At 55.5% G+C, this 45957-nt stretch carries 43 protein-coding genes; 18 read left to right on the top strand and 25 right to left on the bottom strand.

Translation table 11 applies throughout. The annotated features are described in order from the left end of the window. From VSS37_RS14625 to VSS37_RS14615, 3 genes are all read right to left on the bottom strand, one after another. On the bottom strand, positions 1-190 hold a 190-nt coding region (locus VSS37_RS14625; protein WP_324696406.1), incomplete at its 3' end, for a hypothetical protein. A 398-nt stretch (positions 191-588) separates the two neighbouring features. Beyond that, positions 589-918: a DUF1840 domain-containing protein gene (locus tag VSS37_RS14620; RefSeq protein ID WP_324696405.1), complete on the bottom strand. Its 330-nt coding sequence runs from the start codon at positions 916-918 to the stop codon at positions 589-591. Positions 919-959: 41 nt separating this feature from the next. Further along, on the bottom strand, positions 960-2054 hold the full coding sequence (locus tag VSS37_RS14615; protein WP_324696404.1) for a DUF1176 domain-containing protein: 1095 nt from the start codon (positions 2052-2054) through the stop codon (positions 960-962). Between the two features lie 512 nt (positions 2055-2566). Between VSS37_RS14615 and VSS37_RS14610 the strand changes: the two genes are divergently transcribed. The 3 genes from VSS37_RS14610 to VSS37_RS14600 all read left to right on the top strand — a co-directional run bounded on the left by VSS37_RS14610 (position 2567) and on the right by VSS37_RS14600 (position 6352). Next, positions 2567-3328, top strand: coding sequence for a PP-loop family protein (locus tag VSS37_RS14610; RefSeq protein WP_324696402.1), 762 nt, complete (start codon positions 2567-2569; stop codon positions 3326-3328). A 151-nt stretch (positions 3329-3479) separates the two neighbouring features. Then, a complete protein-coding gene (gene acs / locus VSS37_RS14605; RefSeq protein WP_324696401.1) occupies positions 3480-5426 on the top strand; it encodes an acetate--CoA ligase in 1947 nt (648 codons plus the stop codon). Between the two features lie 116 nt (positions 5427-5542). Next, positions 5543-6352 (top strand): RMD1 family protein, encoded by an 810-nt coding sequence (locus VSS37_RS14600; protein WP_324696400.1) that lies wholly within the window; start codon positions 5543-5545, stop codon positions 6350-6352. Here the strand turns inward: VSS37_RS14600 and VSS37_RS14595 are convergent. Next, positions 6318-6845: a hypothetical protein gene (locus VSS37_RS14595; protein ID WP_324696399.1), complete on the bottom strand. Its 528-nt coding sequence runs from the start codon at positions 6843-6845 to the stop codon at positions 6318-6320. The genes VSS37_RS14600 and VSS37_RS14595 overlap by 35 nt on opposite strands. 94 nt (positions 6846-6939) lie before the next feature. Here VSS37_RS14595 and VSS37_RS14590 point away from each other — a divergent pair, with 94 nt between their 5' ends. Then, on the top strand, positions 6940-7947 hold the full coding sequence (locus VSS37_RS14590) for an aminoglycoside phosphotransferase family protein (protein ID WP_324696398.1): 1008 nt from the start codon (positions 6940-6942) through the stop codon (positions 7945-7947). Between the two features lie 5 nt (positions 7948-7952). Then, the gene (gene murU, locus VSS37_RS14585) at positions 7953-8621 is read left to right on the top strand and encodes an N-acetylmuramate alpha-1-phosphate uridylyltransferase MurU (protein WP_324696397.1); all 669 of its coding nucleotides are present in this window, start codon (positions 7953-7955) and stop codon (positions 8619-8621) included. Here the strand turns inward: murU and VSS37_RS14580 are convergent. The 6 genes from VSS37_RS14580 to VSS37_RS14555 all read right to left on the bottom strand — a co-directional run bounded on the left by VSS37_RS14580 (position 8613) and on the right by VSS37_RS14555 (position 14884). After that, entirely contained in the window at positions 8613-10745 is a 2133-nt protein-coding gene (locus tag VSS37_RS14580; RefSeq protein WP_324696394.1) for a mechanosensitive ion channel domain-containing protein, read from the bottom strand. The two genes, murU and VSS37_RS14580, sit on opposite strands and share 9 nt — an antisense overlap. An 8-nt stretch (positions 10746-10753) precedes the next feature. Next, on the bottom strand, positions 10754-11305 hold the full coding sequence (gene idi / locus VSS37_RS14575; RefSeq protein WP_324696392.1) for an isopentenyl-diphosphate Delta-isomerase: 552 nt from the start codon (positions 11303-11305) through the stop codon (positions 10754-10756). 6 nt (positions 11306-11311) lie between these two features. Beyond that, complete coding sequence (gene folE2 / locus VSS37_RS14570; protein WP_324696391.1) at positions 11312-12295, bottom strand: GTP cyclohydrolase FolE2; 984 nt, start codon at positions 12293-12295, stop codon at positions 11312-11314. A 122-nt stretch (positions 12296-12417) separates the two neighbouring features. Continuing rightward, positions 12418-12909, bottom strand: coding sequence for a rod shape-determining protein MreD (mreD, locus tag VSS37_RS14565; protein ID WP_324696390.1), 492 nt, complete (start codon positions 12907-12909; stop codon positions 12418-12420). Further along, the gene (gene mreC, locus VSS37_RS14560) at positions 12899-13795 is read right to left on the bottom strand and encodes a rod shape-determining protein MreC (protein ID WP_324696421.1); all 897 of its coding nucleotides are present in this window, start codon (positions 13793-13795) and stop codon (positions 12899-12901) included. The genes mreD and mreC overlap by 11 nt, the downstream gene beginning before the upstream one ends. A 42-nt stretch (positions 13796-13837) precedes the next feature. Then, the gene (locus tag VSS37_RS14555) at positions 13838-14884 is read right to left on the bottom strand and encodes a rod shape-determining protein (protein ID WP_324696388.1); all 1047 of its coding nucleotides are present in this window, start codon (positions 14882-14884) and stop codon (positions 13838-13840) included. 249 nt (positions 14885-15133) lie between these two features. On the opposite strand from VSS37_RS14555, the gene hslO reads away from it, so the two are divergent. From hslO to VSS37_RS14540, 3 genes are read left to right on the top strand one after another with little or no spacing between them, the layout of a single operon-like run. Continuing rightward, positions 15134-15997, top strand: a complete 864-nt coding sequence (hslO, locus tag VSS37_RS14550; protein WP_324696387.1) for an Hsp33 family molecular chaperone HslO — start codon at positions 15134-15136, stop codon at positions 15995-15997. Positions 15998-16031: 34 nt separating this feature from the next. Beyond that, complete coding sequence (locus tag VSS37_RS14545; RefSeq protein WP_324696386.1) at positions 16032-16616, top strand: NAD(P)H-dependent oxidoreductase; 585 nt, start codon at positions 16032-16034, stop codon at positions 16614-16616. Beyond that, on the top strand, positions 16610-17380 hold the full coding sequence (locus VSS37_RS14540) for an alpha/beta fold hydrolase (RefSeq protein ID WP_324696385.1): 771 nt from the start codon (positions 16610-16612) through the stop codon (positions 17378-17380). The genes VSS37_RS14545 and VSS37_RS14540 overlap by 7 nt, the downstream gene beginning before the upstream one ends. Here the strand turns inward: VSS37_RS14540 and VSS37_RS14535 are convergent. From VSS37_RS14535 to VSS37_RS14505, 7 genes are all read right to left on the bottom strand, one after another. Then, positions 17377-18183, bottom strand: coding sequence for a hypothetical protein (locus VSS37_RS14535; protein ID WP_324696384.1), 807 nt, complete (start codon positions 18181-18183; stop codon positions 17377-17379). The two genes, VSS37_RS14540 and VSS37_RS14535, sit on opposite strands and share 4 nt — an antisense overlap. Positions 18184-18504: 321 nt before the next feature. After that, the gene (locus VSS37_RS14530) at positions 18505-19242 is read right to left on the bottom strand and encodes a hypothetical protein (RefSeq protein ID WP_324696382.1); all 738 of its coding nucleotides are present in this window, start codon (positions 19240-19242) and stop codon (positions 18505-18507) included. 411 nt (positions 19243-19653) lie between these two features. Further along, the gene (locus VSS37_RS14525; RefSeq protein ID WP_324696380.1) at positions 19654-20436 is read right to left on the bottom strand and encodes a BPSS1780 family membrane protein; all 783 of its coding nucleotides are present in this window, start codon (positions 20434-20436) and stop codon (positions 19654-19656) included. Positions 20437-20490: 54 nt separating this feature from the next. Further along, the gene (gene gatC / locus VSS37_RS14520; RefSeq protein ID WP_324696378.1) at positions 20491-20778 is read right to left on the bottom strand and encodes an Asp-tRNA(Asn)/Glu-tRNA(Gln) amidotransferase subunit GatC; all 288 of its coding nucleotides are present in this window, start codon (positions 20776-20778) and stop codon (positions 20491-20493) included. 2 nt (positions 20779-20780) lie between these two features. Then, entirely contained in the window at positions 20781-22211 is a 1431-nt protein-coding gene (gene gatB, locus VSS37_RS14515) for an Asp-tRNA(Asn)/Glu-tRNA(Gln) amidotransferase subunit GatB (protein WP_324696377.1), read from the bottom strand. Between the two features lie 12 nt (positions 22212-22223). Beyond that, positions 22224-23702, bottom strand: a complete 1479-nt coding sequence (gene gatA, locus VSS37_RS14510) for an Asp-tRNA(Asn)/Glu-tRNA(Gln) amidotransferase subunit GatA (protein WP_324696376.1) — start codon at positions 23700-23702, stop codon at positions 22224-22226. Positions 23703-23792: 90 nt separating this feature from the next. Continuing rightward, a complete protein-coding gene (locus VSS37_RS14505; RefSeq protein WP_324696375.1) occupies positions 23793-27437 on the bottom strand; it encodes a choice-of-anchor L domain-containing protein in 3645 nt (1214 codons plus the stop codon). A gap of 273 nt (positions 27438-27710) precedes the next feature. On the opposite strand from VSS37_RS14505, the gene VSS37_RS14500 reads away from it, so the two are divergent. The 3 genes from VSS37_RS14500 to VSS37_RS14490 all read left to right on the top strand — a co-directional run bounded on the left by VSS37_RS14500 (position 27711) and on the right by VSS37_RS14490 (position 31106). Further along, complete coding sequence (locus VSS37_RS14500; RefSeq protein WP_324696374.1) at positions 27711-28829, top strand: MltA domain-containing protein; 1119 nt, start codon at positions 27711-27713, stop codon at positions 28827-28829. Positions 28830-29103: 274 nt separating this feature from the next. Then, positions 29104-30366: a coiled-coil domain-containing protein gene (locus tag VSS37_RS14495; RefSeq protein WP_324696373.1), complete on the top strand. Its 1263-nt coding sequence runs from the start codon at positions 29104-29106 to the stop codon at positions 30364-30366. 221 nt (positions 30367-30587) lie between these two features. Next, positions 30588-31106: a hypothetical protein gene (locus tag VSS37_RS14490; protein WP_324696372.1), complete on the top strand. Its 519-nt coding sequence runs from the start codon at positions 30588-30590 to the stop codon at positions 31104-31106. A 61-nt stretch (positions 31107-31167) separates the two neighbouring features. Here VSS37_RS14490 and VSS37_RS14485 read toward each other — a convergent pair whose 3' ends face one another. Continuing rightward, a complete protein-coding gene (locus tag VSS37_RS14485; RefSeq protein ID WP_324696370.1) occupies positions 31168-32982 on the bottom strand; it encodes an ABCB family ABC transporter ATP-binding protein/permease in 1815 nt (604 codons plus the stop codon). Positions 32983-32997: 15 nt separating this feature from the next. On the opposite strand from VSS37_RS14485, the gene rluB reads away from it, so the two are divergent. Beyond that, on the top strand, positions 32998-33906 hold the full coding sequence (gene rluB / locus VSS37_RS14480; protein ID WP_324696368.1) for a 23S rRNA pseudouridine(2605) synthase RluB: 909 nt from the start codon (positions 32998-33000) through the stop codon (positions 33904-33906). Here the strand turns inward: rluB and VSS37_RS14475 are convergent. Both VSS37_RS14475 and gmk read right to left on the bottom strand, forming a co-directional pair. Then, a complete protein-coding gene (locus tag VSS37_RS14475) occupies positions 33898-34401 on the bottom strand; it encodes a PaaI family thioesterase (RefSeq protein WP_324696367.1) in 504 nt (167 codons plus the stop codon). The two genes, rluB and VSS37_RS14475, sit on opposite strands and share 9 nt — an antisense overlap. Next, on the bottom strand, positions 34401-35021 hold the full coding sequence (gene gmk, locus VSS37_RS14470) for a guanylate kinase (RefSeq protein WP_324696365.1): 621 nt from the start codon (positions 35019-35021) through the stop codon (positions 34401-34403). Before gmk ends, VSS37_RS14475 begins: the two co-directional genes overlap by 1 nt. Before the next feature lie 92 nt (positions 35022-35113). On the opposite strand from gmk, the gene gloB reads away from it, so the two are divergent. After that, entirely contained in the window at positions 35114-35893 is a 780-nt protein-coding gene (gloB, locus tag VSS37_RS14465) for a hydroxyacylglutathione hydrolase (protein WP_324696363.1), read from the top strand. A gap of 9 nt (positions 35894-35902) precedes the next feature. Here the strand turns inward: gloB and yjgA are convergent, their stop codons facing one another. Then, positions 35903-36403, bottom strand: a complete 501-nt coding sequence (yjgA, locus tag VSS37_RS14460; RefSeq protein WP_324696361.1) for a ribosome biogenesis factor YjgA — start codon at positions 36401-36403, stop codon at positions 35903-35905. A gap of 2 nt (positions 36404-36405) precedes the next feature. After that, positions 36406-37281 (bottom strand): NAD-dependent epimerase/dehydratase family protein, encoded by an 876-nt coding sequence (locus tag VSS37_RS14455; protein WP_324696360.1) that lies wholly within the window; start codon positions 37279-37281, stop codon positions 36406-36408. Between VSS37_RS14455 and VSS37_RS14450 the strand changes: the two genes are divergently transcribed. The 3 genes from VSS37_RS14450 (at position 37280) to VSS37_RS14440 (ending at position 39304) form a co-directional block, all read left to right on the top strand. Beyond that, positions 37280-37594 carry a non-heme iron oxygenase ferredoxin subunit gene (locus tag VSS37_RS14450; protein ID WP_324696359.1) on the top strand — a complete coding sequence of 105 codons (315 nt, stop codon included), beginning with the start codon at positions 37280-37282 and terminating at the stop codon, positions 37592-37594. The two genes, VSS37_RS14455 and VSS37_RS14450, sit on opposite strands and share 2 nt — an antisense overlap. 9 nt (positions 37595-37603) lie before the next feature. Next, the gene (locus VSS37_RS14445) at positions 37604-38314 is read left to right on the top strand and encodes a DUF1287 domain-containing protein (protein ID WP_324696357.1); all 711 of its coding nucleotides are present in this window, start codon (positions 37604-37606) and stop codon (positions 38312-38314) included. A 105-nt stretch (positions 38315-38419) separates the two neighbouring features. Then, a complete protein-coding gene (locus tag VSS37_RS14440; RefSeq protein ID WP_324696355.1) occupies positions 38420-39304 on the top strand; it encodes a hypothetical protein in 885 nt (294 codons plus the stop codon). A gap of 8 nt (positions 39305-39312) precedes the next feature. Here VSS37_RS14440 and VSS37_RS14435 read toward each other — a convergent pair whose 3' ends face one another. Then, a complete protein-coding gene (locus tag VSS37_RS14435) occupies positions 39313-40008 on the bottom strand; it encodes a hypothetical protein (protein WP_324696353.1) in 696 nt (231 codons plus the stop codon). A 265-nt stretch (positions 40009-40273) separates the two neighbouring features. Between VSS37_RS14435 and VSS37_RS14430 the strand changes: the two genes are divergently transcribed. Further along, positions 40274-40471, top strand: a complete 198-nt coding sequence (locus VSS37_RS14430) for a hypothetical protein (RefSeq protein WP_324696351.1) — start codon at positions 40274-40276, stop codon at positions 40469-40471. A 114-nt stretch (positions 40472-40585) separates the two neighbouring features. Here VSS37_RS14430 and VSS37_RS14425 read toward each other — a convergent pair whose 3' ends face one another. Next, entirely contained in the window at positions 40586-41095 is a 510-nt protein-coding gene (locus VSS37_RS14425; protein WP_324696349.1) for an anti-sigma factor domain-containing protein, read from the bottom strand. A 149-nt stretch (positions 41096-41244) separates the two neighbouring features. Here VSS37_RS14425 and ycaO point away from each other — a divergent pair, with 149 nt between their 5' ends. Continuing rightward, a complete protein-coding gene (gene ycaO / locus VSS37_RS14420; protein ID WP_324696348.1) occupies positions 41245-42969 on the top strand; it encodes a 30S ribosomal protein S12 methylthiotransferase accessory factor YcaO in 1725 nt (574 codons plus the stop codon). A gap of 128 nt (positions 42970-43097) precedes the next feature. Here the strand turns inward: ycaO and VSS37_RS14415 are convergent, their stop codons facing one another. Beyond that, positions 43098-45839, bottom strand: a complete 2742-nt coding sequence (locus VSS37_RS14415; RefSeq protein WP_324696347.1) for an SdrD B-like domain-containing protein — start codon at positions 45837-45839, stop codon at positions 43098-43100. Positions 45840-45957 lie beyond the last annotated feature (118 nt).

Raw genomic sequence — 45957 nt, 5'->3', positions numbered from 1 at the left:
CGCCGGTAGTTGTGCCGCCGGTAGTTGTGCCGCCGGTAGTTGTGCCGCCGGTAGTTGTGCCGCCGGTAGTCGTGCCGCCGGTAGTCGTGCCGCCGGTAGTTGTGCCGCCGGTAGTTGTGCCGCCGGTAGAACAATCGCCATCACAGTCACACGCGCTCAACAGGGATGCGCACAACACCGCCGCCAACACAAGACCAGCTTGCTTAATTATTGGAAGTCCTTTTGGAGCAAGAATTTCTGACATAGCTTGTAACCTTATATAGTTTCTGACTAAATAAATTTAAGCCCTAATTATTCAGGCTAAAAAGGTTATAGCACAGATCAGAAAAATGAAGGGAGCATTTTGCCGACCAGTGGATATAGAGGCAATAATTATACTTAAATAACAAAATGCTAAGAACGGCCAACGTTTAAATTCGAGAGATTCAATTATTGTAATTTATATAACGTAAAATATTTATAATGATCGCACTCAAATGATTTTATGCCTCCCTCCCCAACATCTGCAATCAGCTGGCGCTCCTACCCGTAAGCCCCACATGCTCCACCCCCCAAAGCGAGCCAAACCACCCCGTAAACTGTCGGCGATCAGAACAATGAGTGATCTTGCTCCCACATCACATTTTTCTGTTTGGCGACAGCAGCATTCAATAATTCCAGCAGCGGATAAGCGCGGACATTGACGCTGACACGTTTATCCTCTTCATCCTGCTGCTGCGGTTTGCCTTGCTGCCCATCTTGCTCTTGTTCCTCCTCCGTCTTGAGGGCATTTGTCAAATTTTGCAGCGCTTCCGCCACATCCTCAGCACGAATGGCGCTAGGGACGGCACCGCTGTGCCCCATCATACGGATCAACGCCTTTGCATCCTTATCAAACATGGACACACTGGCACCCGCCGGACTGGTAAAACGTATCATGCTCCTTACTCCTTTACCGATGCTGATTAATACAGGAAGGCTTATTTTGGTTTGACAGCCTGCGCCGTCCACAGATTCAGGTACTCAATGACGCCCCGGCACTCTGGCATATCATTATGTGAGACCGCCGCAAATTGCTTGCCAGTCCATACCCATTGCGTATCAGAACCACAATCACCCAAGCCGCGCCCTTTGTTGTATTCGGACAATATGCCGGTTTTTGGATCAAAATCGGCATTCACCAATTGTGAACCTTCACCACCAGACAATTCCAGTTTGGCGCGCACCGTCTGTGGCTTGGCGGAAGCAGCAGAGTCTTTTGTCACCACAAAAATATCGGTCATCTCATTATAAGCGCCGCTAAAACAAGCGACGCCTACCAGATAGTGGCCTGCATCAAGCGGTTCCGTGAAATCACGTTCGCTAGGTTTGTAATCGCCCTCGTCAGCCTCGCAGTCCGTCAGGCTATCGGCCATCACCTTGCGCACTTTGCCCGCCAGGTCTTTCGGGGCCTGCATGCCTTTTGGCGGCGACACCGCTTTCAACGGTGGGACTTCCGGCGGCTTGTCCGTCATGGCTTTGTCACCTTTGCGAAGCAAGGCACTGGCAGTGTCCAGGCGCTTTTGCTGTTCATCCATATACAGCAAACTGGCGGCAAAACCGCTCAAGCTTGCCCGATAGGTTTGTGCGCCGACAACAACTTCCAACAATGCAGGCTTTTGCAGCATGGCCAGCAGGGCAGTGTTTTTTTCCACAGGAATAGCGATGGCGGCCGCTTTTTGCTGGACGCTGGTCAAGGCCCCCAACGCCAGCGATTCCCCCCCAGCCTGCAACCGGACAGTTTTGCCGACCAAATTGGCGGGCAAGGCGTCATACCCCAAGATCAGGCTGAAATGGGGGGCGTCATCCGCCTTGCCGCCCCGTTTCAGCTGCAAGAGGGCGCTCATTTCACCCGAGCCATCGTCACGGAACATAAACGAAGTGGCTTCACAGGCGCGGATATTGTTGCAAGCGACTGCCCAGTCCTTGAAAACCTTGACTGAACCAATGGACGCGGCCGCCAATGACGCAGGCGGCAGGAAAATCCCACAGAGCACGATGATGTGCCAATAATCGTAGCGATGTTTGGGCCGCATTCTCACCCCTCCCTTTACCGATCCGATAGCCTGAGTATGGCAATACTGTCACTCCCTGTCATCCTCTGCCACCAAGCCTGTCGATTTCTGACAGGCTTGCCAGTTCCCCTTCCAGGCCAACATGCAAGTATCACGAAAAAATTACTTTAAATTCAACTACATATAAATAAATTTAAAGTTGGCACAAGCGTTGCACTCTATCCTGCAACTCGCCAGTCAGAGCGACGCAACAGCAAAAACAAGAAAGAAATTTATCAGCAAGCCCCAAGAGGCAGAGAGCAGGCTTAAACATCAATAACAATAAAATGCCTGACCATGTCTCGACTCCTCTCACCCCCGCCCTAAAAGCGGGGGTATTTATTTGGAGCCCAACCAACGTCACCGCTCCCCTACGGTTCCCCTGCATCCACCCAAAATACGGCCAATCTTCGAACACACTTTCATTCATACGAATTCTGCCACTACAATCGGGCTTTTATGCTCTTTTCGTGACATAGCTGTAGCCTCCCGATATGAATATTGCAGAACAAATCCACCCCGCATTCGTCGCCCCCCCCAAATCCCTGTTGCGCCAGGTCGGCAAAGCCATCGGGGAATATCGGCTCATCCGTGAAGGCGACCGTATCCTGTTAGGCCTGTCCGGAGGCAAGGACTCGCTGGCGCTGCTACACATCCTCAACCATTTCCAGCGCCATGCCCCCATCCGCTTCGAATTCGCCGCCGTCACCATTGACCCGCAATCCGACGGCTTTGACCCAACGCCGCTGATTCCCTACATGGAAACGCTCGGCGTCCCCTATCACTATGTGCGCGAGCCTATTGTCAGGTTGGCGGAAACACATATGGACAATGACTCCTACTGCGCCTTCTGCTCGCGCATGAAACGCGGCCTGATGTACCGGACAGCCCGTGAGCAGGGTTATAACGTGCTGGCATTGGCGCAACACCTGGACGACCTTGCGGAAAGTTTTCTGATGTCTGCGTTTCACGGTGGCAAATTGAAAACAATGAAGGCACACTACCGGATCGATGCAGGCGACCTGCGTGTCATCCGCCCGTTGGTCATGACCAGGGAGCGCCAGACCGCTGATTTCGCCAAAGCGGCAGGATTGCCTGTCATTGTAGAAAATTGCCCCATGTGTTTCGGGACGCCTACCCAACGCCAGCACATGAAAGAATTGCTGGCGGTGGAGGAACGGCAACATCCAAACCTGTTTAAAAGTTTGCTTACCGCCATGCAGCCGTTGGTGCGCGATGGCCTGGAAAAAACCTGAGATGTCGACAATCCTGGCTTTTTTTAGTCACTTGTCTGGACAACCAGCGGTAGATTGTATAAAGATAGAGCCTCAAAAATAGTGAGATACAACAACCCCGCACCACTGTGACAATCACTTGCCGATTAGCTAGAACGAGGAGTCAACCATAATGTCTGAAGTCAAAACCTATCCCGTACCCGCAGCCTTTGCCGCCCAGGCAAACATCAATGCAGAACAATATACTGAAATGTACAAACGTTCTGTTGATGACCCTGCGGGTTTCTGGGGCGAGCAGGCAGAAAAATACCTGACCTGGTTCAAAAAATGGGATACCGCACTGGACTGGAGTTTCGGCGCAGATGACCTGCACATCAACTGGTTCAAGGGCGGCACATTGAATGTGGCCTACAACTGCCTGGACCGTCACCTGGAAACCCGAGGCGATCAGGTCGCCATCATCTGGGAAGGCGACAGCCCTGATGATGACCGCAAGATCACCTACCGCGAACTGCACGAAGAAGTCAGCAAATTCGCCAATGTCCTGAAATCCCGCGGTGTCAAAAAAGGCGACCGCGTCTCCCTGTACCTGCCGATGATCCCGGAAGCGGCGGTCGCCATGCTGGCGTGCGCCCGTATCGGTGCCGTCCACTCCATCGTGTTCGGTGGTTTCTCGCCCGATGCACTGAAAGACCGCATCAATGACGCTGCATGCGAAGTCGTGATCACATCCGACCAATCCATGCGCGGCGGCAAGAAAGTGCCATTGAAAAAGAATGCGGACAAAGCTGTTGAAGCTTGCCCACAAGTCCACACCTGCATCGTCGTCCAACGCGGCGGCGCGCCGGTAGCCTGGGCTGAAGGCCGCGACATTTGGTACCACGAAGCCCTTGAGGCAGCCTCCGCCGATTGCCCGGCGGAAGAAATGGATGCGGATGACCCACTGTTCATCCTTTACACCTCCGGCTCCACCGGCAAGCCCAAAGGCGCGCTGCACTCCAGCGGCGGCTACCTGTTGCAAGCGGCCATGACCCACAAGACCGTATTTGACTACAAGGATGGCGAAGTCTACTGGTGTACTGCTGACGTGGGCTGGGTGACCGGCCACTCCTACATCGTCTACGGCCCGCTGGCCAATGGCGCCACCACCCTGATGTTTGAAGGCATCCCGACCTACCCGGACATCTCCCGTTTCTGGGAAGTTTGCGACAAGCACAACGTTTCCATTTTCTACACCGCGCCAACCGCGATCCGCTCCCTGATGGGTGCCGGTGACGAGCCGGTCAAGAAAACCAAACGCACCTCACTGCGCCTCCTCGGCACGGTTGGCGAACCGATCAACCCGGAAGCTTGGGAATGGTACTACAACGTGGTTGGTGATGGCCGCTGCCCGATTGTCGACACTTGGTGGCAAACTGAAACCGGCGCGCACATGCTGACCCCGCTGCCAGGTGCCACGACGTTGAAGCCCGGTTCCGCAACCATTCCGTTCTTCGGCGTGCAACCTGTGCTGCTGGATGACAAAGGCATCGAAATCGACGGCAACCCGGCGGAAGGCAACTTGGCGATCAAATTCCCATGGCCATCCATGATGCGCACTGTTTACGGCGACCATAAGCGCTTCTTTGAAACCTATTTCGCCATGTACCCTGGCTACTACTTCACTGGCGACGGTGCCCGCCGCGACGAAGACGGCTACTACTGGATCACTGGCCGTGTGGATGACGTACTGAACGTTTCCGGCCACCGCTTGGGCACTGCCGAAATCGAATCCGCATTGGTGCTGCATGACAAGGTTGCAGAAGCCGCTGTTGTGGGTTATCCACATGAGCTGACCGGCCAGGGCATCTATGCTTACGTCACCCTGATGGCGGGCGAAGAAGGCACTGACGCGCTGAAAGCCGAACTGATCAAGCTGGTGCGTGATGAAATCGGCCCAATCGCCAAAATCAACATCATCCAATGGGCACCAAGCCTGCCGAAGACCCGTTCCGGCAAGATCATGCGCCGTATCCTGCGCAAGATCGCCGCCAACGAGCTCGAAGGCCTGGGCGACACCTCCACACTGGCGGATCCAAGCGTGGTCGACAACCTGATCGACAACCGCGAGAACCAATAAGTCTCAACGGTTCCCTCAGGATCAAAAGGGTGCGGTTTCCGCACCCTTTTTTATTGCCTATTGCCCACAAATCCGGCCTACTTACCAGCATCAAAACAACTAGCGCAAATCTGCACATGGCTACCCTACAAATCGACCTGTCCAGCGACAACCCAATCCGGGTGCGCGCCCTGCTGTTAGGCAGCCGCATCGACACCAAACCGTTCCGGGCCGATGAAACCGTCGCCATCAATCCGCTATCGCTGGCGATACCTGGTGGTGGCTGCGCCATCCTGTTCCGTTACGGCGTGGTGGTGTTTTTCAGCATGAACGCCGAGCAGGAAACCCTGTTTCTGGAACGCCTGCTCCCCCTGACCGGCGAGCCACGCACCTGGCCGGAAGATGAAAAGCTCAATCTGCGGATCAACGCCAACACCCTCGAAGGCATCGACGCCAATGGTTGTTTGTGGTTGCAGGACGCCTCCATCCACCGCCTGCAACTGGTGGCGGAAATGCTGGCGCGCAGTGAAGTGCTGTCCGATGATGAGGCGCGCGTCGCCAAGACCTTCGACCAGATCGAACCGCTGGCGAAAAACCTCAGCGCAGGCCGTAGCGGCCAAAAGATGAATGTGCTGTTGAGCTACATCGGTGATTCCCTACTTAGCCAGCAGCGCATGGTGGGGCGCGCCGAAGTCGCCGACAAACCTGACCTGCTGTGGGAACGCCCGGAATTGGAAGGCCTTTATCTGCACCTTGAAGATGAATTCGAACTGCGTGAACGCCATCTGGCGCTGGAGCGCAAGCTACAGGTCATCTCCAACACCGCCGAAACCCTCCTCGACCTGCTGCATACCCGCCGCAGCCTGCGGGTGGAATGGTATATCGTCATCCTGATCGTGGTGGAAATCGGCCTCACCCTTTACGAAATGTTTTTCCAGCACCGTTAGTTGCCCGAGGGAGGGACGAGGCGCGCCCTGCAACCTTGGTGGTGGGCGGCTCCGCATGGGCCTCCAGGTATTTCCCCGGCGTGTCGCCAAAAATTTGCGCCAGCGCCGCACGGGTGGCCGCTGCCGCCGACTCCCGGCTCAAGCTGCGCGGCGCCAGCAAGACATTCTGGACAAATTCGCGGTTAATAAACAGCAGGTCATCCGCTTCAGGGGTAAAGGCGCTGTGGCGGCTGACCCGCGCCACCCTGCCCAAATTTACCCCACGCCCGTCATCCAGCACCAGCAGGTGCGGGCAGAGCTGCCGGTATGGGTCGGGCTGCGGATAATCGGCAATCGCCAGCAACACCAGCGGTTTACCGGGAAAATTCACACCCGCGTTGATCTCGCCCGAATGGATTTCGACAATATACAACGGCTGCCCTACCATGCTGCGCAGCTTTTCCACCTGCTGATAATATTCCGGCGCTGGCCACAAATCTTCCGCATGAGTCATAAACAATGCCACTTTATTATTCAATTTACAGAAAGCTTGTCGTGCTAGGATAACGCTTTTACGCCCAGCCACACGAGACAGGAAGGCCGCAGTTATGACACAGGATACACGTCTTGAGCAATTAACCCAGTGGGTCAACAGCCTTCCGGGCTGGGAACACGCCCTGCTGGAGCCTGCCTCAGCCGACGCCAGTTTCCGCCGTTACTTCCGCGCCCGTGGGACTGAAGGCTCCGCCATCTGCATGGATGCGCCGCCCGACAAGGAAAACACCCAGCCGTTTATCGACATTACCCACCGCTTGCAGGCAACCGGCGTACATGTCCCGCAACTGCTGGCACAAAACCTGCTGGACGGCTTCCTGCTGCTGGAAGATCTGGGCAGAATCAGCTACCTCAACCAACTCAACCTCGAAACCGCCAAGGACTTGTACGCTGACGCCCTGCAGGCGTTGCTCCAGCTACAGCAGGCCGATTGCGACCACTTGCCCGCCTACAATGAGCGCACCCTGCGCCAGGAAATGGAGCTGATGCCGGAATGGTTCCTGAAAAAGCATCTGGGCTTCAACAAAGCCGACATTCCGCACGAACTGCTCCGCCAAACATTTGATGTCCTGATCGAATCCGCCATTGGCCAACCCGCCAGCTTTGTCCACCGCGATTACCACAGCCGCAACCTGATGGTCACCCAGGAAAACAGCCCCGGCATTATCGACTATCAGGACGCGGTCATTGGCCCGACCACCTACGACCTAGTGTCACTGTTGCGCGATTGCTATATCGTCTGGCCGCAAAACGAAGTGGAATGGTGGGTGGACTGCTACCGCAAGGAGGCCATCGCCAACGGCATTTTGCCCCCTGTTGACCAGCACACCTACATGCACTGGTTCGACCTGATGGGCTTGCAACGCCATCTCAAGGTGCTGGGCATTTTCAGCCGCCTCAACTACCGTGACGGCAAACCCGAGTATCTGGGCGACCTGCCGCTGGTGTTGGGTTATGTGCTGGAAATCGGTTCCCGCCACCCTGAAACCAGCGAGCTGGTGGAATGGATGCGCAGCGTCGGCATTCCGGAACGCATCGGCGCTCTCCAAATTCCCAACTGACCTGTATGAAAGCCATGATCCTGGCCGCCGGACACGGCGTGCGCATGCGCCCACTGACAGACCATACCCCCAAACCCCTGCTCTCTGCGGGCGGCAAACCACTGATTGTCTGGCATATTGAAAAGCTTGCCCGAGCCGGTTTCCAGGAAATTGTCATCAACCTTGCGTGGCTGGGCTGGCAAATCCCGGAAGCGTTGGGCGACGGCTCACGTTGGGGTGTCAAGCTGCTTTATTCCGACGAACAGCAGGAAGGCGCACTGGAAACCGCCGGTGGCCTCATCAAGGCGCTGCCCCTGCTCGGCGATGAGCCATTCCTGGTGGTGAATGGCGATGTCTGGTGCGGCTACCCTTGCCTGCCTCATGCGCTTGCGGATGGCGACCTTGCCCACCTGGTGCTGGTCAATAACCCAGACCACAATCCGCAGGGTGACTTCTTTCTAGCCAATGAGCGAGTCTACAGTAGCGGCACGCCCTGCCATACCTTCAGCGGCATCGGTTATTACCACCCTCAACTGTTCAGCGGTTTGCCCCATGGCAAACGGCCTCTTGCCCCATTATTACGCGCGGCGATGGATGCGGGCCAAGTGAGTGGCGAATTGTTCACGGGCGACTGGCGCGACATCGGCACGCCGGAACGGTTGGCGGAATTGGACACGGAACTATCCCTACGTTGACGGCAGCGGCGGCTCTGGCCGGTTTTCCAGCCCAACGGTTGTACGAATATGCAGATCTCGCTGCGGGAATGGGATTTCGATGCCGTACTGGCTGAGTGAGGTGTCAATTTCCCAACAATAACAGGCATGGACAAAAGATGGACGCTTGACGGCATCCGGTGTCAGCCATACCACCAGCTCAAAATTCAGGGCGCTGTCGCCAAAACCAACCAACCAGACTTGCGGCGCACGGGTAGGGTGCTGAAGCGTGTAGGGAACCCGTTCAGCGGCTTCCAGCACCGCCTTGCGCACCAGCTCCTTGTCCGTGCCATAAGCCACGCCAAATGGCACCCGGATGCGCCGGTACGCCTCCCGCATCGTCCAATTGACCACCCGCCCGCTAACGAATTCGGAATTGGGCACCACGATGCTGATATTGTCATTGGTGGCGATGACAGTGCTGCGCACCCGCATTTCCCGCACGCCCCCCCGTGCACCCGACTCCAGCTCAACGAAATCGCCAATCTTCAGGCTCTTTTCGAACAGCATGATAATGCCGGAGACGAAATTATTGATGATGTTCTGCAGGCCGAAACCAATGCCGATACTGAGGGCGGTGGCGATCAGCGCGAACTTGCTAACATCAATGCCAATGGAAGACAGCCCAATCATGAAACCGAGAATCACGATGGCGTAATGCAGCACCCGGCGAACCACAAACAGCGAGCCGGTATATTCCTCACCTTGGCTGCGGGCGACTCGCCGCAGCATACCGCGCAGGATGGTCGAAACGATCCACGCCAGCAACAGAATGACCAAAAAACGCAGGATGCTGATCACCGTAATCGGTGTTTCATTGATCTCGAACAATGGCCTATGCAAGCTATCGAGCGAAAGTTGCACCACATTACCCGCTGTATCCGCCACAGCGGAAACCGCCGCCTTGGCACCGCCTTGAGATTTGAGGAGTTGCCTGCCCAGCAGATCCAACAACAGACGGTTGCGGGCAAGGCTTTTGTCCAATCCATCCAGCAGACCGAGGGTTTCATCCGCCAACGTGGCCACCTGCCTAACCAGTTTCCCTTCCTCACCCTGAGCGACAACCAGTTGGCCATCTGCCGCCCTCTCAGGCTCAAAACTCCCCTGCTGCCGCCAGCGTTGCAACTTTTCCGGCATCTGGATCAATTGTACGCGGGCGTCACGCAGAAACTCGCGCATATCCTTGAAACCCGAACCGAAGTCATTGGCCAGCAATTGCTCCAAATAGATTTGTGCTTGTAAATTCAACGCCTGAAATTGGGCACTGGCCTGTTGCGCTTGCAGATTCAACAGCTTTTGCACCAGCAGGCGGCTACGCGCTTGACCCTGCGGGGTGATGTCCGTCGCCGCCAATGACTCCAACTCCAGCGCATCGAGTTGCGATTGCAGGCTTCCCTCCTGCTGGCGCACCGCCGCCAATTGCTGGACAGCGCCTGCAACCACCTCCTGCGCCGCCGGTTGCAGATGACCGCTGGCGTCATTCAGGCCGCCTTGTAACGCAGCCGCCTCCTGTTTCAACGACTCCAGCGTCTCCTGGCGCAAGGCCTGTTCATTACGGAAACTCGCCAGCCGCAATTGCTGCGTGACCCATTCCAACGCCACCCCAATACGGGCAGGATCATTGTCCGGCAAATTTATATAGCGCAATTTGGTCTGTTGCAGGCCTGAGTCCAAGCCACTGATTTTTCTGTCAAGCTCACTCAATTGACTTTGTTTTGCCAGCAAATCGGACTTGAGCGCCTGCAACTGGTCATCAAGGCTGAACAGCTCTTCCAGATTATATTGGCCATGCACGGCAAGCGGTGCCGCAGATAGTTCAGGTGGGTTCTTTTTCTGCAAACCGGCAAGGTAAGTTTCTGCCGCCTGTTGCAATTCACTCCTGCGCATTTCCACATCAATGCCACGCAAACGCTCCACCTGCTTTAGCAGATCCCGCAAGCGTTGTTCCTGCTGATCGCCAGCCTGGCCGATATATTGCCACCAATCAGTGCTCAAATGTTGCAGGTCAGGAGGCGATGAGGAAGCGTTGACAGACAACGCCTCTTCCCCCCACCCATTCATGGCGAGCAGCAAACCGAGCAATAAACTGAAAAAGCGGCGGAACATCCGAAAAATTATAAGCCAGGCAAAGCAGCCGTATCCAGAAACCTGCTGACGGCCCCGCCTAACTGCGCCGTTTCCAGCTTGCACCAGGGCGAATAACGGCCAGCAGCGTCCTCCTTCAGCAAGCGCAGAAAATCCTCCCAACTTGCCCAGCGGGTAGCCGCCACTTCCTCAGGATTGGGGTCAGGCTCATCCTGGGTGCGCGCCAGCCATACCGGGCAAATTTCATTTTCCACCACGCCTTGGTACTCACAGCGGTAATGAAAATCCGGCAAGGCTTCATACAAACCATAGACTTGGATGTTCAATTCCACCCGAGTCCGCCGCTGGATGGCCTCAGCCACCGACTCACCCAAAGCCGGGTGCCCACAGCAGGAATTCGACCAGAACCCTGGCCAGGTCAGTTTGCCGAAGCTGCGCTGCTGCAACAGCAATTGCCCCGCCGGATTGAAAACAAAAACAGAAAAACCCCGATGTAACGGGGTTTGCAGGGTATGGGCCAAATGTTTGGGCATTGTGCCGACGACGACATTTTGCTCATTGACGAGAACAACTTTTTCCACGGCAAATCAGGTTGGATGAATATATTCCCGTGGATCATCACGATAGCCGCCTTCCACGCCTTTGACCACAATGGCGACAGCGTCATGGGCATGCAGGCTTTCCATATGGTTAACCCGCAACCAGAAATCGCGCACGGAAATATCATCGTTCAGGGCTGCTTTCAAACGGCGGGCCGCATCCTCACAGAACATCAAATTCGCGGCGTTCAGGCGGGCAAACTCCTGTTCGTCCTCCCGTTTGACCGTGGCCTGCACCGGCGTCTGCAAGGCAGCCTCCACCCGGTCGATCAAACTGGTTACAGGCAGATTACGCACCTTTTCCGCCAGCTTGACCTTGACCTGGGCGATGCTGCGCTGGCTGTGCGGCGTGGCGCGGATGCCATGGGTGGTGCCCAGCCAGTCGTAGACTGCGTTGGCGTCCACCAAAGAAGCACTTTGGCCAAACGTTTCGCGGAAACCTTCCTGGATCAACTGGCGCGCCAGCGCTGCCGAACACGGGCAAGTCGATGAATACGGCACTTCCACACTCAATTCGGTGTCGATCTGGCCATGGCGCAGGGTGGCCGCCACCTTGACCGGGTAGTTTTTCCAGCCGCTATTGTCGCTCAACAGGGAATTACGGCGTTCGAAATAATCAAAACGGCATTCCAGATAGGCCGCATCACTCAGGCCGCCATGCGTGTCAACAAACTGGCCGATGGTTTCACGCAGCACTTCCGGGGTCAGGTCATGCATGCCCAGAATATTGTCCAGCGCCACATACAGGCGGGACATGTGGATGCCCTTGCTGTTGGGGTCAATCAGATTGACATAAGCCTGCACCCTGGCCAGGGTCTGCACCCGCTCGCCACTGGGGCCGCGCAGGAAAACCGGCAACTCGATCTGGCTCATCCCCACCCAATTGAGCGTGCCTTTGGGGCCTGCGTGAGGTTGCTTGGCGACATCAGGCATCACGGCACAGGGCAATTGCTGGCAGGCGTTTATAGACATAATTTGCATTCCTCTTGATCAGGACAGGGCATTAATGGGGTCACCGTAGCAGAACTGCAAGAGGCGGGACAATTCACCTGCCATTCAACAGCAATTCTTATCCTGAATTGACAAAGCAGCCATTAAAGGGCTTTCCGCTGCACCTGAAAATATCCCAACAGGGAATGGTATACCGGCCAGATGACAATGCTGCTCGGCAGGGAGGCCCAGTACAGCCATCCGGCTGGGTTACTGCCGCCGGTGACATTCTGTATCCACAAATTAATCAGCATATACAGGCCAAGAATGGCAAACAGCAACGCCAGTTGCTGGAGAAAAGCTTCCGGCGTCATCCGCAAACTCAGGCGCACGGCGAGGTAACTCACCAGCACATAACCCAGCGCATGTTGCCCCAGCAGCGAACCATACAGGGAGTCCATCACCAGCCCGACGCAAAAAACCATGACCAAGCTCAAACGGTCGCGGATAATCAGTGCCCAATGCACCAGCGTCAAGGCTATCCATTCCGGACGCCAGAAAGACAGATACTCACCGACCGGAATGATGGACAAAATTGTAGCGATAACCAAGGTCAATAAAACAGCGCCAGGAAAACGGGGGTCTTTAACGGGCATTACGCTCCCCTTTTGCGGGTGGAGCCACAGTCACTTCTTTGACCGGCGGATCCGCTTCCTCTCCCGGCTTCTTCCAGACCAGCAACACTTCCCGCACGGCCTCGTAATCGACCACGGGTATCGCCCAAACCGTCGCAAACGGGTCACCCGGCTTGAATTCAACCCCCTTGGGCAACACCTTGGCAACCTGGAAGCCTGGTGGGAACAATCCGCCCAACCCGGACGAAACAAAAATGTCGCCTTCCTTGACTGTGCTGCTCGCGGGTAGGTTGCGGATTTCCATCGGCATCCCGCGCCCATGCCCATTGGCTAGGGCACGCTCTCCCGTGCGCTGGTTCCGCACCGGAATGGAGTGTTCACGATCAATCAGCTGCATTATCGTGGCGTTGATCGGCGTCACATTCACCACCTGGCCATAAATGCTGTTGCCATCCAACACCACCTGACTTTCGTACACGCCATCCCGCGTCCCCTTGTTTAGGGTCACCATGCCACGAACGGGATCTTGCGCAACTTTCAGGACTTCTGCCATGGAAAATGAATAACCTTCGCGCGGGGCTGCATTCAACATCGTCCGCAAACGTTGGTTTTCAGCCTGGATAGTGTTCATGTCCTGCTGCTGGGCGGCATAAATCTGCGCCTGCTGTTTGAGGACAGTGTTTTCTTCCGCCAGCTGTTTCTGCACGGCGAAAAAGCCGCTTGACTCCTTATAGAGGCTTTGCGGGAAGTCGACGCTTTTCAGCAATGGGTAAAGGATCATGGTGGAAAAGGTGCGGACAGGAGCCAAGGCCGCCGGATTACGGTTATCCACGGCCATCAGCACCAATGCGCCCAGTATCAGCACCATGAACCGGAATGAAAATCCCGGCGTGGCATGGTAGTTAATATCGTTAATGGCCGCCTCCGCTGTTCTACCAGGGTTTCATGGTCAGTCGGTGGCGAGGAAGTTGACGCCTTCTTCTTCCATGATCTCCAGAATCTTGCCGCCACCCCGGGCGACACAAGTCAGTGGATCGTCCGCAATCACAACCGGAATGCCAGTTTCCTCCATCAGCAAACGGTCAAGATCACGCAACAATGCGCCGCCCCCGGTCAGGACAATCCCACGGTCAGCCACGTCAGCAGCCAGTTCCGGCGGCGTTTGCTCCAGCGCAGTCTTGACGGCGCTGACAATGCCAAACAGCGGCTCTTGCAACGCCTCGAGAATTTCATTGCTGGTCAGGGTGAAACTGCGCGGCACGCCTTCGGAAAGATTGCGCCCCTTGACCTCGATTTCCAGCAATTCCTTGCCAGGGTAGGCGGAGCCGATTTCACATTTGATGCGCTCGGCAGTCGCTTCACCGATCAGCATGCCGTAATTGCGGCGCACATAGCTGATGATGGCCTCATCCAGCCGGTCACCACCGATACGCACGGATGCAGAGTAAACAATGCCGCGCAGTGACATGATAGCCACTTCGGAAGTGCCGCCGCCAATGTCCAGCACCATGGAGCCGACCGCTTCATCCACCGGGATGCCGGCACCGATCGCCGCCGCCATTGGCTCCTCAATCAGGTATACCTTGCGCGCGCCCGCGCCAAGCGCCGAATCCTTGATAGCGCGGCGCTCCACCTGGGTGGCGCCACAAGGAACACAGATCACCACTCGCGGGCTAGGGCGCAGAATACGACCCGCATCCACCTTGCGGATGAAGTGTTGCAGCATTTTTTCGGTATAGGTGAAGTCAGCGATCACGCCGTCCTTCATCGGGCGAATGGCGGTAATGTTTTCCGGTGTGCGGCCCAGCATTTTTTTGGCTTCAACGCCAACAGCCTCAATCGACTTGGGGCCGCCTGGGCCACGATCCTGGCGAATGGCGACAACGGATGGCTCATCCAGCACGATGCCTTTGCCTCGCATGTAAATCAGGGTATTGGCGGTGCCCAGGTCAATGGAAATATCATTGGAAAACAAACCTGAAAGGGCTCTGAACATAATCTGCTAAATCCGGCTTTTAAGCTAAGTAAATGAGGTACGCTAACACATCCAGGGTGCGTGTCGTTTTTGCATAAAAAGACCACCCTTGGGCGGCCCCAAAAATAATCCGCTAAATGTAGCAACCACGACCACTTTGGGCAAGCCGGGTAGTGTGATAAGTTCACGTTCCGGCCAAAACACGCGCCTTTTTACCAGATTAACCAAGGTTTAGAAAGCAGTTATCACACTAGGGACAAAATAGGCAATATGTCATCAGATACATTAAGACGTTTTATGCTGGAACGCGCCCATGTACGCGGCGAGTGGATACACCTTGACCAGACTTGGCAAGAAATGCTTGGCCGCACAACCTACCCGCAGTTTGTCAAAAACGTGCTGGGGGAAGCATTGACCGCCGCTGTCCTGCTGACCGCAACCATCAAACACAATGGTTCATTGACCCTGCAAATCCGCGGCGACGGCCCCATCCACCTGCTGGTCATCCAAGCGACAGCGCAGGGCGCGGTGCGCGGATTGGCCCGCTGGAGCCGGGAAGCTGACGCCGCCACCCTGCCCGCTTTGTTTGGCGAAGCGCAAATGGCCATCACCCTGGAGTCGCAGCACAATAACGAGCGTTACCAAAGCCTGATCCCTCTGGAAGGCGCGTCACTCAGCCAGGCGCTGGAAGCCTATTTCGCCCGTTCCGAACAGTTGCCCACCCGCCTGTGGCTGATGTCGGACGCAAGCACGGCGGCGGGAATCCTGCTGCAGCGCCTGCCGCAGGAGCAAACCACGATGGAAGACTGGGAGCGCACTTCCATCCTGCTGGACACCTTGACCAACGCTGAGCTGGCGCATCTGGAGCCGGAAGAAGTCCTGTTCCGCCTGTTCCATGAAGAGGATGTGCGCCTGTTTGACGGCAAGGACATCCACTTCCACTGCGGCTGCAACCGGGAAAAAGTGGACAACATGCTACGCTCCCTTGGCCAGGCGGAAGCCGAAGCAGTACTGGAAGAACAGGGAAAAATCGAGATTATTTGCGAATTCTGCAACGCCAGTTATACGCTGGACGCTGTTGATGTAGGACAATTGTTCAGGCCATCGATGCCAGGCAGCGACACCCTGCATTAAAGGACTTCCCCCATTACCGACAGAAGGAAACTTCATGCGCGTTTTGATTGTTTACGCCCATCCCAACCCCGCCAGCTTCAACCACGCCATGCTGGAGTCTTGCCAGCGCGGCCTGCTGGAAGGCGGCCACGAAGTTCGGATCAAGGATCTCTACGCTGAAAACTTCGACCCGGTGCTGCGGGCATCCGATTTGGCTGTCCTGCAAACCGGCTCCATTCCGGAAAAAATCCGTCATGAACAGGAAGGCCTGCTGTGGGCGGATGGATTGGTGTTCATTTACCCATTATGGTGGTTTGACCGCCCGGCCATCCTGAAAGGCTGGTTCGATCATGTGCTGACCAACGGCACTGCGTTCGAATACTCCCAGGAGGGCGTCAAAGGCTTGTTGCAACATCAACGCGCGTTAGTGCTGATCACCGCAGGCGGTTCGGAGGATTATTTCCGCAAAACCGACGCCGAACATTTGATTTACCGCCCGGTCACGGATGGCACACTGGCGTTTTGCGGCATCCAGGATGTTCGCCACAGCATCTACTACAATGTGCCTGCCCTGAGCGATACGGAACGGGCGGAAATTCTGGAGGCCATCGCCACCATGGGACGTAATTTCGCGTGCTGAACTATCAACTTCACGGTAAAGAAACAGACGGCGCGATGCCATTGGTGGTTTTGCATGGGCTGCTGGGTTCGTTGGACAATTGGTACACATTCTCCCGCAGCCAGACCGGCAAACGCAGCATACTGGCGGTGGATATGCGCAATCATGGCGGCTCGCCGCATGTGGAAGGCATGTCCTACCGGCAAATGGTGGATGATTTGCTGGAGCTGTTGGCGGCCTTGGGCATTGCCAACTTTGACCTGATGGGGCACTCCATGGGGGGGAAAGTTGCAATGGCGCTGGCCTTGCAGCAACCTGCCCTGATCCGACGTTTGCTGGTGGTGGACATTGCGCCGAAAGCCTACCCGCCGCGCCATCAGGCGCTGTTGCAGGCCATGCTGGCGATGCCATTGGCGGAAATCAACAGCCGCAAACAGGCGGATGAGTGGCTAACCCCTGTCGTCAAACACCCTTTCGAACGCGGCTTCCTGCTGAAAAATCTTGGCCGCAAGAAGGATGGCGACTTTTACTGGCAATGCAACCTGGCCGAAATCGCCCGCCATTACCTGAAAATTTCAGGCTTTCCCGCCGTTGACTCCACATGCCCCACGCCCGCGCTGTTCATCCATGGCAAACAGTCGGATTATGTGACAGAAGCGGATATGGAGTTGATCCGGCAGTATTTTCCGGCGGCAAGACTGGCGGCGATTGAAACTGCCGGGCATCTGCCCCATGTGCAGACGCCCGCTGAATTCACCGCACTGGTCGAAGGCTTTCTGGACTAGACCAGCAAACGGCGATAGGTGTTCACCCGGTTGGTCCAGCCAGCCAGCCAGCGGCGCTCATTACGCTCTGGCGGCGAATTCCGGATGCGGCGCTCCAGCACCCGCAGGGCGGCGTTGGCAAACTCGTGCAACGCCTGTTGGCCGGATTGGGTTGGGCGCATTTCTTCCAACACCTGCAACAACCCCCAGTTCTGGCCGTTATACCCGCCACTGCGGTTCAGGCCTTCACCCTTGAAATTGGTGTAGTCAATCAACGCATACCAGCCACCGGGCGTGTTGGCGACAGCATTCAGGTTCGCCGCCACCTGCGGGCGCAGACCATTGGAGGTGGTGCTAATCAGTTTCGGCATTGCGCGGCGGGTACGGTCGACAATGAATTGCGCCTGCAAGGTGCGGGTCTGGTAAAGGAAATTTTGCAACTCCTGCACCTGGGGGGTATTTTTTGCCTGCATTAATTGTCCACGGCTATACCAGGGAGCGCCGTTACGCGGCAGCCAAGCAGGGATTTGCGCACCATGCTCCTGCATGTAGTTCAGCAATTCCGGAAAAGTGCTGCCAAAGCGCCCAGTACGGCCTATCGGATACCAGGTGAAATGTCCGATGCCCATGGAGGCAAAATCCTCCCCTTCATTCCAGTGCACCAAGTTAGTGATGCTTCCGCCACCTTCATTCTTGAAAATTTGGTCGCCAATCGCCTGCAACTCAACAGGAGACAACTCCGGCATGCCGCCAGCATAATTACCTGAACGGCCAATATTTTGGGATGCAAAGTGGGAAGCATTTTGTGCTGCTGGATTCTGCATGGCGAACGCCTGTTGCGGATCCCCTGGGTACATTTGGTTTGTATGAGAAACCGCTGAGGCATGCGTGTTTCTGACAGACTGGGAGCTGGGGCTGCAAGCAGACAGGCCAATACTTGCAAGACCCGCCAGCAAGAGGGCGGCTTTTCTTTTCATTATTTGGTTTTCTCCCTATTATTTTTATTATTTGCCCACACGATTCGGGCAATAAGGTTATTGTTGTTTTTATTAGACTATAAGGGAAATTAGCCCGTCATGAAATTGCCACCCGACGAGCGCTACGATCAAACAAAATATGAAAAAAGTTTACCCATCAATGCTGTTTCAAACACCAGGATAGCGGTAAGTGTTAATCCGATTTGACCAGCCCGCCAGCCAACGCGCCTCATTACGGGCCGGTGGGGAATTACGCACCCTGCGCTCCAGCACACGAGTGGCCGCATCCGCAAACGAATGCAACGCCTGCTGCCCTGGCTGGACGGGTTGCATTTCTTCCAACACTTGCAGCAACCCCCAATTCTGGCCTTTGTAGCCACCGCTGATATTCAGGCCCTCACCTTTGAAGTTGACGTAATCCACCAACGCATACCAGCCACCCGGGGTATTGGCGATAGCATTCAAATTTTGGGCAACCCGCACACGGGAATGTTGTGGTGCCGTACTGACCAATTGCGGCATCGCCCGGCGGGCGCGTTCAACGATATAAGCCGCTTGCAACATGCGCGTTTGGTAGAGCATATTTTGCAGATCCTGCACCTGCCCGGTTTGCTTGGCGCGCATCAGTTCAGCCTTACTGCGCCATGGTGCCCCTTGATAGCGTGCTTGTTGCAACCAGATAGGCAGTTGTACGCCATTAGTTTGCAAGTACCCTAACATGTCAGGAAACGTATTCCCAAAGCTTTGCCGCCTGCCTGCCGGATACCAAGTGAAATGCCCAACCCCCATGGAGGCAAAATCCTCCCCTTCATTCCAATGCACCAGCTTGTTAGGATCGCCGCCACTTTCATTGGTGAAAATTCGGTCTGCAATCAAATGCAGTTCATTGAGAGACAGTTGCGGCACCTGTGTTTGACCGGCGAAAGCAGGGGTGGAGTAGGCAGACGCCTTCTGCGTGCCTTTTCTGTTATTCGCTTGGGATACCTTTGGAGTTTTAAGCTTGCCCTTATCCGCAACAGAGGTTTTGCCAAACAATAAATCCTCCGTCTCATCGCTTTCTTTGACGGAACTAACAGTTTGACTACAACCCGATACACTCAAAAAAATGCTCATGGCACAAAATGTCGCCAACGCCTGCATGCGCATGTCTACAGCCCCTCGATTAACCAGCCTTAGAAAAATTAATTAATTGGTGGTTACAAAGTACCTTCGAACAACTTTACCCATCCTTAATAAGTTATTTTAATCATAATCCATGAAGAAACAAAAACCCGCACGAAGCGGGTTTTTCACAATACTTAAAGCGTAGGAAATGGCTTACTGAATAAAAATTTTCCGGTAGGAAACATAAGAACTGGCGAACAACCAAGGCACAACCACCAGCAAGCCCAGCAACATGGGCAACGCCCCCAGAATGACCAGCAAAACGACCAGCAGCAAATAGAACATCAGCGGAAGAGGATTGCGCAGGCACCCCTTGAAACTCAGCAGCAATGACTGGAACACAGGCACATCATTGAGCGCCACCAGCTGGGTCGAAAACCAGAACAACATCATGACGAAAATCAGCAAAATGACCCCTACCGCAATCAGGCCGGTATTCAATCCGCTTAACAGATCCTCTGGCGTGACTGGCTTGCCTTGCAGGTTGTCCATATTCATGCCGACGAACACCCCTCCCAAAATAACACCGAACAGGAACATGATGCCCAGCGTCAAACCGCCCAGCCCAAGCAACGGCGTCAGCTTTTCCCTGAAACCTGCGAACAGGTGGTCAAAACGCAAGGGCTCCCCGCCCGCAACGCGACGCACGCCCAACAGGATGCCGCCGGTAAACACCGGCCCCAGCAGGGAGGATGCAATATCCCCAAGGAACGGAACCAGACCCATCACAAACTGGATGACGAACAAGACCAGCGTAATCATTATCCAGACACCGAGATTGCTTTTGACCATAGGCCAGCTTTCGGACAGCCATTCCAACGCCGACCCGGCGGAAACGGAACGGGGTTCAGCCAGCAAAGCCATACTGCCGACAGGTGCTGGCGGCGGCGTGACATCGGCTTTGGGCGGCTGGTAAGGATTGTTATTGTCGGTCATGCCAACATACTCCTGACAGGTTTATCCGGGATCATTGCATTACAGCGCCGAACGTCACTCAATGACTTTCGGCACCAGATAGAGGCCGTTTTCAACCTCCGGAGCCACCGCCTGATATTGCTCGCGGTGGTTGTTTTCGGTCACCACATCCTCACGCAGACGCTGGGCCATGTCGAGCGGATGCGCCATCGGTTCGACCCCGGCAGTGTCAACCGCCTGCAACTGGCCGACCAGTTTGAGGATATTGGAAAGGTTGCGCACATAACCTTCCAGTTGCTCATCCGGCACCGCCAGACGCGCCAGATGGGCGACTTTTTTCACTTCTTCAGCAGAAATTGACATGTTCAGCCCTCCAGCTTTTTCTTGAGGATGTCGTTCAGGGCAGCGGGGTTGGCCTTGCCTTTGGACGCTTTCATCGCCTGGCCGACGAAGAAGCCGAACAGCTTGTCCTTGCCGCTGCGGTATTCTTCCACCTGCTTCGGATTGTTGGCGATGATCTCATCGATCACAGCTTCAATCGCACTGGTGTCGGTGATCTGCTTCAAGCCTTTCCTGCCGATCACCTCATCGGCGGAACCTTCGCCATCCCACATCGCGGCAAAAACGTCACGGGCGATCTTGTTGGAAAGCGTGTTGTCCTGGATGCGCTTGAGCAGTTCAACCAAGGCATCGCTGCTGACCGGGGAGGCGGCAATTTCCAACCCGTTGTCCGCCAGCGCCTTGCTGACTTCGCCGATCACCCAGTTGGCGGCCAGCTTGGCGTCATTGCAGCCGCTGGCGACCGCTTCAAAATACCCGGCGACCTCACGGTTCTGGGTCAGCAACTCGGCGTCGTAATGGCTCAAGCCGAACGCATCCATGAAACGTTGCATCCTGACATGCGGCAGTTCCGGCAAAGTGGCGCGCACCGCTGCGATGTCTTCCGCCGTGATCGCGACCGGCAGCAAATCCGGGTCGGGGAAGTAACGGTAGTCGTTGGCGTCTTCCTTGCCGCGCATGGAGCGGGTTTCGTCACGATCCGGGTCATACAGGCGGGTTTCCTGCACGACCTTGCCGCCGGACTCCAGCAGGTCAATCTGGCGCCCAACTTCGTAATTGATGGCGCGCTCGATAAACTTGAAGGAGTTCAGGTTCTTGATTTCCGCACGGGTGCCGAACGGCTGGCCGGGGCGGCGCACCGACACGTTGGCGTCGCAGCGGAACGAGCCTTCCTGCATATTGCCGTCGCACACGCCGAGGTAACGCACCAGCACATGCAACTTTTTCAGGTAGGCGACGGCCTCTTTTGCCGAACGCATATCCGGCTCGGAAACAATTTCCAGCAGCGGCGTACCGGCGCGGTTGAGGTCAATGCCGGTTTTGCCGTGGAAATCTTCGTGCAGGGATTTGCCTGCATCTTCTTCCAGATGCGCGCGGGTAATGCCGATACGCTTGGCGCCGCCATCTTCCAACTCAATATCGAGATGGCCGTTGGCGACCACAGGTAGCTCGTACTGGCTGATCTGGTAGCCTTTCGGCAAGTCAGGGTAGAAATAGTTTTTGCGGGCGAAGATGGATTTTGGCGCAATCTGCGCGTCAATCGCCAAGCCTAAGCGGATCGCCATTTCCACCGCTTTCTTGTTCAGCACTGGCAACACACCCGGCATACCGAGGTCGACCAAGTTGGCTTGCGTGTTCGGCTCTGCGCCATAGGCAATCGATGAGCCGGAAAAAATCTTTGAATTGGTGGAAAGCTGGGCGTGAACTTCCAGGCCAATGACGGTTTCCCATTCCATATGCTTCCCTCCTTACGCGAATTTGGCTGGCAAACGGGTATGCCAATCAGTCCAAGATTGGTACTGATGCGCAATATTCAACATGCGCGCTTCCTCAAAATAATTGCCAACCAGTTGTATGCCGACCGGCAGGCCATCCGCAGCGAAACCAATCGGGAAGGTCATGCCGGGCAAGCCTGCCAGACTAACTGGGATGGTGTAGAGGTCTTCGAGGTACATCGCAATCGGGTCGTCCTTCTTCGCGCCAAGGCCGAAAGCGGTGGTGGGGCAGGATGGCCCCATGATCACATCCACCTCGGCAAACGCGGTTTCGAAGTCCTGTTTGATCAGGCGGCGCACTTGTTGCGCCTTCAGGTAATAGGCGTCGTAGTAGCCCGCAGACAACGCGTAAGTGCCGATCATAATGCGGCGTTTGACTTCCGCGCCAAAGCCTTCCCAACGGCTGCGTTCGTACAGGTCGGTCAGGTCTTTGGGGTCTGCGCAACGGTGGCCGAAGCGCACGCCGTCGAAGCGTGACAGGTTGGAGGAGCATTCCGCCGGAGCAACCACGTAATAAACCGGCACCGCCAGATGGCTGTTGGGCAGGGATACTTCCTTGATGATCGCGCCTTTGGCCTGGAATTCCTTGATCGCGCGGTCGATGACATCGCCTACCTGCGGAGCCAGCCCTTCGGCGAAAAACTCTTTTGGCAGGCCGATTTTCAGGCCTTCGATGGAACCGTTCAAACTGGCGGTGTAATCAGGCACCGGCAGATCGACACTGGTGGAGTCACGGCTATCCAGCCCGGCTATCACATTCAGGGTAATCGCGCAGTCTTCCGCAGACGGGGCCATCGGCCCGCATTGGTCAAGGCTGGAGGCAAACGCAATCATGCCGAAGCGGGAAATGCGCCCGTAGGTCGGCTTGATGCCGGTGATATTGCAGAATGACGCAGGTTGACGGATGGAGCCGCCGGTATCAGTGCCCAGCGTCATTGGAGCCAGCCGCGCCGCAATGCTCGCCGCGCCGCCGCCGGAACTGCCGCCCGGCACTTTGCTGGTATCCCAAGGGTTGCGCACATTGCCGAATGCAGAGGTTTCATTGGAGGAACCCATGGCGAACTCGTCCATATTGTTCTTGCCGAGCAATACGCCGCCCGCCGCTTTCAGCTTTTCCGCCACATGCGCGTCATAAGGTGAAACGAAATTGCGCAGCATATTGGAAGCGCAGGTCGTCAACACGCCTTCCGAACAGAATAGGTCTTTCAGCGAGTAGGGGACGCCCGCCAACGGGCCGGACAACTCACCCTTGCGGATGCGGTTGTCAACCGCTACCGCCTGCGCCCTGGCGGACTCACGGGTGACGGTGATGTAAGCGTTCAGTTCAGGGTTGAAGCGTTCGATACGGTCAAGATAGGCGTCGGTCGCCTCCATGACTGAAAATGCGCCTGATTGCACCCCGTCGCGGATGCCCTTGAGCGACAGGGTGTGGATGGAATCAGCCTGGGACATGGTTTCTCCGTTTATGCGGCTTTATGATTTCGGTAACAAACGGCTTACTATAGTCAAGCCGTCTGCTGCTGGCAACCGCACAACAAAGCATCAAAGCGGTGAGCCGCCACGGACGATGAAGTTCGCGCTGAAAGTGGTATTGCCCGGATGCAACAGAATATTGCCCAACAGCAAATTAATGTCGTTGCCAGGGCCGGTGTAAACAGTCATGCCATCTTGGTTGAAGTCGGTGGAATAATAGCCCCGTAACTTATAGGAAGTGTTGACCGCCTTGTTTTCCGGTGCCACCAGGACTGCCCCCAACAACACGCTGGAGTCGCTGCCAGGCCCGTTGGCGATAATGGTGTTGCTGTTGTTGGTGTCCCCCACCCACATGAGGGAGACGCCATTGCTCTCCAAACGCGCATCACTCCCATAGGTTCTGGTGGCCGAGAGCGTGAAATCCACTGTGAGCGGGTTGCCCCGACTGATGGAAACCGGCGTTGCAGTCGTCACCGCCAGATGGTTACGGTGGCGGACCATCACATAATAGAGGCCATCCGCTGCGTTCATAATCGGCAAAACCGGGGAGCCGGTCGCCGCGTCAACCACGTCGCCATTGCTCTGCAACAAACCTGCCGCCGCCGCCCGGCGTTTGCTGGGGTCAAGGGCATCCCGCAACTCCACCAGCACCCAATCGATAGGCGCATTCTCTCCGGTGGCCGCCAGCACGGATGCCGCCGCCGTTTCCGTCCCCTTGTAATCAAACGGCGACAAAATATCAGAGGATGCGGCGTAACCAAATGCCGTTTTAAGCTCACCGTAGGGCTGTAACGTCGGCAGTAGGTTCATACTATGGAGTTGGCTCGACATGCGCTTGGTGGTAGAGCTATACACCCCTTGCAGGAAAACCCTCACCTTGATATTCACATACGGTATGTCATCAAGGTTCTGCACATTAATTGTCAGTGTTTGGGTAATGTTTAAACCACCATTATCGGCTGCCTTGACAATCACCGTATAAATATTGTCCTTGTTGCCGTCCTGCGGCTTTTCATAATCTGGCGCAGCAATAAACTCCAGCAGGCCTGATGTGGCGTTGATCTTAAACAGTGCCGCATCCTCCCCGCCGCTGATGCTGTAGGTGACGACATCGCCATTCGGGTCAGACGCCGACACCACTGTCACCATCGCCTGGTTTTCCGGCACGTCGATGCTGGCAGTTGCCGCCCCGCCATTGCTGCTGATAACAGGCGGCAGGTTTTCAAACACATCCGACACCACAATATTCAACGTCTGCGTCACGGCTTGCGAACCATCACTGGCCGACACCGTCACCACATAAATATTGTCCTTGTTGCCGTCTTGCGGCTTTTCGTAATCCGGCGCAACCGCAAAACTGAGGGTTCCACCGCTGCTGATCTGGAACAGGGCTGCATCCGCCCCTCCACTGATGCTATAGGTGACCGGGTCACCATCAGCATCCGTGGCCGTTACGACAGTCGCCAGCCGCTGGTTTTCCGGCACACTCAAGGTGGAGGCTGTCCCGCCGCTGTCACTGATGATGGTCGGTGCCGTGTTTTCCTTGACATCGGTCACCGTCACAAACAGCAATTGGCTGCTTTCGAACTCGCCACCGCCCGCAATCACCGTCACAATGTAGATATTGTCCTGATTGGCGTCTTTAGGATTTTCATAGTCCGGCGGCTTGATGAAAGCCAACTTGCCGCTGTTGGTGTTGATCTGGAACAGGCTTTCATCCGCAGTCGTGCCCAGCCGGTAAACAATGGCGGTCCCGCCGGAAACAGACGCGGTTACGGTTGTCACCGCCTGCTGGTTTTCCGGCACGCTGATATTGGCCGTTGCCCCACCACCATTGCTGGTGATCTTGGGGGCAGACCCTTCCGCCACATTGAGCATCTGCACATTAATGAGCTGGGTGTCCGACAGGGAGCCATCACTGACCGTCACCTCCACTTGATAAACATTGTCCTTGTTGTTGTCCCCCGGCTTCTCATAATCCGGCGCGGCGATAAAAGTGAGCCGTCCAGTACCGGAGGTTATGCTGAACATATCGGCATCATCCCCGCCGCTGATACTGAACTTCAACGTATCGCCATTGGCATCAGTGGCTGTCACCTTGGTCACCGAGGTCAGGTTCTCATTCATACTGATGTTGGCGGTCGCCCCACCTCCATCGCTGGTGATCACTGGTGCCGTGTTCTCCTTGATATTATTGATCTGTACTGTCAGCGTCTGCGTATCGGACAGATTGCCGTCGCTTGCTGTCACTTTGACTTCATAGAAATTGTTCTTGTCCGCATCAGTGGGTGCCTCATAATCCGGCGCGGAAACAAATGTCAACACACCCGTCGTCGCATTAATGCTGAAACGGGCTGCATCTGCCCCACCCGTAATGCGGTAGGTGATGGCCTGACCTTCCGGGTCAACCGCCTTGACTGTCGTGACCGCAGTCTGTTCTTCATCGACCAACACGTAAGCGGTTGCATTGCCCCCATTGCTGGTGATGTCCGGTGGCTGATTGGCGGGTTTGTCAACCGGGTAAAGGCTAACGCTGGCAGTGTCATCTTCCCCCGGATGGCTGCTGCGGTTGAATGGCGTTGAATCCGGATCTTCATTAAACGCAAACTGAATTTCCCCGCTGATGGTGTAACTGCTGGCAGTTCCAACCTTGCCCCGAATTTTCAGCGTCTTCGAACCATTGGCAGGAATGGTGCCAGCATCCCAAAGCCCTGTGGATGCATTGTAACTTCCGTTGGAATCATCGTTGACCCAAGCCAAACCAGCTGGCCATTCCAACCCCACCTGCACCAAGCTGGTCGAAGCGGAAGATGAATTCTTGACCGTATAGGAAATCTCAACTTCGCTGTTCCAAGCCGGAGAAGAGATACTTGCACTTGCCTGCAAGGAAAGGTCAACCGGCTCGGATTTGGTGCTTGTCAACCACTTGAAAAGTGCGCCGGAGTCATAGGCTGGGTCGCCAGCATCCGCCAGCGCCAGTTTAATGTGGTAACTCTGCCCTGCGGTCAAGCCAGCCAGCGAAGCCGTAATCGGTTTGGTGTAGCCATCTAATTGCGTCAGCGCGCTGCCACCCCCATTGCCATTATCGACAAAATAAGCTGTATTTTTTAAATTACATGAAGTGCCGTCGGCTTGGGATCCAGGGCTACCGCCATTGACATTGTTTACCGCAATGGCGTCCCCACTCTCTGGCATAAAAGCGGCGTTCCTGACACCGTTCAGCCCCGGCCCGGAGACAAATAAGCCAAAGGCGTCATTGAAACGGCTGCAAACATATTCCGGATACTCATCCGAACCAAACGCAAACACGAAATTGACCCGGTCGCCTTGCGGCACGATGTCAAATTCAATAATCGCCGGATCATATTTCGCGTTGGAACTGAGACGTGTCAAATCCGGGTCGGCATACACTACCCCGGTATTGTGGGAATAAGCAGCAGAAATGTTAGGGCCTTGCAAGCTGCCAACATTACCTGTGTCAACAAATACGCCCGCCTCAACGCCCACAATCGCCTTGCCACCGGTAAAAACACCAAACTGCTGGGTAACGCCATGAGTGACAGCGAGATTGCTGACTGATAATCCTGGCCCATCTAGAACGCTACTGATTTGGGCAGCACTTGCATTTGGATTATACAGCACATCTGCCTGTACCGATGCAGCGAACAAAAACAGCAGCAACGGTGCTCCTCTTGCCAGTGCAGAAATAATCATGATTGCCCCTTCCACTTTATTGTTATTTTGCAAAGCCCTGCTCGTTCACCCAGCGTCATCCATGACCAGCATATTACATGATAAAAAAATACTATTCAACAGAGGCAAATCCGTTTATCTGATCATGCCATTCATGGGTTTTATCTTTCCATTTCCGCCTTCATAATCCTGCCGACCCCAATCAATAAACAACATAACAATACCAGAAGAAGAAGAGTGTCAATCATGTTCCAACGTCGTTTAGCGACAGCTGCAATGGTGGGCGTAGTTACCGTGTCTGCCCTCCCAGCCTTTGCCGGAGCCCCCATTTGGGAATCTTGGCCCGCCATTTTCGCCCCTGCGCCGTATACCCAGCCTTACCAGCAACCACGCATGGCTTTTGCCCCCAGCCATCAAGGCAGCTTTCAACCACAAATCCAGTTGGCTGCGTACCATTCTTCGAATATGCAGGGCAACAGCCCCATCCAACGGGGGCTATTGGGCCTCGCACAAATACTGGAGCAGAAAAACCCATGGGAATCCACACCGCTGATGGGACGCAGCATTACCCAAGGTATGCTGGCAGAGACAGTCAGCGCCTTGCTTAACTGGGACGGCCCCTTGTTGCCCGACACATTGCGCAACAACTTTGATTTGTTGCCCATCAACTCCGCCAAAGGCAGCGGCGAAGGCAACTTCACAGGCTACTTCACCCCCGAACTGAATGGCAGCCGCATCCGTACCGAGCGCTTCAGGATCCCAGTTTATAAAATGCCGCCCCGGGAACTCGCCCGGTTAAGCCATGCCGACATCGCTAACGGCGCCTTGGCAGGCCGAGGGCTGGAAATTGCGTGGGTCGACAATCCATTTGCCTTGTACATTGCCCAAGTACAAGGAGCCGCCCTAATCCACTTTCAGGACGGGGGGCAAAGCATGTTCGATTATGCAGGCAACAATGGCCATGCTTTCTCACCTGTGAGTGATTATTTGTATAAAACTGGCTACAAAACTGGCTCCATGAGTAATACTGAAATAGACAGATGGCTGCACGACCACCCTAAAAAAATGCATGAAGTATTAACCAGCAATCAACGTTACATTTTTTTCCGGGAGACCAATGAAATACCCGCAACTGCCTCCGGCAATGGCGTCATTCCCGGCCATACCATTGCGGTAGACAGCCACCACATTCCTCACGGCTCCGTATTGCTGGCGGAATTGCCACGCTTTGACGCCGATGGCAACACCATAGGCTCGGAGTGGCGTCTATTATTCGCTCAGGATCACGGTAAAAATATTCAGGGGGCTGGACGTATGGACTTATATCTGGGCATTGGCAAAACAGCGGAATCCATGGCCTACAAAATTTCGGGGGCACACCGTACCTACCTGTTAGTACGAAAAGCCAGTTGAGCAAAATGGCCATTACGTGACAATAAAGGAAAAATCGTGCAACATGAGCAGCACTTATTGCCCATATCGGCCATGACATTGGTGGGTCAGGGCATCACCCAGACCCACAGCGCTGCCGGTGAAGGGAAGCCGTACAGAAAGAAGCGGCGTGATTTCCCCTGAAAGTGGGCTGCTGCATTATAGGGCAGCGTGTAATTTCCGCAGGGAGATTGAACTGGGCGGGCAATTCTGGCATCCAACGCTATACTAGACAGAATAAGTTATTGATTTCGACATGGGGTTTTATTTTATGCTGGGTTATATTGACTGGATTATCATCCTAATTGCGTTAATGGCCGCGATAGGCGCGGTCTTGCTCTTGCTGCCCCAGACATCCAGCAAGGAAAGCCAGCAACTGCGGATTGTGCGTTTGCAGGCCGAAAATGACCGCAAACGGGTGGCCGAAGTGCTGGAAATTACCCAGCATGGCATGCAAGACGCCGAATCCTTGCTGAAAAAACTCAAGGAACAGGTTGAACACAGCAACCGGGTCTACGAAGCGGGTCAGGCGCGCGCCGAGCAAGCAGAACGTGTTATCGAGCGGGTAACCACTGCCGAAGGCGAAATCCGCGACATTTCCAGCCAATTGGGTGAACGCCTGCAACACCTGCAGGGCTATTGGGATGAGCAGCTTGGCGATTCCGTAGACAGTGTCAAACGTATCCGCAGCAAGCTGCATGAAGGCTTGACCCAGGTTGACGATAGCCTCAACCGCCTGCGTGAACAGGAAAAAATGGCCCAAGGCTTCACCCGCAAGCTGATTGAGCATCAGCATGCCCAGGCCATGAGCCAGCAGGAAAACGCCCGCCTATCAGCCGAAGTGCATAACCGCCTAGAAGAAATGCTTAAAGAGTCCAGTCACTTACTGGAACAGATGACGGCTTACCAGAAAGATGCCGACACCATCTTCCAAAAATTCAACACCGAAATGGAAGGCCTTGAATCCCAAGCCAGCGAACATTTCAACACCCTGTTCCAAAGCACCGACTTGGCGCGCCATGAACTCAACTCCGGCCTGGAAGAAAGCCGCAATCACCTGGAAACCATGCGCCGCCGCGAAGAGCAAAGCAACGACCTCAGCCGCCGCATTTCCCAGCACTTTGATCAGATCGACCATATTCGCGTCGAGCGGATCGCCAAGACGCTGGATCTTACCGAACAGATGTCCAGCGACCTGCACCGGGGCATGGAAAACGCCCGCGACCTGCTCTCATCCCTGGAATTGGCTGTCCAGAACGTCACAGCCAGCTTGGAGTCAAAGCAGCAGCCCATCCATGAAGAAGCAACACCCGCACTGCACGACGGTTCCAGCAATCTGGTCAACCTGATTCATGAGCAACAGGTTGCCTCCAATTCTGACAATGCGGCGGAAGACGAAGCGCCTGCCGCAGCACCGGAAATAGAAACCTCCAATTTGGCAGACCTTGGCAACCTGAAACCTGTCAAGGAAGAAGAACCTACGCCACATAACCTGCTAAACCTGCGGGCTTACCGCTAACCACCTGCGGAGCTTCGGCGCTCGACGCCGAAGTTCCTTCCTGCATGCCTCCCCGCCATAATCCCGCTGTTTTTAAGTCAATTTTAATTCGGGCTAGAGCACCATATGCTGCGCACAGCACATTTCGTACTGTGGCCATATCGCCCTGACACTTTGCCTATAGGCCAACAACCCCACCGAAAGGCAAAGCCCCCCTGAAATAGCGTTGAACTGGAGCATTTATGAAGCACGGCAAACAATCTGCAAACATCATTTTCGGCATGGTCTTCGCCGCCGCCCTTGGCTTGGCAGGCTGTATGGATGGCGGAGTCAAACCTAATCCGCCAGAACAGGCACCTGTCGCCAAACCCGCAACGCCTGTTGCCGTCAAGCCGGTTGTTCCCGCGCACAAACCACCCGTAAAAGCAGCCCCTGCCACACCCGCAGCTCCAGCCAAAAAAGCAGCGCCTGCCGCCAAAGAAACCGCCAAAAAAGAGCCGGTAAAAAAAGCTCCGGCCAAGAAAGCGCCCGCCAAAAAGAAAGCGCCTGCGAAAAAGGCCCACGCCAAGAAAATTCCGGTAAAAAAGGCCCCTGCGCCAAAAGCCCCGGCAGACTCCTCTGCTCAGACCACCCCTACCCCGGCTGGTGACGCCAAACAATCCGCTCCAGCTGATGATGCAAAACAAACCGCTCCAGCCGACACCACCAAACAAGAAACGCCTGCCCAAACAACAGACAAAGCGCCTGAGCAGAAGAAATAAACCTTCCGCAGCCAGTTCTACTGGCTATAAAATCCGGCGGGCGCAAGCTTGCCGGATTTTTTCAAGACTCTTCCCGCAATTGCAGCTCCCACATGTGCTGATACTGGCCACGCAACGCCAGCAATTCCGCATGAGTCCCCTGCTCCACCACCTTGCCGCGATCCATCACCAGTATCCGGTCAGCGTCAACTACCGTGGACAGCCGGTGGGCGATCATCAGGGTGGTATGCCGTCCGGCGACTTCGTGCAGGGTTTGCTGAATGGCCTGTTCGGTGGCGCTGTCCAGTGAGGAGGTGGCTTCATCGAAAACCAGGATCGGCGGCTGCTTGAGAATGGCACGGGCGATGGCGACACGCTGCTTTTCACCACCCGACAGCTTCAGGCCGCGCTCGCCCACCATCGTGTCCCAGCCGTCTGGCAAGCTGTCGATAAAGCTGCGGATGTGCGCCATCTCCGCCGCCTTTTCCAGTTCCGCCTGGGTCGCCTGCGGATTGCCGTATTGCAGGTTGTAGCGCAGGGTGTCGTTGAACAGCACCGTGTCCTGCGGCACGATGCCGATGGCCTTGCGCAAACTGGCCTGCGTCACCGTGCGGATATTTTGCCCATCGATCAGGATGCGACCGCCGCCAACATCATAGAAACGGTATAACAAGCGCGACAACGTGGATTTGCCCGCACCGCTATGCCCCACTACCGCCACTTTTGACCCGGCAGGCACAGCAAAGGAAACATTGCGTAAAATGGGGCGTTCCGGCTGATAGGCAAAATCGACCTGGTCAAAACGGATTTCCCCCTGCTTGACCTGCAATTCCGCCGCATCCGGCACATCCTGCACTTCCTGCGGCGTTTCCAGCAAATGGAACACCATGTCCATATCCGCCAGCGTGTATTTCACCTGCCGGTAGACGATGCCAAGCGTGCCCAGCGGCAGGAACAGTTGCAGCATGAACGCATTCACCATCACCAAGTCGCCGATGCCCATGCTGCCCTGAACCACTGCGTTGGCGGCAAAGAACATAATGATGGTGACGCCAATGCTGATAATCGACGCCTGCCCGAAATTCAGCAGCGACATGGAAGTCTGGCTCTTGACGGCGACATCCTCCCATTGCGCCAGCGTATTGTCGTAACGCTCCAGCTCCAGCCGTTCATTGTTGAAATACTTGACCGTTTCGTAATTGATCAGGCTGTCGACCGCCTGATTGCTGGACTGCGAATCGAGCCGGTTCATTTCGTGGCGATGATCCATACGCCACTCGGTGATTTTGATGGTGAACCAGACATACACCGCAACCGTAGCGAAGGTAATGAGCGCGAAAACCGGCGCATAGTCTTTCAACAAAATAATGGCGACCAGCGAAAACTCCACCGCAATCGGAATAATGCTGAACACCATGAAGTTCATCAGGGAGCTGACGGATGAAGTCCCCCGCTCCAAGTCGCGGCTGATCGCGCCGGTCTTGCGCTCCAGATGGAAACGCAGCGACAGGTTGTGCAGGTGCTCCAGCACCCTGACCGACAGCTTGCGCATGGCATGGTAACGCACCCGCGCAAACACCGTGTCACGCAATTCGTTGAACAAGGAACTGGACAGCCGCAATGCGCCATACCCCAGCAACAGGACGACAGGCAACACCAGCGCCTGCTGCGGTTTGCCTTGCAACAGGTCGACAATGTCCTTCAACACCACTGGCACGCCGACCGTCGCCACTTTCGACAGGATCAGGCAGGCCAGCGCAAACAACGCCCTGCCCCGGTATTCCCACAAGAAAGGCAGCATGGATTTAAGGTTATGCCAGTCGCGGCGGTCGCCAACCGGGCGTTCGGTGCGGGTGACTATCATGTTATTGGGCACGTCCTTTTTCAGTGAGGGCATGATAATATCCCATCCATGAAAGAACGCATCCAGAAACTGTTGTCCCGCGCCGGTTACGGCTCCCGCCGTGAAATCGAGCGTTGGATCTCTGCCGGAGAAATCCTCGTCAATGGCCAGCCCGCCACTCTCGGCCAACCCATCGACGAACACGACAATGTCATGTTGCGTGGGCAGCGCCTGCACCTTGGCTCACGCCTGCAAGCCACGCCGAAAGTCCTGATGTACCACAAACCAGCTGGTGAAGTCTGCACCCAGCACGACCCGGAAGGCCGCCAGACCGTGTTCGCCGCCCTGCCCAATATCCGCGCCGGACGCTGGATCATGATCGGGCGGCTCGACATCAACACCGACGGCCTGCTGCTGTTCACCACCGACGGCGAACTGGCCAACAAGCTGATGCACCCCTCCTCCGAAATCGAGCGCGAATACGCCGTGCGGGTGCTGGGCAAAGTGGAGCCGGAAATGCTGGCCCGCTTACAGGAAGGCGTGGAGTTGGAAGACGGCAAGGCCAATTTCCTACGCATCCAGGACGCTGGCGGTGAAGGCGCCAACCACTGGTACCACGTCGTGTTGGCCGAAGGCCGCAACCGCGAAGTGCGCCGCCTGTGGGAATCGCAAGGGGTGAAAGTCAGCCGCCTGATTCGCATCCGCTACGGCAATATCGAACTGCCGCGCTACCTGCGCATCGGCCATCACAAGGAATTGGAAGTCAAGGAACTGCGCAAGCTGTATGCATTGGTCGGCATGACCTTCGATGATGGTTCTGATTTCAAGTCAGCCAGACCCGCCGCACGCCAGCAGCGCCCGGGCAATCAGGAACGCAGGCAACCGCCCTCCCTCCCTGCCCGGAAAACAGGCAGTGTCTACAGGCAAGGGGCAAACAAGCCCGGCCAAGGACGCCGCCGTCCGCCTGGGTCAAGTTGACAGCCCGGCAGATGGCAAATACCCTGGCGGACGAATGGCCACCACGCACACAACCCTGGTGCATAGCCGGTTGTGGTTATCGTACAAGCCATACTCAAAACTGGGGGTGCTGCGCCCGCGTTTCGCCAGCTCTTCCCGGATTTCCGCCTCCTTTTCCGGCGGGAAATCAAACTGCAACTCCATATCGGTAGCGCCGGGACGCACAAAGTCCATACTCAGGTGCCGCGTCCATACATGGTATTTTGGGAACACTTTCGCGCAGGCCAGCGGTGCAATCGGGTCAGCCAGCGACGCCTGGAATCCGCCGAACATGCCGCCGCCCATATTGCGGGAAATCCAGGTCAGCGGCAGACGGATGCGGATATGCCGCCAGCCGTTCTCCAGCGCCAGCACCTTGATGCGCATCATCCACCACGGCGGATACAATTCCAGACGGCGGCTTTCCGGCAGGAATGTCAGCCAACGGCGCGCAAACCGGGCGAAATTGAAGCCCATCAGCCCACCAGCGCATCCAGCAAAGGCCGGTGACGCTGCTTCTGCCTCGCCAGTTTCAGCCGTTCACTGCGGAAAATGGCGGCCAGGTCATCCAGCGCAACCTCAAACCCATCATTGATCACCACGTAATCATATTCGGGGTAATGCGACATTTCATTCTGGGCGTCGCGCATCCGCCGCCGGATGGTTTCCTCGCTGTCCTGCCCACGCCCATGCAAACGTTCCTGCAAAGCGTCCACCGACGGCGGCAGAATAAAAATGCTGATCACGTTTTCCGCCCGTTCGCGCACCTGCCGCGCGCCCTGCCAATCGATTTCGAGGATCACATCCTTGCCGGACTCCAGCAGCGCATTCACGGACAATCGCGAGGTGCCGTAATAGTTATCAAACACCTGGGCGTATTCCAGAAAATTACCCTCCGCCACTTGCTGCCGGAAAGTTTCCGCATTGGTGAAATGGTAGTGCACACCATCCTGCTCCCCCGGCCGCGGCGGGCGGGTGGTATGCGAAACCGACACAGCGACCGTTGGGAAACGTTCACGCAATGCGTTCAACAAACTGGATTTGCCAGCACCGGAAGGAGCCGAAACAATATAAAGCTGACCCGTAAGCATATTCATCCAAAAATCCGCCCCAAATTGCTTGGAAAGGTTCGATTATATGAAGATGTGCACTATAGTTGAAAGGCAAAACCACGAGTGAGGTGTGATGTATGATGCAGGTAATCCCGGTTCCCGCGTTTACCGATAACTATATCTGGCTGATCAGCAATGAAGAACGCAAACACGCAGCCATTGTTGACCCCGGTGATGCTTCGCCTGTGATTGAAGAATTGCAACGCCGCAACATGCAGCCAGCCGCCATCCTGATCACCCACCATCACCGCGACCATGTGGGCGGCATTGAAAAACTGCTGCAAACCTACCCCGGCCTGCCGGTCTACGGCCCTGTCAATGAATCCATCCCGTACATCACCCAGCCTCTTGGCGAAGGCCAGAGCGTCAGCATCGAACAGCTTGGCCTCAGCTTTAGCGTAATGGAATTGCCGGGGCATACCGCCGGACATATTGTCTATTACGGCGAAGGCAGCCTGTTCTGTGGCGACACCCTGTTCGCCAACGGTTGCGGGCGGGTATTCGATGGCACGTTGCAGGATTTGTACCACTCCCTGCAACGCATCGCCGCCCTCCCATCTGACACGCTGGTGTATTGCACCCACGAATATACCGTCGACAATATCGGTTTCGCCAAATGGGTGGAGCCGGACAACCCGGCGCTAGACCAACGCCTACAGGAATGCTGGGATTTGCTTGACGCAGGTCGGCCTACCGTGCCGTTTGAACTGGGGCGTGAATTTGAAACCAACCCGTTCCTGCGCACCCACATCCCCGAAGTGATCGCCAGGGCGGAAGAAATCGCCGGACGCGAAACCCATACCCCCGAAGACGTGTTTGCCGTGCTGCGGATCTGGAAAGACACCGAGTACGATTAAATGCAACCGTTATTCGGCGCTGCTTTCCCGCAGCAACTTGAATAATTCACGGCTGCTTTTGGGGGGCTTGCCGGTTGCCTGCTCCTTATGGGCATTACGGATCAGGGTGCGCAAACGTTGCACATCCGAATCCGGATGCCCCGCCAGCCATTCCCCCAATGCGGCGTCATCCGTCAGCAAACGTTCCCGCCAATGCTCCAAACGGTGCAAACGCGCCGTCTCGACCCGATCCTTGCGCTCCCATTCGGCGAATTTGGCCTCAATGGGAGCCGTATCCTCCTGCCGCATCAACTTGCCGATGTATTGCCGTTGGCGCCGCAATGCACCATGGCTGGTGATGCGCTGCGCCAGTTCCACCGCATCCCGCAGGGTTTCCGACAAATCCAATTGGTCAAGCTGCTCCTTGCGCAGCGTAATCAACCGTTCGCCCAACGCTTGCGCCGCTTCGGCCTCCCGCTTGACCTGGCTTTTACTGATAAAATCATCATCGTATCCGTCATCAACCGCCATACTTATCCTCCCGTCATCCCCAAGCCCGCCGCCAGGGAGGGGTACTGTAACCGGATTCCCAGTTCAGTCAATAACTTGTCATTCCGTATGCGGCGCGACTCCTGCAAGTAGGACAGCATTCCAGCGCCCATCACGGCAGGCGCTTCCGCCCGGCTGACCTGCGGCGGACGCGGCAAACCGGCGTAATCCGCCACTTGATTGAAATATGCCGTCATGGAGGAAGGAGAGCCATCAACAGCATTGTAAATGGCACCCGCCGGAGCCGCCTCCATCGCCCGCTTGCACACCATCGCCAAATCGTCGGCGTGAATACGGTTGGTCCAGGGTGCCTCCTCTTCCCGCAATACCGGCTCGCTTCTCTTGAGCCGCTCCAACGGCAGGCGATCGGGAGCATAAATGCCGGGTACGCGCAGGATAACGGTTTCACCGCCGAAACGCGCCGCCCATGCCTGCACCGTCTCTTCCGCATCCACCCGGCGTCTGGCGCGGGCGGCGACCGGCTTCAACGGCTCGGATTCATCAATCCAGCGTCCGCCGCAATCGCCATAGACGCCTGTGGTGCTGATCAGCACTACCCGTTTGGGCGCGGCGTCCACCCCTTTGAGGAAACGGCGGAGACGGTCATCGGTTTCCCCCTTGGGCGGCGGCGGCATGAACCAGTACACCAACGCCTCGTCCAACGCGAAAATCGGGAAAAAACTGCCTTGATCCACATCACCCTTTCGCATCGCCAACCCTTGCTCCAGCCCTAGCCGCAGCGATTCCTCACCACGCACCCAGCCTATGGCCTTGACACCTTCGTTTTGGTATAACCGTCCCACACGGCGGCCTATGTCGCCACATCCCATAATCCAAACGTTTTGGTTAGACGTGCTCATGAATGACTCCCGACTCGATGCAGGCAGTATAAACGAAATCAAACCCGGCAAAATGAAACGTGTCGACATCGGCAACGGCAAACGCATCCTCATCTGCCACCTGGATGACGGTTTCTATGCTGTGGATGACATGTGTACGCACGAAGACGCCTCCCTTTACCTCGGCTGCCTGCATGGCGATAGGGTGCATTGCTCCCTGCATGGCGGCGAATTCAATGTCAGGACTGGCGAAGCTGTCACGGAACCGGCGGAAATCCCGTTGCAAACCTACCCGGTCAGCATTGCCAACGGACGGATCCTGGTACAAGTTTAGGCTCAGCCCATGTTACGCCGTCTGTTTTGGCTGCTCCTGATCCTGCTGTTTCTGTATTTCCTCGGGGAATGGGCTTACCGGCGTTTTATTGCGCCGCCGCCAATCCCACCCGTGGTTGTCGTCCCCAAACCGCCTGCCACCCAGCCGCAACCGCCTCCCGTCCTCAAGCCGGTTCCGCCTCCGCAGGTGGCGAAAATGCTGGATTCCGTCCAAAAGCAGGTGGAAATCACCCGCTCGTATGACCCGGCTTACGTGCGCCTCCGCTACCCGAACGGCGATGTGCCGGAAACGACCGGCGTATGCGCCGATGTGATCGTGCGCGCCTTCCGCGCCCAAGGCGTCGACCTGCAACAGACGCTGCACGAAGACATGCAGCGAAACTTCAGCCAGTACCCGAAAAAATGGAGCATGAAAGGCCCTGACGCCAATATTGACCATCGGCGCGTCTACAACCTGATGACCTTTTTCAAACGTCAAGGCAAGGAGTTGCCCGTTACCCACAATCCCACCGACTACCAACCGGGCGATGTCGTAGCCTGGGATCTGGGCAAGGGGCAAGCGCACATCGGTATCGTCACCCAATACTCCACACCTGATGGACGCCCATTAATGGCGCACAATGTTGGCTATGGGGCCAATATCGAAGACGCCCTATTCTTTTGGCCGGTCATCGGCCACTACCGCTACTTCAGCAAACCAACGCCATACAAACTGCAATAAGCCGACTAGTGTCATGCTAACGCTGTTAACGCCCCTCCTGATGGCGGGGACAAACGGTAATGGAAACATTTTATCGGCAATCCGGCTTTGGAAAAGGAAGTGGACATGAACATCGGCAAAACCGTTTTTCCCGTTATATTGAGCATTGGTTTGGGCGCATGTGGGGGAAGTACTGGAGCAAACCTGAGCACCGCCAGCGCGCCAACTTCCTCTACCTATAACATCAGCACAGGTTCTTCCAGCAGTAGCACTGGTTCTTCCAGCAGTAGCACTGGCTCTTCCGACAGTAGCACGGGCTCCAGCAGCAACTCCGGCTCCACCAACGGCACACAAAGCGCTGAAGGCTTATGGCGCGGCACAACCAGCACCAACCGGACAGTCACCAGCTTGATCACTGACAATGGCTCATACTGGACAATTTATTCAGCAGCGGGCAATAGCAGTTCAACAGCCGGTGTCATCATGGGGGGCAGCTCCTCCAGCAATGGGGCCTTTACTGCCGTTGGCAGCCGCGATTTTGATTTTGAGACCGGCGGACAGTATTTCCTCACCATGAATGGCTCCTACACAGCCAAATCCCAACTGTCAAACACACTCACCTACGATGATTCACCACAAGCGATCGTCACCCTCAGCTCCAGCTATGACGGCAACTATGACACCGCCTCCAGCCTCACTACTTTGGCAGGTTCCTACGTCGGTGCAGGCAAAACAACCTACAACTCAGACGCCAGCACGGCCTACAGCATTACCAGCACCGGCCAAATCAGCGGTTCGCGCGCCAATGGCTGCACTTTTACCGGACGGGCTACCCCCCGCCCGAATGGCAAGGCGTACAGCATCACCCTCAACTTCAACAGCAGCGCCTGCGTTAATGGGACTGTTTTCACCAGCGGCTACGCCTATTTCAACCCAACCACCAGACAGCTATACAGCGTGACGCGCAACAGTTCCAACAATGATGCGTTTGTTTTTATCGGCAGCAAATAATAAGCAGCTCAATGCACCGGCAAGCGCGAGCGCAGTTCATCCCGGTCATACCACCACTGCCCCTCCACAATGGCATCCAATACTTGGCCAAGGCGGGGCAGAAAGATTTTGGAATCAAGTAAGCCCAGCCGGTTCATCCACAGGTTCATCGTGTCCTGAGAATTAACACCGCTGTGGCGTTCAGCCACCTTGCCAAGCAGGGCAGCGGTAAGGAACATCACGCTGTCATGTTTCTCACCCTGCAAACGCAGGTCGGCAATGTAATGCGCGACCGCCGCCGCAACCGCAGCACCATCCGCTTTGGCAGGCGTCGCCTCAACCAAATGGTTGAGCATCAGGATTGTCAGCTCGGGATCAATCGGGTAAGTCACCGCCAACCAAATGCCATTACCCAGCGCGGGAACAGAGGCAGGCAAGTCGCAACGGTACAAAACATCACAGCAATGCACAGCATCTTCCCAGCATTCATGATCACGGTAAATTTCGAACGATTCACGGGTCATGCCCCAGGCCGCTTCCCGCATGCCCGCCTCATCCAGATCCAACATGATTTCGGCAATATCAAACTGCGTACTGGCACGATCCAGTGGATTGCTGGCGGGAGTAAGACGCATCAGCTGCGCCTGGCGTTGGGAAAGTTCGTTTTTTAGCAACAAGCGTGAATCATTATCTGCGGTAAATTTAACCGGAACATTATCATCCATAACCTGACTCTCTCTATTCAAAAACAGGCAAGTATCGCAAAGATAAAGAGGTGAAGTTAAGAAACCCTGTTTACTTATAGAGTGCCGCGTAGAAGGCGCCCATAATTGTCAATTTCCAGCATAACATTTTAATAAAAATCATACAGGAATTTGCTGAACTATTAAGGTAAGGTTAAAGTGAATCTCAGTAGGCTGCTAATTATCCACGAGGAGGACGGCCTACGGCAAGGATTCGCTAAAGGAATTGATTACAATGATTAATTTTATGAATAAAGAAATGCAGGCGGCAATTGATAATTTATCCGATGCCCATGTAATTATTTTTATGATTGTCTTTTATACAATAAGCATCTTGCAATTGCCGATACCGGAAATATTCAACATGCTTGGAATTGTGGTGATCTTTACACTTGGCCTTAATATTATTTTATCATCGAACAAACATTCGCCAGTTCATCGTTAATCTTTATATTGACGTATATTCATATAGCCATAAAAGATTATTCATCTTGCATCAAAGAATGGATAATTTTATGGGGCATTTAGGCAGCATCATCAATTAAGCAGCAATGCGCTTTTAAGGCTGGACCATTAGCAGCACTTGGGCATTCTCCTCATCCCCCTCTTTTTCCAACTTCAAAACAAACTTATACGGCTCCAGAACCGGGGCATCCACCTTGATTAAGGCAAACAATTCCTCACGCCCAGCCCCCCGCCGCAAGACCAAACCGGAAACGGGCTTGTCGTCGCCTCGGGCGTCATACAGCCACAAATGATAAAAAGCGCCTTTGCTGGGATTCGGCAGATCACGAATGCGTATGACCCCCTTTTGTTGTTGGCTGTTCCAGACCAAATCGCCCTGCACATCCTTGACCTGCGGATTCAGTGTCCGCAACCAGTGGCCGCTGACACTGCCAGGATCCGCCAGCAGGGTTTCACGTAACTGGCGCAAATCGGCAGGCGCAGCATCCGCCCTTACTCCGTCACATTTATTAGACAGATATAGGCCGCCTCCAACCGCCAATAGTAATAACAGGATACCGGACAACCATTTTTTCCACGCGCAGCCACTCCAGGGCATACTCATTCCTTTTTACCTATTTTTATGCAGGAGGCACAGAATTCTGCATACAGGGCACAATATCCGATTATAACGAATAATGAGACGCCCGCTTGTGCAGTGCGTTAAAATAGTCCATACCAATTTTGACGAACGACTACCAAACGGGTTCCTTCATGCAAGAACAAACTTTTATTCCCGGCAAAGATGCGGCGCTGGAAATTTCGATTGCGTCTATGCAGGAAAAGCTGCTCAACCTGGGTTTCCATATCGAAGAAGCCTCATGGCTGAACCCGGTCGCCAATGTCTGGTCGGTGCATATCCGCGACCGCGACTGCCATTTATTGTTCACCAATGGCAAAGGCGCATCGCAAAAAGCTGCATTGGCCAGCGCATTGGGAGAATTTTTCGAGCGCCTCAGCACCAATTATTTCTGGGCGGATTTTTATCTGGGCGAAACCATTGCCAATAGTAACTTCGTTCATTATCCGGAGGAAAAATGGTTCCCCCTGAATAGTGACGGCAGTTTGCCAGAGGGTTTGCTCGACGAGGACAGCCTCGCCTTTTACGACCCTGACTCCACGCTGGACGCAGCGAAACTGGTTGACCTGAACTCCGGCAACGAGGAACGCGGCATCTGTGCGCTGCCTTACGTGCGCCAGAGCGACGGCGAAACCGTGTGGTTTCCAGTCAATGTGATCGGCAACCTCTATGTCAGCAATGGCATGTCCGCTGGCAACACCAAGACCGAAGCCCGCACCCAGGCGCTATCGGAAATTTTCGAACGCCACATCAAGTTCCGCATTATCGCTGAAGGAATCTGTCTGCCGGATGTACCGGAAGAGGTCATTGCCCGTTATCCACACATTCAGGCTGGCATTGGGGAATTGCGCGCCGCCGGATTTGGCATCCTGGTGAAAGACGCATCGCTGGGCGGACAATACCCAGTCATGTGCGTCACCTTGCTCAACCCGGAAGACCAAGGCCTGTACGCCAGTTTCGGCGCACACCCACGTTTCGAGGTGGCGTTGGAGCGCTCCCTGACCGAACTGCTGCAAGGCCGGGCGCTGGATCGGCTGGCCGGTTTCTCCGAACCCAGTTTCGACCTGGAAGATGTGGCCTCGCCACAAAACCTTGAAACCCATTTCATCGACTCCAGCAGTCCGGTGCATTGGGATTTCCTGTGGGGCGAACCGGATTATGCGTTTGCCGACTGGAACTTCAGCGGCGACACCGAGGCAGAATGCCAATACCTGATGGATCGGATCCACGCCGAAGATTACGCCATTTACATCATGGATTACGAACACCTGGGCGTATACGCCTGCCGCATCATCGTGCCGGAAATGTCAGAAATCTATCAGACCGATGACCTGGAATGGGACAACAACAGCGCTGGCAACGCCGTGCGTGAAGCCATCCTGCAACTGCCGGAACTGGATGATGAGGAATGCGCCGAACTGTTCGATGCCATTGAAGACATGGGGTTGGATGAGCACCAACCCATCACCGCATTGATCGGGCTGGCCCCTGACCCCGGCACGCTGTGGGCCGATTTGCGCGTAGGCGAACTCAAAACCCTGCTGGCGCTGGTGATGCACGATGAAGACGCCATCCGCGAAGGCTGCCAATGGATGCGCCACTTTGAACAAATCAGCCCCGACCACCGCCGTGTCTACCGTTGCATCGAAACCTTGCTGGACATGGAAGACGCGGAAGGTTACGCCCCCAACCTCGAAACGCTGTACAGCGCCCCCACCCTCCAACAGGCACAGAACCTGCTGGACGGCAGCCTGCGCTTTTGGGGAATCACTGCACCGACGCTGGAGCTGAAGGGTTGCGACATGCACCAGCGCTTGCTGGCGGCCTACCGGAAAACGCACCCAACCCTGCAAGCCTGAGCTTGGCTTAACATTCAAACTGATTGGCCGTCACGGACTTTACGGCCACTGTTGGGCGCTATGACAAACCTCAAGCGCCCAACAGCAGGAACCCTCCAGCCATCGCAAAGCAAAAAGCCTTACAAGCGTCAGTCGAGTTTGGCCGTAATGTTCAGGGTTCGGCTCCCTCCATTGGGCAAAGCGCCAACATCCCATACACCAGAAGCCACATTGTAATCACCACCACTGTCATCACTGACATAAGTCACACCTGCGGGCAAGGCGTCAGTCACCTGCACCCCGGTTGCAGCATCAGGCCCGTTATTGGTGGCGACTAGGGTATACACCACATTTTCCGCCCGTTTGGCGCTGGCCTTATCCACGGTTTTCACCAATGAAATATCCGTCAACCGCTCATAACCAATATCCAGCGTATGGTTGTTTTCGCCCGCATTGCCAACCGTGAAGGCAATTTCCGCCTTACCCGCGTTATCCGCCGCATCGGAATCGCGCAAATCGGTGACCGGGTTGTTGTCCGTGACGCCATCTGCGTTTTGCGGGCTAAGTTTGCGGTTGCCGACGGCTGGTTGTGTATTGTCGACCTGCACCACACAGCTTTCGCCGCTGCCCATGAAGGTGGCGTTGCCTCCGGCGGCATTCGTGAAATAATATTGCCCGCCGTTGGCGGTGGTGGTTGTGGCGGTATCCGCCCCGCAAATCAAGTGCACTTCCACACCATCCAGGCCGGTTTCATCGCCATCTTGGATGCCATCCTTGTCCGTGTCCAACCAGATGCGGTTGCCGATCTCAATATCCGGAATGTCACCAGTAATTTCAATGTCACCCAAGCCCGCAGACTTCGCCATGGTCGAAACTTCAGAGGCGTATCCCCATTGGTCCCGCAGCATATAAGTCGCCGCATCCGTATCGTCATACAGGTTGTACCCCGAATTCCTGGCACCCGTGGTGTTGCTGAGCTTATACGTGCCACCAGAGCCCGGATAATCGGCGACAGGATCCATGCCTGTGGCAATCACTTCCCCTGAACTGGGCCATAAGGCCAAAGAGCCAAAGATGCCTTCCCCGTGGGTCTCGCGTGGATAACGGTCGCCGTTCAACTCGGCATAATCCCCGAAATAAAATTCCCGCCGCTTATTGCCAGAGTCGGTGTAACTGGTGAAAGCGCTGCCCGCGCCATTAGGCGTCCCTGGGCCTGCATGCAGGAATGCGCCATAGTCCGCCATATCCTGGGCGTATGTCCGGGAAGACGATGTCAGGTTACCCGCTTGGCCATTGGATTCCAGTTGGTAACTGCAAGTGCCTGGATTTTTGTATACCCGTAAAATGTCGCCACCCACCAAACCGGAATACTGGTTGGTATCTGACGATGACGGCGCGTAATTGTTGTAGCCCAACTGGAAACCGGCGCGATCGGCAAAAGCCAGGATCATGGAGCCATCGCTATCAAATTCAATATCCGACAGTATTGGCTGAGGGTTGGCGGCAGCCCCCCCGGCATTTTTCATAGCCAGGGAACCAAAATTATCTGTCCAGTTAAACCAGCCCTTGGGCGTACCTAGGGCATCTACATTTTGCTTGTCGTAATTCAACGGGAATTCGACCGCAATGCTGGCTCCGGAGCCATCTGACTCAGGATCAACCGCATAAACATAAGCGCGGGTGTTATTGGCCGAAGCTGTGCCACTTTCCCCTGTACAGACGACCCCGGTGTAAATTTTGCTGCGATAATATTTCAAACCAAACGGACGGGCTACGCCACTGGCGCAGCTCAACCCCAGCCATGGCGCATTGCTATAGGCTTTCACCTGAGCAGCACCTGGCACAACCGGAGCTGTTGGATTTTGTAAATCAATTCGGTAGAGCTTACGGTCATAGAGGTTGGTAACAAATAGATAACGTCCATCATCCGACAGATCCATATCCCCCAAGGAGACTTTACCCACCTGCCCGAAAGCCGCTGCATCATGGGTTAGCGTATTCGGCGCATCCCCCAGACCACGATTGCTGTTGGAACCGATGACAGCACTAAAGCCGGGGTGCGTTGCGGTATAAGTCCCACTCCCCCGAGTGGCGAAGCCCAGTGCATCCAGGTTGAAAAAGCTGGGTGTGCCGCTGGGTGGCGCATCAGGATCCAGCATGTACACCGCGCCGGAACCATCCGGCCCCATGCCTGCATGGCGGCGCAAAAAGGCGGAGACGAACAGCCGCTTGGCCTGTTTGGAATAAGCCCCGCCCCAGGTAGTCCCTACCTGTTGCTGTTTGAGCACGACGACAGGGTCTGGCGCATTGCCTGGGGAAACGACCTCCCCCGGATAGGTCGGGACACTGCCCAAACTGGCCGCCCGCCCTGAGTTTTTATACGCATAGCTATACAGCGCCGGAGCATTGCCGGAAACCGTCCCCGCTTTGGCGCTCCCCCCATACATAAAGGAGGTGAACATGGTCGGGTTGGGGGACACCACATATTCCGCCGCATTCAGCACCCCGAAATCGATGCCCGTATCCGCGCCATCCACAAACTGGACGGAAGAGCCATAGTGTTGAGCATTTGGCGCGGAAAAATCCACGGCGCTATCGGCATTACAGCCTGCCGCCGGAATTTCGAACTCAACCCGCACCGGCCCGGAAACGCCGCTGAGGGTGTAAGAGCCATCAGCGCCGGAAGTCACGGTTCCCGCCAGCGTTTCCGGCGTTCCATTGACGAATGCCCTCACCGTAATGCCGGGAACTCCCCGCTCCCCGCTGTCCCTGACGCCATTGCCGTTGCCATCCCGAAAGACTTGCCCCGACAAAGCGTAGGCGTCTAGCGGCGCAATAAGCGCCAGACAGCACCCCCACGCCAAGCCTTGCCCCCATAAAAACTGCCTCATGATCGCCCCAATTTTTTTGAAATTATCAATGGATGTTAAGTGTAAGCAACAATTAACAATCGTAATAGTAAGTATCCCCCGGCAAAGCCGGGGGCTTTAGAATATGTGAGCCGCTCAA

The sequence above is a fragment of the Candidatus Thiothrix phosphatis genome, from assembly GCF_035668035.1.
Lineage (GTDB): Bacteria > Pseudomonadota > Gammaproteobacteria > Thiotrichales > Thiotrichaceae > Thiothrix > Thiothrix phosphatis.
Note: the sequence above shows the minus strand (reverse complement) of the source record. Positions and strands in the feature narration are given on the sequence as shown.

Excerpts from the sequence above, each read along its gene's own strand:
- VSS37_RS14620 (WP_324696405.1), bottom strand. The coding sequence starts at position 918 with ATGATACGTTTTACCAGTCCGGCGGGTGCCAGTGTGTCCATGTTTGAT.
- VSS37_RS14615 (WP_324696404.1), bottom strand. The coding sequence starts at position 2,054 with ATGCGGCCCAAACATCGCTACGATTATTGGCACATCATCGTGCTCTGT.
- VSS37_RS14610 (WP_324696402.1), top strand. The coding sequence starts at position 2,567 with ATGAATATTGCAGAACAAATCCACCCCGCATTCGTCGCCCCCCCCAAA.
- acs (WP_324696401.1), top strand. The coding sequence starts at position 3,480 with ATGTCTGAAGTCAAAACCTATCCCGTACCCGCAGCCTTTGCCGCCCAG.
- VSS37_RS14600 (WP_324696400.1), top strand. The coding sequence starts at position 5,543 with ATGGCTACCCTACAAATCGACCTGTCCAGCGACAACCCAATCCGGGTG.
- VSS37_RS14595 (WP_324696399.1), bottom strand. The coding sequence starts at position 6,845 with ATGACTCATGCGGAAGATTTGTGGCCAGCGCCGGAATATTATCAGCAG.
- VSS37_RS14590 (WP_324696398.1), top strand. The coding sequence starts at position 6,940 with ATGACACAGGATACACGTCTTGAGCAATTAACCCAGTGGGTCAACAGC.
- murU (WP_324696397.1), top strand. The coding sequence starts at position 7,953 with ATGAAAGCCATGATCCTGGCCGCCGGACACGGCGTGCGCATGCGCCCA.
- VSS37_RS14580 (WP_324696394.1), bottom strand. The coding sequence starts at position 10,745 with ATGTTCCGCCGCTTTTTCAGTTTATTGCTCGGTTTGCTGCTCGCCATG.
- folE2 (WP_324696391.1), bottom strand. The coding sequence starts at position 12,295 with ATGTCTATAAACGCCTGCCAGCAATTGCCCTGTGCCGTGATGCCTGAT.
- mreD (WP_324696390.1), bottom strand. The coding sequence starts at position 12,909 with ATGCCCGTTAAAGACCCCCGTTTTCCTGGCGCTGTTTTATTGACCTTG.
- VSS37_RS14555 (WP_324696388.1), bottom strand. The coding sequence starts at position 14,884 with ATGTTCAGAGCCCTTTCAGGTTTGTTTTCCAATGATATTTCCATTGAC.
- hslO (WP_324696387.1), top strand. The coding sequence starts at position 15,134 with ATGTCATCAGATACATTAAGACGTTTTATGCTGGAACGCGCCCATGTA.
- VSS37_RS14545 (WP_324696386.1), top strand. The coding sequence starts at position 16,032 with ATGCGCGTTTTGATTGTTTACGCCCATCCCAACCCCGCCAGCTTCAAC.
- VSS37_RS14535 (WP_324696384.1), bottom strand. The coding sequence starts at position 18,183 with ATGCAGAATCCAGCAGCACAAAATGCTTCCCACTTTGCATCCCAAAAT.
- VSS37_RS14525 (WP_324696380.1), bottom strand. The coding sequence starts at position 20,436 with ATGACCGACAATAACAATCCTTACCAGCCGCCCAAAGCCGATGTCACG.
- gatC (WP_324696378.1), bottom strand. The coding sequence starts at position 20,778 with ATGTCAATTTCTGCTGAAGAAGTGAAAAAAGTCGCCCATCTGGCGCGT.
- gatB (WP_324696377.1), bottom strand. The coding sequence starts at position 22,211 with ATGGAATGGGAAACCGTCATTGGCCTGGAAGTTCACGCCCAGCTTTCC.
- gatA (WP_324696376.1), bottom strand. The coding sequence starts at position 23,702 with ATGTCCCAGGCTGATTCCATCCACACCCTGTCGCTCAAGGGCATCCGC.
- VSS37_RS14505 (WP_324696375.1), bottom strand. The coding sequence starts at position 27,437 with ATGATTATTTCTGCACTGGCAAGAGGAGCACCGTTGCTGCTGTTTTTG.
- VSS37_RS14495 (WP_324696373.1), top strand. The coding sequence starts at position 29,104 with ATGGGGTTTTATTTTATGCTGGGTTATATTGACTGGATTATCATCCTA.
- VSS37_RS14490 (WP_324696372.1), top strand. The coding sequence starts at position 30,588 with ATGAAGCACGGCAAACAATCTGCAAACATCATTTTCGGCATGGTCTTC.
- VSS37_RS14485 (WP_324696370.1), bottom strand. The coding sequence starts at position 32,982 with ATGCCCTCACTGAAAAAGGACGTGCCCAATAACATGATAGTCACCCGC.
- rluB (WP_324696368.1), top strand. The coding sequence starts at position 32,998 with ATGAAAGAACGCATCCAGAAACTGTTGTCCCGCGCCGGTTACGGCTCC.
- VSS37_RS14475 (WP_324696367.1), bottom strand. The coding sequence starts at position 34,401 with ATGGGCTTCAATTTCGCCCGGTTTGCGCGCCGTTGGCTGACATTCCTG.
- gmk (WP_324696365.1), bottom strand. The coding sequence starts at position 35,021 with ATGAATATGCTTACGGGTCAGCTTTATATTGTTTCGGCTCCTTCCGGT.
- gloB (WP_324696363.1), top strand. The coding sequence starts at position 35,114 with ATGATGCAGGTAATCCCGGTTCCCGCGTTTACCGATAACTATATCTGG.
- yjgA (WP_324696361.1), bottom strand. The coding sequence starts at position 36,403 with ATGGCGGTTGATGACGGATACGATGATGATTTTATCAGTAAAAGCCAG.
- VSS37_RS14450 (WP_324696359.1), top strand. The coding sequence starts at position 37,280 with ATGAATGACTCCCGACTCGATGCAGGCAGTATAAACGAAATCAAACCC.
- VSS37_RS14455 (WP_324696360.1), bottom strand. The coding sequence starts at position 37,281 with ATGAGCACGTCTAACCAAAACGTTTGGATTATGGGATGTGGCGACATA.
- VSS37_RS14445 (WP_324696357.1), top strand. The coding sequence starts at position 37,604 with ATGTTACGCCGTCTGTTTTGGCTGCTCCTGATCCTGCTGTTTCTGTAT.
- VSS37_RS14440 (WP_324696355.1), top strand. The coding sequence starts at position 38,420 with ATGAACATCGGCAAAACCGTTTTTCCCGTTATATTGAGCATTGGTTTG.
- VSS37_RS14435 (WP_324696353.1), bottom strand. The coding sequence starts at position 40,008 with ATGGATGATAATGTTCCGGTTAAATTTACCGCAGATAATGATTCACGC.
- VSS37_RS14430 (WP_324696351.1), top strand. The coding sequence starts at position 40,274 with ATGAATAAAGAAATGCAGGCGGCAATTGATAATTTATCCGATGCCCAT.
- VSS37_RS14425 (WP_324696349.1), bottom strand. The coding sequence starts at position 41,095 with ATGAGTATGCCCTGGAGTGGCTGCGCGTGGAAAAAATGGTTGTCCGGT.
- ycaO (WP_324696348.1), top strand. The coding sequence starts at position 41,245 with ATGCAAGAACAAACTTTTATTCCCGGCAAAGATGCGGCGCTGGAAATT.
- VSS37_RS14415 (WP_324696347.1), bottom strand. The coding sequence starts at position 45,839 with ATGAGGCAGTTTTTATGGGGGCAAGGCTTGGCGTGGGGGTGCTGTCTG.